This is a genomic window from Kaistia defluvii (assembly GCF_040548815.1).
Lineage (GTDB): Bacteria > Pseudomonadota > Alphaproteobacteria > Rhizobiales > Kaistiaceae > Kaistia > Kaistia defluvii_A.
In genome coordinates this window covers 107,046-161,074 of the sequence record NZ_JBEPSM010000004.1, presented here as the reverse complement: position 1 = coordinate 161,074, position 54,029 = coordinate 107,046, and the positions used below count along the sequence as shown (strand labels likewise).

60 protein-coding genes and 1 pseudogene (2 of these 61 cut by a window edge) are annotated in these 54,029 nt (G+C 66.9%); 19 read left to right on the top strand and 42 right to left on the bottom strand.

Annotated elements, in window-relative coordinates; translation table 11 throughout:
• Positions 1–326, top strand: the 3' portion of a protein-coding gene (locus ABIE08_RS20950; RefSeq protein ID WP_354553791.1) for a hypothetical protein. 238 nt of this gene lie to the left of the window's left edge; only the last 326 of its 564 coding nucleotides appear in the window; its start codon lies beyond the left edge, outside the window; the stop codon is at positions 324–326.
• A 6-nt stretch (positions 327–332) separates the two neighbouring features.
• Here ABIE08_RS20950 and ABIE08_RS20945 read toward each other — a convergent pair whose 3' ends face one another.
• Positions 333–785 (bottom strand): hypothetical protein, encoded by a 453-nt coding sequence (locus ABIE08_RS20945; RefSeq protein ID WP_354553790.1) that lies wholly within the window; start codon positions 783–785, stop codon positions 333–335.
• Between the two features lie 313 nt (positions 786–1,098).
• On the opposite strand from ABIE08_RS20945, the gene ABIE08_RS20940 reads away from it, so the two are divergent.
• Entirely contained in the window at positions 1,099–2,133 is a 1,035-nt protein-coding gene (locus ABIE08_RS20940) for an aspartate-semialdehyde dehydrogenase (protein WP_354553789.1), read from the top strand.
• A 275-nt stretch (positions 2,134–2,408) separates the two neighbouring features.
• On the opposite strand, the gene ABIE08_RS20935 is transcribed toward ABIE08_RS20940, so the two are convergent.
• From ABIE08_RS20935 to pdxY, 3 genes are all read right to left on the bottom strand, one after another.
• Positions 2,409–3,071: a carbonic anhydrase gene (locus tag ABIE08_RS20935; protein ID WP_354553788.1), complete on the bottom strand. Its 663-nt coding sequence runs from the start codon at positions 3,069–3,071 to the stop codon at positions 2,409–2,411.
• Positions 3,072–3,191: 120 nt separating this feature from the next.
• Positions 3,192–3,914: a DUF429 domain-containing protein gene (locus tag ABIE08_RS20930; protein ID WP_354553787.1), complete on the bottom strand. Its 723-nt coding sequence runs from the start codon at positions 3,912–3,914 to the stop codon at positions 3,192–3,194.
• Positions 3,911–4,780, bottom strand: a complete 870-nt coding sequence (pdxY, locus tag ABIE08_RS20925; RefSeq protein ID WP_354553786.1) for a pyridoxal kinase — start codon at positions 4,778–4,780, stop codon at positions 3,911–3,913. The genes ABIE08_RS20930 and pdxY overlap by 4 nt, the downstream gene beginning before the upstream one ends.
• Positions 4,781–4,895: 115 nt before the next feature.
• On the opposite strand from pdxY, the gene ABIE08_RS20920 reads away from it, so the two are divergent.
• Positions 4,896–5,771, top strand: coding sequence for an HpcH/HpaI aldolase/citrate lyase family protein (locus tag ABIE08_RS20920; protein WP_354553785.1), 876 nt, complete (start codon positions 4,896–4,898; stop codon positions 5,769–5,771).
• Positions 5,772–6,285: 514 nt separating this feature from the next.
• Here ABIE08_RS20920 and leuD read toward each other — a convergent pair.
• The 3 genes from leuD to ABIE08_RS20905 form a co-directional block, all read right to left on the bottom strand.
• Positions 6,286–6,891 (bottom strand): 3-isopropylmalate dehydratase small subunit, encoded by a 606-nt coding sequence (gene leuD / locus ABIE08_RS20915; protein WP_266331425.1) that lies wholly within the window; start codon positions 6,889–6,891, stop codon positions 6,286–6,288.
• Positions 6,892–6,988: 97 nt separating this feature from the next.
• Complete coding sequence (locus tag ABIE08_RS20910) at positions 6,989–7,402, bottom strand: metallopeptidase family protein (protein WP_354553784.1); 414 nt, start codon at positions 7,400–7,402, stop codon at positions 6,989–6,991.
• Positions 7,403–7,497: 95 nt separating this feature from the next.
• Positions 7,498–7,977 (bottom strand): GNAT family N-acetyltransferase, encoded by a 480-nt coding sequence (locus tag ABIE08_RS20905; protein WP_354553783.1) that lies wholly within the window; start codon positions 7,975–7,977, stop codon positions 7,498–7,500.
• Between the two features lie 237 nt (positions 7,978–8,214).
• Between ABIE08_RS20905 and ABIE08_RS20900 the strand changes: the two genes are divergently transcribed.
• Entirely contained in the window at positions 8,215–8,664 is a 450-nt protein-coding gene (locus ABIE08_RS20900) for a hypothetical protein (protein WP_354553782.1), read from the top strand.
• 142 nt (positions 8,665–8,806) lie between these two features.
• Complete coding sequence (locus ABIE08_RS20895) at positions 8,807–9,109, top strand: hypothetical protein (RefSeq protein ID WP_354553781.1); 303 nt, start codon at positions 8,807–8,809, stop codon at positions 9,107–9,109.
• Between the two features lie 75 nt (positions 9,110–9,184).
• Here ABIE08_RS20895 and leuC read toward each other — a convergent pair whose 3' ends face one another.
• From leuC to ABIE08_RS20875, 4 genes and pseudogenes are all read right to left on the bottom strand, one after another.
• Positions 9,185–10,603: a 3-isopropylmalate dehydratase large subunit gene (gene leuC / locus ABIE08_RS20890; RefSeq protein ID WP_266331419.1), complete on the bottom strand. Its 1,419-nt coding sequence runs from the start codon at positions 10,601–10,603 to the stop codon at positions 9,185–9,187.
• Positions 10,604–10,859: 256 nt separating this feature from the next.
• Positions 10,860–11,672 (bottom strand): class I SAM-dependent methyltransferase, encoded by an 813-nt coding sequence (locus tag ABIE08_RS20885; protein ID WP_354553780.1) that lies wholly within the window; start codon positions 11,670–11,672, stop codon positions 10,860–10,862.
• An 80-nt stretch (positions 11,673–11,752) separates the two neighbouring features.
• A pseudogene (gene rplS, locus ABIE08_RS20880) lies at positions 11,753–12,127 on the bottom strand (50S ribosomal protein L19); the annotation flags it as partial.
• A 174-nt stretch (positions 12,128–12,301) separates the two neighbouring features.
• Positions 12,302–12,775, bottom strand: coding sequence for an MAPEG family protein (locus tag ABIE08_RS20875; RefSeq protein WP_354553779.1), 474 nt, complete (start codon positions 12,773–12,775; stop codon positions 12,302–12,304).
• Positions 12,776–12,912: 137 nt separating this feature from the next.
• On the opposite strand from ABIE08_RS20875, the gene ABIE08_RS20870 reads away from it, so the two are divergent.
• The gene (locus ABIE08_RS20870) at positions 12,913–13,602 is read left to right on the top strand and encodes a TetR/AcrR family transcriptional regulator (RefSeq protein WP_354553778.1); all 690 of its coding nucleotides are present in this window, start codon (positions 12,913–12,915) and stop codon (positions 13,600–13,602) included.
• A 2-nt stretch (positions 13,603–13,604) separates the two neighbouring features.
• Here the strand turns inward: ABIE08_RS20870 and trmD are convergent, their stop codons facing one another.
• From trmD to phaR, 7 genes are all read right to left on the bottom strand, one after another.
• Positions 13,605–14,348: a tRNA (guanosine(37)-N1)-methyltransferase TrmD gene (trmD, locus tag ABIE08_RS20865; RefSeq protein WP_436409591.1), complete on the bottom strand. Its 744-nt coding sequence runs from the start codon at positions 14,346–14,348 to the stop codon at positions 13,605–13,607.
• Positions 14,345–14,896, bottom strand: coding sequence for a ribosome maturation factor RimM (rimM, locus tag ABIE08_RS20860; RefSeq protein WP_354553777.1), 552 nt, complete (start codon positions 14,894–14,896; stop codon positions 14,345–14,347). The genes trmD and rimM overlap by 4 nt, the downstream gene beginning before the upstream one ends.
• Before the next feature lie 190 nt (positions 14,897–15,086).
• A complete protein-coding gene (gene rpsP, locus ABIE08_RS20855) occupies positions 15,087–15,449 on the bottom strand; it encodes a 30S ribosomal protein S16 (protein ID WP_266331412.1) in 363 nt (120 codons plus the stop codon).
• A gap of 59 nt (positions 15,450–15,508) precedes the next feature.
• A complete protein-coding gene (gene ffh, locus ABIE08_RS20850) occupies positions 15,509–17,053 on the bottom strand; it encodes a signal recognition particle protein (protein WP_354553776.1) in 1,545 nt (514 codons plus the stop codon).
• Positions 17,054–17,347: 294 nt separating this feature from the next.
• Positions 17,348–17,989 (bottom strand): invasion associated locus B family protein, encoded by a 642-nt coding sequence (locus tag ABIE08_RS20845; protein ID WP_354553775.1) that lies wholly within the window; start codon positions 17,987–17,989, stop codon positions 17,348–17,350.
• Between the two features lie 104 nt (positions 17,990–18,093).
• A complete protein-coding gene (locus tag ABIE08_RS20840) occupies positions 18,094–18,477 on the bottom strand; it encodes a YkvA family protein (RefSeq protein ID WP_354553774.1) in 384 nt (127 codons plus the stop codon).
• 203 nt (positions 18,478–18,680) lie between these two features.
• Positions 18,681–19,289: a polyhydroxyalkanoate synthesis repressor PhaR gene (gene phaR / locus ABIE08_RS20835; protein WP_354553773.1), complete on the bottom strand. Its 609-nt coding sequence runs from the start codon at positions 19,287–19,289 to the stop codon at positions 18,681–18,683.
• A gap of 261 nt (positions 19,290–19,550) precedes the next feature.
• Between phaR and ABIE08_RS20830 the strand changes: the two genes are divergently transcribed.
• Both ABIE08_RS20830 and phbB read left to right on the top strand, forming a co-directional pair.
• Positions 19,551–20,732 (top strand): acetyl-CoA C-acetyltransferase, encoded by a 1,182-nt coding sequence (locus ABIE08_RS20830; RefSeq protein WP_354553772.1) that lies wholly within the window; start codon positions 19,551–19,553, stop codon positions 20,730–20,732.
• A 57-nt stretch (positions 20,733–20,789) separates the two neighbouring features.
• Positions 20,790–21,518 (top strand): acetoacetyl-CoA reductase, encoded by a 729-nt coding sequence (phbB, locus tag ABIE08_RS20825; RefSeq protein ID WP_354553771.1) that lies wholly within the window; start codon positions 20,790–20,792, stop codon positions 21,516–21,518.
• Between the two features lie 91 nt (positions 21,519–21,609).
• Here the strand turns inward: phbB and ABIE08_RS20820 are convergent, their stop codons facing one another.
• From ABIE08_RS20820 to gloB, 3 genes are all read right to left on the bottom strand, one after another.
• Positions 21,610–23,688 (bottom strand): NYN domain-containing protein, encoded by a 2,079-nt coding sequence (locus ABIE08_RS20820; RefSeq protein WP_354553770.1) that lies wholly within the window; start codon positions 23,686–23,688, stop codon positions 21,610–21,612.
• 148 nt (positions 23,689–23,836) lie between these two features.
• A complete protein-coding gene (locus ABIE08_RS20815; protein ID WP_354553769.1) occupies positions 23,837–24,277 on the bottom strand; it encodes a cupin domain-containing protein in 441 nt (146 codons plus the stop codon).
• Positions 24,274–25,044 carry a hydroxyacylglutathione hydrolase gene (gene gloB / locus ABIE08_RS20810; RefSeq protein ID WP_354553768.1) on the bottom strand — a complete coding sequence of 257 codons (771 nt, stop codon included), beginning with the start codon at positions 25,042–25,044 and terminating at the stop codon, positions 24,274–24,276. Before gloB ends, ABIE08_RS20815 begins: the two co-directional genes overlap by 4 nt.
• A 92-nt stretch (positions 25,045–25,136) precedes the next feature.
• Here gloB and ABIE08_RS20805 point away from each other — a divergent pair, with 92 nt between their 5' ends.
• From ABIE08_RS20805 to ABIE08_RS20790, 4 genes are all read left to right on the top strand, one after another.
• On the top strand, positions 25,137–25,877 hold the full coding sequence (locus ABIE08_RS20805) for a class I SAM-dependent methyltransferase (protein WP_354553767.1): 741 nt from the start codon (positions 25,137–25,139) through the stop codon (positions 25,875–25,877).
• Positions 25,878–26,006: 129 nt separating this feature from the next.
• Positions 26,007–26,885: a chorismate mutase gene (locus ABIE08_RS20800; RefSeq protein WP_354553766.1), complete on the top strand. Its 879-nt coding sequence runs from the start codon at positions 26,007–26,009 to the stop codon at positions 26,883–26,885.
• A complete protein-coding gene (hisC, locus tag ABIE08_RS20795; RefSeq protein ID WP_354553765.1) occupies positions 26,885–28,021 on the top strand; it encodes a histidinol-phosphate transaminase in 1,137 nt (378 codons plus the stop codon). Before ABIE08_RS20800 ends, hisC begins: the two co-directional genes overlap by 1 nt.
• The gene (locus tag ABIE08_RS20790; RefSeq protein WP_354553764.1) at positions 28,021–28,947 is read left to right on the top strand and encodes a prephenate/arogenate dehydrogenase family protein; all 927 of its coding nucleotides are present in this window, start codon (positions 28,021–28,023) and stop codon (positions 28,945–28,947) included. Before hisC ends, ABIE08_RS20790 begins: the two co-directional genes overlap by 1 nt.
• A 259-nt stretch (positions 28,948–29,206) precedes the next feature.
• On the opposite strand, the gene ABIE08_RS20785 is transcribed toward ABIE08_RS20790, so the two are convergent.
• Both ABIE08_RS20785 and ABIE08_RS20780 read right to left on the bottom strand, forming a co-directional pair.
• Positions 29,207–29,881 (bottom strand): aspartate/glutamate racemase family protein, encoded by a 675-nt coding sequence (locus ABIE08_RS20785; protein WP_354553763.1) that lies wholly within the window; start codon positions 29,879–29,881, stop codon positions 29,207–29,209.
• A gap of 62 nt (positions 29,882–29,943) precedes the next feature.
• Positions 29,944–31,056, bottom strand: coding sequence for a DUF2125 domain-containing protein (locus ABIE08_RS20780; protein WP_354553762.1), 1,113 nt, complete (start codon positions 31,054–31,056; stop codon positions 29,944–29,946).
• Between the two features lie 71 nt (positions 31,057–31,127).
• Here ABIE08_RS20780 and ABIE08_RS20775 point away from each other — a divergent pair, with 71 nt between their 5' ends.
• On the top strand, positions 31,128–31,658 hold the full coding sequence (locus ABIE08_RS20775; protein WP_354553761.1) for a gamma-glutamylcyclotransferase: 531 nt from the start codon (positions 31,128–31,130) through the stop codon (positions 31,656–31,658).
• A gap of 188 nt (positions 31,659–31,846) precedes the next feature.
• On the opposite strand, the gene ABIE08_RS20770 is transcribed toward ABIE08_RS20775, so the two are convergent.
• The 4 genes from ABIE08_RS20770 to ftsE form a co-directional block, all read right to left on the bottom strand.
• Complete coding sequence (locus ABIE08_RS20770; protein ID WP_354553760.1) at positions 31,847–32,638, bottom strand: lysophospholipid acyltransferase family protein; 792 nt, start codon at positions 32,636–32,638, stop codon at positions 31,847–31,849.
• A 35-nt stretch (positions 32,639–32,673) separates the two neighbouring features.
• Entirely contained in the window at positions 32,674–33,429 is a 756-nt protein-coding gene (locus ABIE08_RS20765; RefSeq protein ID WP_354553759.1) for a YdcF family protein, read from the bottom strand.
• An 86-nt stretch (positions 33,430–33,515) separates the two neighbouring features.
• On the bottom strand, positions 33,516–34,508 hold the full coding sequence (locus ABIE08_RS20760; RefSeq protein ID WP_354553758.1) for a cell division protein FtsX: 993 nt from the start codon (positions 34,506–34,508) through the stop codon (positions 33,516–33,518).
• Positions 34,501–35,160 (bottom strand): cell division ATP-binding protein FtsE, encoded by a 660-nt coding sequence (gene ftsE / locus ABIE08_RS20755; protein ID WP_354553757.1) that lies wholly within the window; start codon positions 35,158–35,160, stop codon positions 34,501–34,503. The genes ABIE08_RS20760 and ftsE overlap by 8 nt, the downstream gene beginning before the upstream one ends.
• 474 nt (positions 35,161–35,634) lie before the next feature.
• Between ftsE and hpt the strand changes: the two genes are divergently transcribed.
• Both hpt and ABIE08_RS20745 read left to right on the top strand, forming a co-directional pair.
• Positions 35,635–36,180, top strand: a complete 546-nt coding sequence (gene hpt, locus ABIE08_RS20750) for a hypoxanthine phosphoribosyltransferase (protein WP_354553756.1) — start codon at positions 35,635–35,637, stop codon at positions 36,178–36,180.
• A gap of 214 nt (positions 36,181–36,394) precedes the next feature.
• Positions 36,395–36,784, top strand: coding sequence for a response regulator (locus tag ABIE08_RS20745; RefSeq protein WP_354553755.1), 390 nt, complete (start codon positions 36,395–36,397; stop codon positions 36,782–36,784).
• 324 nt (positions 36,785–37,108) lie between these two features.
• Here the strand turns inward: ABIE08_RS20745 and ABIE08_RS20740 are convergent, their stop codons facing one another.
• From ABIE08_RS20740 to argH, 6 genes are all read right to left on the bottom strand, one after another.
• On the bottom strand, positions 37,109–39,625 hold the full coding sequence (locus tag ABIE08_RS20740) for a TIGR02302 family protein (RefSeq protein WP_354553754.1): 2,517 nt from the start codon (positions 39,623–39,625) through the stop codon (positions 37,109–37,111).
• 183 nt (positions 39,626–39,808) lie between these two features.
• On the bottom strand, positions 39,809–40,558 hold the full coding sequence (locus ABIE08_RS20735) for an SDR family NAD(P)-dependent oxidoreductase (RefSeq protein ID WP_354553753.1): 750 nt from the start codon (positions 40,556–40,558) through the stop codon (positions 39,809–39,811).
• Positions 40,559–40,662: 104 nt separating this feature from the next.
• Entirely contained in the window at positions 40,663–40,995 is a 333-nt protein-coding gene (locus tag ABIE08_RS20730) for an ArsR/SmtB family transcription factor (RefSeq protein ID WP_354553752.1), read from the bottom strand.
• 72 nt (positions 40,996–41,067) lie between these two features.
• On the bottom strand, positions 41,068–42,339 hold the full coding sequence (gene lysA / locus ABIE08_RS20725) for a diaminopimelate decarboxylase (RefSeq protein WP_354553751.1): 1,272 nt from the start codon (positions 42,337–42,339) through the stop codon (positions 41,068–41,070).
• 183 nt (positions 42,340–42,522) lie between these two features.
• Positions 42,523–42,720 (bottom strand): LPS translocon maturation chaperone LptM, encoded by a 198-nt coding sequence (lptM, locus tag ABIE08_RS20720; protein ID WP_266331384.1) that lies wholly within the window; start codon positions 42,718–42,720, stop codon positions 42,523–42,525.
• 192 nt (positions 42,721–42,912) lie between these two features.
• Entirely contained in the window at positions 42,913–44,307 is a 1,395-nt protein-coding gene (gene argH / locus ABIE08_RS20715; protein WP_354553750.1) for an argininosuccinate lyase, read from the bottom strand.
• A 35-nt stretch (positions 44,308–44,342) separates the two neighbouring features.
• On the opposite strand from argH, the gene tlpA reads away from it, so the two are divergent.
• Entirely contained in the window at positions 44,343–45,005 is a 663-nt protein-coding gene (tlpA, locus tag ABIE08_RS20710) for a thiol:disulfide interchange protein TlpA (RefSeq protein ID WP_354553749.1), read from the top strand.
• A gap of 168 nt (positions 45,006–45,173) precedes the next feature.
• Here tlpA and ABIE08_RS20705 read toward each other — a convergent pair whose 3' ends face one another.
• From ABIE08_RS20705 to ABIE08_RS20670, 8 genes are all read right to left on the bottom strand, one after another.
• A complete protein-coding gene (locus ABIE08_RS20705) occupies positions 45,174–46,055 on the bottom strand; it encodes a 3-hydroxybutyryl-CoA dehydrogenase (protein ID WP_354553748.1) in 882 nt (293 codons plus the stop codon).
• Positions 46,056–46,178: 123 nt separating this feature from the next.
• The gene (locus ABIE08_RS20700; RefSeq protein WP_354553747.1) at positions 46,179–47,114 is read right to left on the bottom strand and encodes an electron transfer flavoprotein subunit alpha/FixB family protein; all 936 of its coding nucleotides are present in this window, start codon (positions 47,112–47,114) and stop codon (positions 46,179–46,181) included.
• A gap of 1 nt (position 47,115) precedes the next feature.
• Positions 47,116–47,865, bottom strand: a complete 750-nt coding sequence (locus ABIE08_RS20695; RefSeq protein ID WP_354553746.1) for an electron transfer flavoprotein subunit beta/FixA family protein — start codon at positions 47,863–47,865, stop codon at positions 47,116–47,118.
• Between the two features lie 104 nt (positions 47,866–47,969).
• Positions 47,970–48,689 carry a rhomboid family intramembrane serine protease gene (locus tag ABIE08_RS20690; protein WP_354553745.1) on the bottom strand — a complete coding sequence of 240 codons (720 nt, stop codon included), beginning with the start codon at positions 48,687–48,689 and terminating at the stop codon, positions 47,970–47,972.
• Between the two features lie 9 nt (positions 48,690–48,698).
• Positions 48,699–49,271: a cob(I)yrinic acid a,c-diamide adenosyltransferase gene (locus tag ABIE08_RS20685; RefSeq protein ID WP_354553744.1), complete on the bottom strand. Its 573-nt coding sequence runs from the start codon at positions 49,269–49,271 to the stop codon at positions 48,699–48,701.
• A gap of 9 nt (positions 49,272–49,280) precedes the next feature.
• The gene (locus ABIE08_RS20680) at positions 49,281–49,472 is read right to left on the bottom strand and encodes a twin transmembrane helix small protein (protein WP_266331375.1); all 192 of its coding nucleotides are present in this window, start codon (positions 49,470–49,472) and stop codon (positions 49,281–49,283) included.
• Between the two features lie 79 nt (positions 49,473–49,551).
• Positions 49,552–50,067, bottom strand: coding sequence for a TspO/MBR family protein (locus ABIE08_RS20675; RefSeq protein WP_354553743.1), 516 nt, complete (start codon positions 50,065–50,067; stop codon positions 49,552–49,554).
• 74 nt (positions 50,068–50,141) lie between these two features.
• Positions 50,142–50,975, bottom strand: coding sequence for an SDR family oxidoreductase (locus ABIE08_RS20670; protein ID WP_354553742.1), 834 nt, complete (start codon positions 50,973–50,975; stop codon positions 50,142–50,144).
• A 213-nt stretch (positions 50,976–51,188) separates the two neighbouring features.
• Here ABIE08_RS20670 and ABIE08_RS20665 point away from each other — a divergent pair, with 213 nt between their 5' ends.
• Positions 51,189–52,139 (top strand): AEC family transporter, encoded by a 951-nt coding sequence (locus tag ABIE08_RS20665; RefSeq protein WP_354553741.1) that lies wholly within the window; start codon positions 51,189–51,191, stop codon positions 52,137–52,139.
• On the opposite strand, the gene gluQRS is transcribed toward ABIE08_RS20665, so the two are convergent.
• Positions 52,118–52,990, bottom strand: coding sequence for a tRNA glutamyl-Q(34) synthetase GluQRS (gluQRS, locus tag ABIE08_RS20660; protein ID WP_354553740.1), 873 nt, complete (start codon positions 52,988–52,990; stop codon positions 52,118–52,120). The two genes, ABIE08_RS20665 and gluQRS, sit on opposite strands and share 22 nt — an antisense overlap.
• A gap of 97 nt (positions 52,991–53,087) precedes the next feature.
• On the opposite strand from gluQRS, the gene ABIE08_RS20655 reads away from it, so the two are divergent.
• On the top strand, positions 53,088–53,741 hold the full coding sequence (locus tag ABIE08_RS20655; RefSeq protein ID WP_354553739.1) for an alpha/beta hydrolase: 654 nt from the start codon (positions 53,088–53,090) through the stop codon (positions 53,739–53,741).
• A 114-nt stretch (positions 53,742–53,855) separates the two neighbouring features.
• Positions 53,856–54,029, top strand: partial view of an HNH endonuclease gene (locus ABIE08_RS20650; RefSeq protein ID WP_266331365.1) — the beginning only. Its footprint extends 384 nt past the window's final position; 174 of the gene's 558 nt are visible here — the first part of the coding sequence; the start codon lies at positions 53,856–53,858; its stop codon lies beyond the right edge, outside the window.

Sequence of the window (54,029 nt, the reverse complement as noted above, 5' to 3'; positions counted from 1 at the left end):
AGCAGGCGGCGGGAAGCAGCCTCGTCTATGGCCTCGTCGGACGCTTTTGGCGGACGGACTACGGGCTCGTCCCCTTGCCGGACGGGGAAGCGTTTCGCGCCTATGGGGAGCCCGGCGTGCCGAAGCTGGCGCTGGCGTTCCGGGCCGAGGCGATCGGCGAAGGACGGACACGGCTCTCGACCGAGACGCGGGTCTTCTGCCCGGATCGCGGCGCGTGGCTCCGCTTCGCGCCTTATTGGTACGCCATCCGCCCCGTCAGCGGCCTGATCCGCGCCCGCATCCTCGCCTCGATCCGGCGGCAGAGCGAGCGCCTGGCGGCGGGCTGAGTCGGCTCAGAGATGGATTTCCGGGGCGGTCGGGCAGGTCGAGGGCTTGCGCCGGTCCCAGCCGCGCGAGGTCCATTCCTTGGCGGGGCCGGCATTGGCACCGCCGGTTTCTTCCGGCACGAAGAAGGTGAAGCAGTTGGCGCCGTCGCGCTCGACGAAGAAGCAGGCGCCTTCCTGGCTGTCATAGAAGGTGCAGAACTTGCCGTCGCGCACCGACCATTGGCCGGAATCGGAGCCGTCGACGTCGTGATAGCGCACCGAGCCGTCTTCGCTGTAGGTCTCGCTGAAGAACGCGCCATTGTTGTAGATGCCGTCCAGCGTCACGCCGGAAAACAGCCCCTCGATCTCGGCTCCCGGCACGCGCGTGCCGGCAAGGGCGGCCTGTGCTGCCAGCCCCACGCCAAGCGCGACGACGAGGGAGGCGGAGAGACGTCCGATAACCCGCTGCATCTGGCTCAAGCCGTTCGTCTCCGTTGACTTTGCGCCGGTTTGGCGGCAGAACGTGCGCCAACTTCATTCGGGTAGACCGATGACCGCGCACGCCGTTGCATCTTCGATCCTAGTCGACCTGGTGGCTTCCGTCACCCGGGCAAGCACGGCCGTCACGCGCATCTCCACCACCGACAAAACGTCGAAAACCACGACGACCGCCTGACTGTCCCTCCTGCGCCCCCAATCTCCCTCGGGGCCCTGAGGGAGACGGGGCCGATCGAACGCGGCTTTTCGCGGACGGACGGTGGGGGAGAGAGACGGACAAGGAGCAGGACAAAACATGGGTTACAAGGTCGCGATCGTCGGCGCCACGGGCAATGTGGGCCGCGAAATTCTTTCGATCCTCGACGAGCGCGGCTTCCCGGCCGATGAAGTCGTGGCGCTCGCCTCCCGCCGCAGCCAGGGCACCGAGGTCTCCTTCGGCGACCGCGTGCTGAAGGTGAAGCCGCTCGACCAGTATGATTTCTCCGACACCGACATCTGCCTGATGTCGGCCGGCGGCGCGATCTCCAAGGAATGGGCGCCGAAGATCGGCGCGCAGGGCTGCGTCGTCATCGATAATTCCTCGGCCTGGCGCTATGACGCGCAGGTGCCGCTGATCGTGCCGGAAGTGAACGCCGATGCGATCGTCGGCTGCTCCAAGCTCAACATCATCGCCAACCCGAACTGCTCGACCGCGCAACTCGTCGTCGCGCTGAAGCCGCTGCACGACATCGCCACGATCAAGCGCGTCGTCGTCTCGACCTACCAGTCGGTGTCGGGCGCCGGCAAGGAAGGCATGGACGAGCTGTTCACGCAGACCCGCGCCGTCTTCGTCAACGATCCCGTCGAATCGACCAAGTTCACCAAGCGCATCGCCTTCAACCTCATCCCTCACATCGACGTCTTCATGGAAGACGGCTACACGAAGGAAGAGTGGAAGGTGATGGCCGAGACGAAGAAGATCCTCGACCCGAAGATCAAGCTGACCTGCACCGCCGTGCGCGTGCCGGTGTTCGTCTCGCACTCCGAATCCGTCAACATCGAGTTCGAGAAGCCGATCACCGCCGACGAGGCGCGCGACATCCTGCGCGAGGCGCCCGGCTGCCTGGTCATCGATAATCCGGAAGAAGAGCAGTACATCACGCCCTATGAGGCGACCGGCGAGGACGCGACCTACATCTCGCGCATCCGCGAGGACGCCACCGTCGAGAACGGCCTCAACATGTGGGTCGTCTCCGACAATCTGCGCAAGGGCGCCGCGCTCAACGCCGTGCAGATCGCCGAAGTGCTGGTCAACCGCAAGCTGATCAAGCCGAAGAAGCAGGCTGCCTGAGGCTTTTCAGGCTCCAAATAACAAAAGGCGCAGCCGCGAGGCTGCGCCTTTTTTGTTGGATTGCCGATGGACTCGCTCGGTCATCATCCCGAGGTGCTTCGCGTCCGCGAAGCCTCGAAGGAGGATCCAGCCGGCGCCCCGGCTTGTCATCCTATCCGGGGCGATACTGCAGACCGGGTGTTTCCTGGACCCTCCTTCGGGGCGCGGCTTTGCCGGGCACCTCAGGATGAGGGTCGAGGTTGGAACAACCCGCGAGAAGCGAGCGCCCCGCTACCCTAAGCCTCGATCTCGTCGGGAACCGTGAAGCGGCCGGTTTCCTTGTCGAGCAGATAGAGCTCGCCGGTCGAGATATCGAACCAGGCGCCGTGCAACTCCAGCTCGTCGATCTCTTCCAGGCTCTTGATCCACGGGAAGGTGCGCAGATTCTCGATAGTCTGGCGGATCGAGGCGAACTCCATCGCGCGCTGGCGGTCGGTGGTCTCGACCGGATCGTCGCAGATCAGCGCCTCGGCCGGCTTCAGCAACGAGGTCCACTTGCTGATGTAGTCGTTGGATCCCTGCAGTTCCGGCGCGTCGCGCTCGGCCATGTAGGCGGTGATGCCGCCGCAACGGCCATGGCCCATGACGACGAGGTTGCGGACTTTGAGGCCCATCACGCCGAACTCGATCGCCGCCGACGTGCCGTGATGTTCGCCATCCGGGGTGAAGGGCGGCACCAAAGCGGCGACGTTGCGGACGACGAAGAGCTCGCCGGGCGCGGCGTCGAAGATCGTCTCCGGGGCGGCGCGGCTGTCGCTGCAGCCGAGGATCATGGTGCGCGGGCGCTGGCCGGTTTCCGCCAGAACCTTGTAGCGCGAGCTTTCCTGCGGCAGGCGCTGATCGCGAAAGGTCGCATAGCCGCGCAGCAGCCGGGACGGGAATTCATGGGCCTTGGCCATCGGGTGGTGCTCCAAAGGGGGGCCTGAGACGGCATCATGCAGTGCAGCATGATCGTAGCGTTCCAATAAACGGCTTTGACGTATGGGTCGAGAGGGTTTGCACGCTGCGAACGCGTCTGTCTACGCCCAGATCGCGATCCGCAGCCCCTTGGAATCGCGCGCCGGTTCGGCCGGAAAACTCTCGCCCTCGCCGCGATAGAGGCGCCGTGCGATCAGGGCATTCGCCGCCGCGTCGAGCAGGTCGTCGGCCGCTGCGCCGCGCGGCGGGTTGGCGAGATGCCGGGCCTCGTAGCCATGGCGGACGAGCAGCTCGCGGCGCTGGTCGAGGCCCGCGGGATTCGGGCGGCTCTTGACCTTCTTCGGCAGCGACATCGCCGCTTCGCCATTCAGCCGCCAGAAGGCGAGTTCCGGATGCACCTCGTAGATTCGCGCCTCCAGCGCCGGCGTCATCAGCGCGTCGATCTCGCGCATCTTGGGGAAGATGTGGAAGCACTGCTTCGAGACCATGCGGGGCGGATCGGACGCCGCCGCCGCGACCGCGCAGGCCTCGCGATAATCCTCCGTCATCACGGCGCTACGGCACGGGACCGAGAAGACGGAACTCTGCCGCTCGCCCAGCCGCTTTCGCACCAGCCGCTCGGGCCCACGTCCTTCCGGCCCGATGAAATCCGGCAGGCCGATCGGCATGTCGACTGCAAGAACAGTGTTCTCGGCCGCCTCGATCAGGTCGGCGAAGCGCGAAACAATCCGAATCTCGGGCTCGATCGGGCCTTCGGGAGAAATCGAAACGGCGATCCAGCCGGCAGGGCAGCCGTCAATGCCGACGACGCGCGTCCCGCTCACGGGATGATCCGCACCGGCGTGCGCGGCGAAAGCAGGCGATCCTGGATGGCGGCGAGCGGCAGTTCGTTGCTGCCGAGGCTGGCCGCCGCGTCGATCGCATCGGCGACGGCGGCGGTGGCGAGACGCAGCGCCTCCGCGTCGCCCGCGCCCTCGACCAGATGGGCCAGGAACAGGGCGGCGAACAGATCGCCGGTGCCGTTCGGCACGCGGTCGCCGATCGCGGCGTGGCTGGCGCGGATGGTGTCGTGGCCCTCGCCATTGCGCGACAGCAGCAGCGTGGTGATCTCGCCTTCCGTGCCGGCGGCCGAGGTGACTGCGATGCGCGGCGTCGAGAGCGTGGTGGCCGCGGCATGCAGCGCTTCGGCGGGAAGCGCGAGGTTGCCGGTCAGAAAGCCCAACTCGGTCGGGTTCGGCGTCAGGATGTCGGCGCGCGGCACGAGATGGTCGCGGATGGCGCTCGCGGTCACCTCCGGCACATAGAGGATGCCGGCGTCTCCCATCACGGGATCGCAGAGATAGAGCGCGTCGGGCCGCGCTGCCTTCACGGCGTCGACCAGCCGGGCCACGGCGGCCGGCTGGCTGGCCGCGCCCATATAGCCGGTCAGGATCGCGCCGATCTCGCCAAGCCAGGGTGCGCGGATCAGGTCGTCGATCAGCGCCTCGAAGGCCGCTTCATCCGGCACGATGCGGCTGGATTTGCCGTGGCCCGGATGCCAGGGCAGCGTCACCGTCTGCACCGACCAGACCGGATGGCCGAAGCGTTCCAGCGCGAAGGCGGCGCCGCGACCGCCCACGGCGCCGCGCACGACGGTCGAGGAGATCACGAGGATGGCGGGCTTGGCGACGAGTTCGGTCGGGACGGTCATGGCGCATGCTTCCTGCGGCGCCGGCGGCTTGGCCGGCGGTGCGAAACTAGCCGATTCGGTTCCGCTTATCTGCTCTCCTGCCTATGCTGCGCTCGACGCAACCCAGGAAGCCCCCATGAAGCCGATCCGTCCGCGCCGCTCCGCCCTCTATGTGCCGGGCTCCAATCTCCGCGCCATGGCCAAGGCGCCGACGCTCGGCGCCGATGTCGTGATCTTCGATCTCGAGGACGCCGTGGCGCCATCGGAGAAGGACGCGGCCCGCGCGCATGTCGTCGAGGCGGTCGGCGCGCTGCGGCAGGCCGGCACCCAGGCCGAGATCGTCGTGCGCGCCAACGGTCTCGACACGCCCTGGATCGAGGCAGACCTCGCCGCGATCGGCAGGGCACTGCCAGACGCGCTGTTGCTGCCGAAGATTTCTCGGGCCAGCGACCTCGCCCGGGTGCGCGCGATGATCGCCGCAGACATGGCGCTGCCGCTCTGGGCGATGGTCGAAACCCCCCGCGCGGTTCTGGGTCCGCTGGAGATCGCCGAGGCGCAGGACGCGCGCCTGCCGCTCACCGTGCTCGTGCTGGGCCTGAACGACCTCGCCCGCGAGACGGGCACGCGGCAGCTACCCGGCCGGGCGCCGATGCTGCCCTGGATGATGAATGCATTGGCGGCGGCGCGGGTGGCGGGGATCGAGATCCTCGACGGCGTTCACAACGATATCGCCGACACGGAAGGCTTTGCGGCCGAGTGCCTGCAGGCCCGGCAATGCGGCTTCGATGGCAAGACGGTGATCCATCCGGCCCAGATCGCCGGCGCCAACGCCGCCTTCGCGCCGGACGCCGAAGAACTGGCCCGGGCGAGCCGCATCGCCTTCGTGTTCGACGCGGCGGAGAACGCCGACAAGGGCGTGGTGCGCGTCGAGGGCCGCATGGTCGAGCGCCTGCACGCCGACATGGCCAAGCGCCTGCTGGCCCGGGCCGAGGCAATCGCCGCGCGGGGGTAGGGGACGACGGCGAGGGTGGGGACCGTGCCTTGTCCGGATGGATATGGCATGGGATCCGGTCCGGAGAGCCCGTAAACCCTCACCCGCCGGCCTTCGGCCGTCGACCTCTCCCTCAGGGATAGGTGAAGGGGCGCCGGCCGCTCCCCCCACGCTCGCCGTCCAACGCGGGCTCGGTGCTTGCGCCCGCTCGCCGTCCAACACTGGCTCTATGCTTCCGCCGCGGCCGCCGTCCAAGACGGGCTCTATGCGTCGGCCACGGCCGCCGACCAGAACTGGCTCGCCGCTCCCCCACGCTCGCCGTCATCCTCGCGAAAGCGAGGATCCATGCAGCTGCGATCTAGGGCGTGCGAACCTCCCGATGCCTCGGCTGAATCGATCCCGGCTCGGGGGCCGGGATGACGGCGAGGGGGGCAGTCCTTGTCCGGATGGGCCGGGTCAGCAGCCGAGCGGGCGCCAAACAAAAAAAGGCGCCGGAAGTGCTTCCGGCACCTTTCGAATGCGAGGAAAAAACCGATCAGGCCCAGGGGCGGACGGCTTCGGTGGTCTTTTCGAAGGCTTCGATGTTCGGCGCCTTGACCATGGTCAGGCCGATATCGTCGAGACCGCTCAGCAGCTTTTCCTTGCGGGCCGGGTCGATGTCGAAATGCACGGAGCCGCCGTCCGGGCCGCGGATTTCCTGCGCTTCGAGGTCGACCGTCAGGCGCGCGTTCTCGCCGCGATTGGCGTCGTCGAACAGCTTGTCGAGGTCTTCCTTGGAGACGCGGATCGGCAGGATCCCGTTGTTGAAGCAGTTATTGTAGAAGATGTCGGCGAAGGAGGTCGAGATCACGCAGCGGATGCCGTAGTCGAGCAGGGCCCAGGGCGCATGCTCGCGCGACGAGCCGCAGCCGAAATTGTCGCCGGCGACGAGGATCGTGGCATGGCGGTAGGCCGGCTTGTTGAGGACGAACGTCTCGTTCTCGCTGCCATCGTCGTTGAAGCGCATTTCGGCGAACAGCCCCTTGCCGAGCCCGGTGCGCTTGATCGTCTTCAGATAGTCCTTCGGAATGATCATGTCGGTATCGATGTTGATCAGCGGCAGCGGGGCCGCGACGCCGGTCATCGTCGTGAATTTTTCCATGGTGATCATTCCCAATTTGCCGTTCAGACGGCGGTAAATGCGCTGAAAACCGGCCGAGGTCAAGACTTTCGGCGATTTGGCGACGTTTCGCGACGCCTTAGCCGGCCGCTTCCTCGATCGCTTCCATGTCGGCGTCGGAGAGGCCGAAATGATGGCCGATCTCGTGGATCAGGACATGGCTGACGATCGCGCCCAGCGTTTCGTCATGCTCGGCCCAGTAGTCGAGGATCGGGCGGCGGTAGAGCCAGACGCGGTTCGGCAGCATGCCGGTATATTCCGTGGCCGAGGCATGGGCGAGGCCGACGCCCTGGAACAGGCCGAGCAGGTCGAATTCGGACTCGATGCCCAGCGCGTCGAGCGCCTCGTCATCGGGAAAATCGTCGACGCGGATCTCGATCTCGCCGGACAGGCTGCGGAATTCGTCCGGCAGGCTTTCGAGCGCCGCCTGGCCGAGGGCCAGAAAATCATCGAGCGAGGGCGCCTTGAGGGCGTCGAGGTCGAGCTTTGCCATGATGCAGGTCGGATCCGGCTGGTGGGGTGGAAAGGCTGCCGGAGACAGGCAGCCCGCGGCCGCCTGATATGGGGCCGGGTTCCGGATTTCGCCAGTCAGGCGGCCGGACCGCGCTCGATGCGGACGATGAAGCTCTCGAGCCGCGCCTTCTTGCCGAGCGTCTCTGCGAAGGTGGTGCGCATCGACGAGCCCTCCGGCACCATCCAGCGCAGCGACAGCCAGTCGCGCGAGCGGCCCTTGCGGGCCAGCGCCTCGACCAGGGCGCGGGCAATGCCTCGGCCGCGCGATTCGTGGATGACGAACAGGTCCTCCAGCTGGCCGACGCGCATGCCGGACATGGCGTCCGGCAGGTCGCAGAACACGGCGAAGCCGACCAGTACGCCATCGAGGCGGGCGCCCAGGATCTCGGCCGTGCGGTCGCGCAGCAGGGTCTCGGCATAATAGAGGTCGGGGTGGCGCGGCGCCCCGCGTTTCATGTCCTGGACATAGGCGGCGAGCAGCGGCGCGAACTCCAGCGCATCATCGATGGTGAGCGCGGCGGTTTCGAAGCGGGTCGAGAGAGGCAGCGTTTCCATGATTCCGTATCAACCAGGTCCGGTTGCCACTGGCGGCGCCCGGACTGTTTCCCATTTCATAGCAATGTCGCATCGGTTTCCACGATGCAATCTTGAATGTGTCGGAACCCCTGCGGCCGGTTGAACCCGCGCCGCGCTGAATAAACGGCCGGGCTCGCCCGTTGAAACTGCATCCACAGCACGGCTCGCCGGGATCATGGTGGGGCGGCGATGTCGTGGTTTTCAGGAGTAAGGGTGATGGTGAAACATACACTGGTCTCCGCCGCGGCCGCGCTTGTCCTTTCCCTGGGTATGGTCGGTGCGATGACAGGGGATGCTTTGGCGCAGCATCGCGGTGGTCATGGCGGCTATATGTGGCCGCGCGGCGGCTGGCACGGCGGTGGCGGAGGATGGCATGGCGGCGGGGGCGGCTGGCACGGCGGTGGCTGGCATGGCGGCGGTTGGCACGGCGGCGGCTGGAATGGCGGGTGCTGGAACTGCGGCTGGAATGGCGGCTGGGGTTGGGGCTGGGGGCCGGCCTTCGGGCTGGGGCTTGGCCTCGGCTATGGCGTCGGCGCCTGGGACAATGGCGCGTCTCGCGTCTGCCAGCCGGTGATCCGCAATGTGCGGGTGCACACCTCCCATGGCTGGCGCTGGCGCAACGTCGTGGTCGGCCGGCGCTGCTACTGGGTCGACAATGGCTGGTAAGGCTCGCTGACTGTCGTGCGTTTAACAAATAATGATCCTGAACCATGGCTGAACATGCATCTCAGCCGTGGTTCATGCATTGAGGCCCTTGATAGACGCAGCAGGCCGGCTTTCGACCTGAACGTCACCAAGGGAGTTTTCGATGCTGAAGAAAACCATCATTGCCGTTGCTACCACGCTGGTCCTCGCCACCGGCTCGCTGGCCGTGTCGACCGGCGGCGCGCTCGCCTGGCATCGCGGCGAACCGCACCACAGCCGTCAGGACAATCGCGGCTGGGACAATGGCCCGCGCGGCGGCCATGGCTGGCACAAGGGCAAGCGCGTCTGCCGCCCGATTGTGAAGCAGCGCAAGGTCTGGCGTCACGGCCGCATGGAATGGCGCAAGGTCGTTGTCGGCGAGCGTTGCTTCTACCAGCAGCGCGGCCATGGCGGCCCGCGTTGGTAACAGCCGGCTAGAATGAAGAAGGGGCCCGGACGTCGCCGTCCGGGCCCCTTTTCTATTGTCTGCTGTCGCGGCGGCTCAACGCCAGCTGCGGATGTCGACGAAGTGGCCGGCGATCGCGGCGGCGGCGGCCATGGCGGGCGACACCAGATGGGTGCGGCCCTTGAAGCCCTGGCGACCCTCGAAATTGCGGTTCGAGGTCGAGGCGCAGCGCTCATGCGGCTTCAGCCGGTCGTCGTTCATGGCCAGGCACATCGAGCAACCCGGCTCGCGCCATTCGAAGCCGGCGGCCTTGAACAGCACGTCCAGTCCCTCGGCCTCCGCCTGCTCCTTGACCAGGCCGGAACCCGGCACAACCATCGCGTTGACGCCCTCGCGCACCGTCTGGCCGCGGATCATCGCGGCGGCGGCGCGCAGATCCTCGATCCGGCCATTGGTGCAGGAGCCGATGAAGATGCGCTCGACCGGGATGTCGACCATGCGGGTGCCGGGCTTCAGGCCCATATATTCGAGCGCGCGCCACTTCGACTTGCGCTTGTTCTCGTCGGCGATCTCGTCCGGGTTCGGCACGACGCCGGCGATCGAGACGACGTCCTCGGGCGAGGAGCCCCAGGTGACGATCGGCGGCAGGCTGGCGGCGTCGAGGCGCAGCTCGGTGTCGAAATGCGCGCCGGGATCCGACTTGAGCGTTTCCCAGTAGCGCAGAGCCTGTTCCCAGGTTTCGCCGGTCGGCGCTTTGGGGCGACCCTTGATGTAGTCATAGGTCGTCTGGTCGGGCGCGATCAGGCCGGCGCGGGCGCCGCCTTCGATCGACATGTTGCAGACCGTCATGCGGCCTTCCATCGACAAGGCGCGGATCGCCTCGCCGGCATATTCGATCACATGGCCGGTGCCGCCGGCCGTGCCGATCTCGCCGATGATGGCCAGCACGATGTCCTTGGCCGAAACGCCTTCCGGCGCCACGCCATCGACCGTGACCAGCATGTTCTTGGCCTTGGTCTGGATCAGCGTCTGGGTGGCGAGAACATGCTCGACCTCCGACGTGCCGATGCCATGCGCCAGCGCGCCGAAGGCGCCATGCGTCGAGGTGTGGCTGTCGCCGCAGACGATGGTCATGCCGGGCAGGGTGAAGCCCTGCTCGGGGCCGACAATGTGGACGACGCCCTGGCGACGGTCGAGCTCGGAATAATATTCGACGCCGAACTCGGCCGCGTTCTCGGCGAGCGTCGCGACCTGCAGCGCCGATTCCGGGTTCTCGATGCCGTGCGTGCGGTCGGTCGTCGGCACGTTGTGGTCGACGACGGCGAGCGTCTTCTTCGGCTGGTGAACCTTGCGGCCGGCCATGCGCAGGCCTTCGAAGGCCTGCGGGCTCGTCACTTCGTGCACGAGGTGGCGGTCGATATAGAGGATGGTGTTGCCGTCGTCGTTCTTCTCGACGACGTGGTCATCCCAGATCTTGTCGTAGAGAGTGCGGGGATTGCCGTTCGACGTGGTCATGACGTCTTCTTCCTGAAGGATAAATTGCTTGCGCGAGGGTCGATCGTTCGGGGCCACTGCCCCGTCAAAGTCGATCGGAACCGCGATCCTCGGTTGCCAGCAGACGGGCGAAAAACCGCCAGGGAAGCCGCGCATGATCCGTCAGCGCCGCAAATTCGGCGGTCGTCGGCTGATGGATGCGGGCGAAGGGGCTGTTCATAGCGGTTCTAAATAGCAGTCAATTGCCAGAACGACAATTCGGATCATGACCGATCGGTCAGCGTTTCGTCGCCCCGAGCGACAGGGCGAGCGGCATGCGCGGAATGCCGGCGGGCAACTGGAACATGCGGCTCCCGGCATCGACCATCATCGGAAACAGTTTGAAAGGCAACACTTCGTGCTCGCGCAGGAAGTCGAGCTGCATTCCGGCCCGGAGCAGGGCGTCGATCACGTCCGAGGTGCCGCGCATCCACTCATAGGTGAAGTCGGTGACCAGCGGCGTCTCGTCCCCCGTATAGGTAGTGGGGGAATCGAAGCGCTGCGGCTTTTCGCGCGCGGAGCGCCAGTCGTAATGCGGCCGGATCACGCCGTCGATTTCCTCGTGCGTCGCGATGGCGGGGCTGCTGTCGGCGAAATAGAGCCGCCCGCCCGGCTTCAGCGTGCCGGCAATCGCCTTCGCCCAGGCACGGATGTCGTCGAGCCAGGTGATCGTGCCCCAGCTGGTGAAGACCATGTCGAAATCCGTGCCGAGAAGGTCCGGCGCGTCATAGACCTCGCCCTCGACGAAATCGGCTTGAACCCCGGAGCGCACCGAAAGCGCGCGCGCCTTGGCGATCGCCTGCGGCGAGAAGTCGAGCCCGGTGGCGATGGCGCCGCGGCGGGCGAGGCAGAGCGTGTCGATGCCGATATGGCACTGGAAATGCGCCAGCTTCAGGCCGGAAACGGCGCCGATCTCGGCGGATTCGATGGGATAGAGCACGTCCTCGCCGGCGAGGAAGCGGTCAATCGCATAGAAGCCGGTCCGGTCCTGCGCATGGATCTCGGCGCGCTCGTCCCAATTGGCGCGGTTGCTCTGCTTGAAGCGATCCATGGTCCTCTCCCCAATAAAAAAAGGCGGGTCGCTGGGACCCGCCTTCGCAATTCTGGAAGCCGAAAGGCTTAAGCCTTCGCCTTCTCCTTGCGGGGCTCGGTCCGCTCGACGATACGAGCCGACTTACCGCGACGATCGCGCAGGTAGTAAAGCTTCGCGCGGCGAACCTTGCCGCGGCGGACGACTTCGATGCCGGCGATCAGCGGCGAGTAGACCGGGAAAACGCGCTCGACGCCTTCGCCATAGGAAATCTTGCGGACGGTGAAGCTCTCCGAGAGGCCGCCGCCGGAACGGGCGATGCAGACGCCTTCATAGGCCTGGACGCGCGAACGGGTGCCTTCGACAACCTTCACGTTGACCTTGACGGTGTCGCCGGGCTGGAACTCGGGAACCGCACGCATGGCGGCGACGATTTCGAGCTGCTCTTTCTCGAGCTGTTCGATGATATTGACCATAGTCTCAACTCCTGCCGATGCGGCCCTTTTCGGACCGCTAGCGTTTCGGTGCGCTGTTTTCAGTTATTGTTCCTTAGCCGTTGAAGGCTTTGGATGGCGCGCGTGTACAGGAAGCGGAGCGGAAAGTCCAGCCTTTGGCCGGCCGGCGGATCGCCTGCGCGGCAAGCCGTCCGGCTAGGCCGCATGCAGCAGCGCCGAGAACAGCGTGCTGCCTGCCATGTAGATCAGGATCAGCGAGCCGGGCGTCCAGAGCAGCGAGCGCAGGTCGTGCGTGCGGGCCGTCAGGTAGGCGACGAAGTGCAAGGCCCGCGTCACCACATAGCCGTAGAACAGCCATTGGGCCAGCCACAGCGACGGCGACGTCAGGATCCAGAGGAATCCGGCCACCAGGAAATAGGGAAAGCTCTCGAGGTCATTGAGCTGAATCCGGCGCGCCCGCTCGACGCGCGGATTGGGCTCCAACTGGCCCGGGTGCGGATTGGGATTGGCGAGGGTCTTCTTCAGATCCTCGGGCGACCGAAAGCCGCCATTCTCCCGGATCATCCGGAAGACCACCAGCCAGGACATGGCCGCGGCCTTGAGGATGAGAAGCGTCGCCGCGATGACATAGGTCGCGAACAGCGGGTTGTCGAAGCTCAGCCTGTCCATTGCCAGTCTCCACCGTTCGGCGAACGCGCGCCTTATCTCCACGACCATGATTCAATTTTTAGACCGTTGTTCGAAAAAGTCAAATGGAGGATATTTTACGGAATGGAATTCGAAGGCTGGTACGGAGGTTGACGAGGGTGGCGGATGACGAGGGCGAACCGGGCGCCGACAAGACGGCGGCGCGGGCCGCACGGCGCGAGCGCAAGCGGGACCAGTCGCGCGAGGAAATCCTGCACGCCGCCCGTCGCGTCCTGTTCCGGCACGGCATTGGCGCGATGACGCTCGACGCGGTGGCGAGGGAGGTCGGGATGTCGAAGACCGGGCTCTATTACTATTTCCCGTCCAAGGACGCTCTGGTCTTCGAACTCGTGCATGGCGTGATCGAAGCGCAGGCGAAGGCCGTGCAGCAGGGGGTCGCGCAGGCGTCCGATGGCGGCGGCGCGCTGCGGGCGATCATCGGGGAGACAGTGACCGCCTTCGCCCCACGCCTGGATGATTTCCGGCTCGCCTTCCTGTTCGGGCAGGTCGCCGGCGCCGGCGCGCTCACCTGGGATCGCGACCAGTTCGAACGCATCCGTCCGCTGAATGACCTGCTGTTCGCGAAAGCAACCGAGATGCTGGTGGCGGAACGGGGCGAGCGCACCCCGCGCGCGGCCGTCGAACCGCGCCTGTTGGCGTTCCTCGCCTATCTCTCGGCGATCGGCCTGCTGACGATGAAGGGCATGGTCGAGCCGATGGACGATCCGCTGATCTATTCGGACGAGCAACTCGTCGAAGGTCTTGCGCGGGTGTTCGAGGCCGCCGCCGCTCCCGGCGGCGACCGCTGAGGTCAGCTCTTGTCGAGCAGGTCGGGCCGGCGCTCGGCCGTGATGCGCTCGGATTGCTGGCGCCGCCATCTGGCGATCGCGGCGTGGTCGCCGGAAAGCAGCACGTCGGGAATGGAGCGGCCCTCCCATTCGCGCGGGCGGGTGTAGTGCGGATATTCCAGCAGGCCGCCCTCGAAGCTCTCCTCGGTGCCGGATTCCGCCCCGCCCATCACGCCCGGCAGCAGGCGGACGATGGCATCCAACAGCACCATGGCGCCAAGCTCGCCGCCCGAGAGCACGTAGTCGCCGATCGAGACTTCCTCGAGCTGGCGCGCCTCGATGACGCGTTCGTCGACGCCTTCGAACCGGCCGCACAGGATCAGCGCGCCGGGGCCGACAGCGAGCTCGCGCACGCGCGCCTGGTCGAGCGGCTTGCCGCGCGGGCTCATCAGAAGGCGAGGGCGGGGGTCGTCGCCCGGTGCCGCGGCATCGAGCGCGCGTGCCACGACGTCGGCGCGCATCACCATGCCGGGGCCGCCGCCGGCCGGCGTGTCGTCGACATTGCGGTGCTTGGTCGTGGCGGAATCACGGATGTTGACCGCGTCGAGCGACCACTTGCCCTCGGCCATCGCCTTGCCGGAGAGCGATTGCCCGAGCGGGCCCGGGAACATTTCGGGGTATAGGGTGAGGATGGTGGCGCGCCAGCGACCGGCCTGGTCGGGCGTCGCGGTCGCCGCGCCGGGCGCGTCTGCGAATGAATCGCTCACGCCTCGGCCTCGGGCTCGCCGTCCTCCGGGCGCGCTTCGGTCTCGGGCGGCGGCACAACGACGGCGCGGCCGGCCTTGATGTCGACCGTCGGCACAATGGCGCGGGTAAAGGGCAGGTAGAAGGTCTTGCCGCCCGCGGCCGGCTCGATCTCGATCAGGTCGCCAGCGCCGAAATTCTGCACCGAGACGATCTTGCCATAGGCGCTGCCATCGGTGAGTTCGAGCGCCAGATCGATCAGGTCGGCGTGGTAGAAATCGTCTTCTTCCTCGAGTTCCGGCAAGGCGGCGCGCTCGACGAACAGCTTGCGGTTGCGCAAGGTCTCGGCGCCATTGCGATCCGAGATGCCCTTGATGCGGGCGACGACGCCGTCACCCTGCATGCGAACGGAATCGATCTCGACGACGCGGCCGTCATCGAGGGTGAAGGGGCCGTAATCGGCGATGCCGAGCGGCTCCTCGGTATAGGAATTGATCTTGATCTCGCCGCGGATGCCGTGGGCGGCACCGAATTGGCCGAGGAGAACCTGGTCTGGGTCCGGAGCGGGCATCGGCGGGTCTTTCTGTCAGCGGTCATGGCCGGATAGGGGCCTGCATGGGAAGCAGGCGGCCCGATCCCGGTCGAATACGCACCTTGGGCGGGCAGGACGTCCGGCGGGCCGTCATCAGACGGGGCGGGTGCGTCGGCAGAAACCCTCTCCCGCGTGCGGGAGAGGGAATGGCGAGGGACGGATCCCTGAATTACTCGGCAGCGGCTGCAGCAGCGGCTTCGGCCTTTTTGGCCTTCTCGGCAACGCGCTCCTGGGCCTTCTTGCCCGGGACTGCCTTCTCGGGGTTGTTGCGCGGGTCGCGCTTGACGACGCCGGCATCGCTCAGGAAGCGGGCGACGCGATCGGTCGCCTGCGCGCCGACCGACAGCCAATGCTTGGCGCGGTCGAGGTCGAGCACGACGCGGTTGGCGGCGTCCTTGGCCAGCATCGGGTCGAACGTGCCGATACGCTCGATGAAGCGGCCGTCGCGCGGCGAACGGGCATCGGTGACGACGATACGGTAGAACGGACGCTTCTTGGCACCACCGCGGGAAAGACGGATCTTGAGGGACATGCTTCTCTTCCTTTTAAAACGAGATCTTCTGAAGGGTTAGGGACCGGGGTCCGTACTGGTTATTTCTTCTTGCCGAGGCCGGGTATGCCACCCAGGCCCGGCAGCTTGCCGCCGAGGCCCGGCAGGCCGGGCATTCCCTTGCCGAGGCCGGGCGGCAGGCCGGCGCCGCCACCCATCTGCTTGGCAAGCTTTTCCAGCTGGGCCGGATCGATGTTGGGCATGCCGCCACCTATGCCGCCGGGAGGCATGCCGCCCATGCCGCCACCGAGCGCGCCCATCATCTTGCCCAGCATGCCGCCGCCCTTCTGCTTGCCCATGGCCTTCATCATATCGGCCATCTGGCGGTGCATCTTGAGCAGGCGGTTGACGTCCTCGACCTTCGAGCCGGAACCGGCGGCGATGCGCTTCTTCCTGCTGGCCTTGAGGATGTCGGGATTGCGGCGCTCGGCCTTGGTCATGGACGAGATGATCGCGACCTGGCGCTTGATCATGCTGTCGTCGAGATTGGCGCCGTCGAGCTGCTTCTTGATCTTGCCGACGCCGGGCAGCATGCCGAGCATGCCGGACATGCCGCCGATCTTCTCCATCTGGCGAAGCTGGGCGGCGAGATCGTCGAGGTCGAAGATGCCCTTGCGCATCTTCTCGGCCGCCTTGGCGGCCTCTTCCATGTCGATGTTCTGCGCGGCCTTCTCGACCAGCGAGACGATGTCGCCCATGCCGAGAATGCGGTTGGCGATACGGCCGGGATGGAAGTCTTCGAGGTCTTCCGCCTTTTCGCCGGTACCGATCAGCTTGATCGGCTTGCCGGTGACGGCGCGCATCGACAGCGCCGCGCCGCCGCGGCCGTCGCCATCGGCGCGGGTCAGCACGATGCCGGTGATGCCGACGCGCTCGTTGAACGAACGGGCGAGGTTCACGGCGTCCTGACCGGTCAGGCTGTCGGCGACGAGCAGGATCTCGTGCGGCTTGGCGATGGCCTTGATGTCGGCCATCTCGACCATCAGCGGCTCATCGATATGCGTGCGGCCGGCGGTGTCGAGGATGACGACGTCATAGCCGCCGAGGCGGGCGGCCTGCAGCGTGCGGGTGGCGATGTCGGTCGGCGACTGGCCGGCGACGATCGGCAGCGTGTCGATGCCGTTCTGCTCGCCGAGGATGCGCAGCTGCTCCTGGGCGGCCGGGCGGCGGACGTCGAGCGACGCCATCAGGACCTTGCGCTTCTGCTGCAGGGTCAGGCGGCGGGCGATCTTGGCGGACGAGGTTGTCTTGCCCGAGCCCTGGAGGCCGACCATCATGATGGCGACAGGGGCAGGCGCGTTGAGGTCGATCGGCTCGGCTTCGGCGCCCAGCATCTCGACCAGCTGGTCGTGCACGATCTTGACGACCATCTGGCCGGGCGTCACCGAGCGGATGACGTCGGCGCCGATGGCGCGCGAGCGGACCTTGTCGATGAAGGAACGCACGACGTCGAGCGCGACGTCAGCCTCGATCAGCGCGCGGCGAACTTCGCGCATCGCCTCGTTGACGTCGTTTTCCGACAGCGCGCCACGACGGGTGAGCTTGTCGAAAATGCCTGAGAGGCGTTCTGAAAGGTTGTCGAACATCCGTTCCGCTCTTCCTCGAATGGACCGCTTCCGATCCGCCGAATTCCCAAAGACGTTCAGCGCCCGCGGGCGCGACGCGCTGGCGGACGTTGACCTCCGGGATCGGGTCCCGGTCGGCGGCTCAGAGGATACCTCTTCGCGAGAATTTGGCGGCTTTTAACGCGGAACGGCCGGCCGAGTCAATCAAAGAGGGGCTGAACCCCTGGATTGCATGCCCGCGCGATGCCGCTTGCGCCGCATAAGCAAATGGCCGGGACTGAGCCCGGCCATCCAATTCGAATTCGGGAACGAACCCTACGGGCAGTTCTTGGAGAGCGCGTCGAGCGAGGCCGAGACGCCGGCGAGCGAATAGCTGTCGCTCGTCTGGGTGCCGCGGCGCGACGTGCCGTTGACGGACATGGAATGCCCCTTCTTCAGGGCCGCGATCAGTGCCGTTTCCTGCGCCGCGTTCTCGATCCAGGCGCCATCGTCCTTGGTGAACATCGAGAACTTCTGTCCATCGATGTCGACCGTCAGCTTGGAGCCTTCCTTGAACGGATATCCGATGATTACGGACACCTCGCTGCGGACGTTCTCGGACGGCCGCGCGGTGACCATGAAATAGGCCGGATCGCGATTCAGGCCCTGCGGCGCCTGTGTCTTCGGCTGGGAGGCCGCGTAGCAAACTTTCCCACGCGAGTCGGAATAGGCGTAGGAGCTCCAGTCCTTGTAAGTGCCGATACGTTTCGGGGTCTGCGCCGCCGCAGTCTCTGCGAAACCGAACAAAGCACCCATGAGGAGCGCTGCCGTTGCGATCCTTTTTCCGTTCATATTTTTCCCACCAAATTTGCCAGAAAACAATCGGGCGGGTGGCTCCGTCACCCGAACAATTACCTCAAACTGCGCGGGTTCCGTTAACAATCCATGAAACACTAATCCTTCATGAACCGCGCCCATCCCGTCATCCAGCCAGACATTCGAATGCAGAGATGGTCGGGCCAATGGGGCGAGAGTGTGACCTCTCCGGCCGAAAGGAACGGGGCCCTGCAGGCAGGGCCGGATCAGGCCGGCTTTTCGCCGGCCAGCACCCGTTTCGCAGCTTCATAATGGGCCGGCTGGATGTGTCCGCGCAGTAGGGTCAAGGCGGTCATCAGCACGGTCGCATCGTCGGCGAAGCCAATGCCGACCAGAAAGTCGGGGACGGCATCGACCGGCAGCACGAAATAGGCGAGCGCGCCGATCAGCGTGGCGCGGACCCGAATCGGCGTGGCGCTGTCGAAGGCGCAGAAATAGGCGGCGGCCACGTCCTCGGCGAAGGGAATGTGGCGGGCGGCGGTACGGAATTTCTTCCAGAAGCCGCGGCGCACCGTCTCGGCGCGCGCCTTTTCTTCCTTCGAGCCCAAGGTCTCGGGGCCGAGAATGTCACCGTGATGGATCTTTGCCATGTGCCAGTAGCCTCATCGACCCGTGGGGAAGGCGGCGAAACATTCGCGCACCGACCAGGGCAGGCCTCCATTTAGGAACTGGAAAGGCGGACTGCAACGAATCGGGCGCCCGTCGGCGCGCAATCCTTCGCCCGACGCGATACTCACAACCCCCGCCGGCCGCGCGGCGGCCGGGGCGATGTCGCGCTGGAAAGGAAAGAGGATCAGCCCTTCTCGGCCAGCTTCTCGATCTTCTTCTGCATCTCGTCGAGCTGGCGCTTCAGCAGGTCGAACTCGCCATCGGCGCGCTCCGCCGGCCGGGCTTCCGCCGTCCGCGACTCGGCCTTGCCGTTCGGGGCGCTGCTGGTCGGCTCCGGGCGTCCGCCGCTGAAGGGCAGGAACATGCGCATGGCCTGCTCGAACATCTCGGTGTTGCGCCGGACGGTGTCCTCGATCGCGGTGAAGGCGCTGGGCCCGAAGGCGTTGGCCATCTGGCCGCGCAGCTTGTCCTGGTCGCGCGTCAGGCTGTCGATGGTGAAGTCGAGATAGGTCGGCACCAGGTTCTGCATCGAGTCGCCATAGAAGCGGATCAACTGGCGCAGGAAGGTGATCGGAAGCAGGTTCTGCCCCTTGTTCTCCTGCTCGAAGATGATCTGGGTCAGCACCGAACGGGTGATCTCATCGCCGGACTTGGCATCGAAAACCACGAAATCCTCACCCGCCTTGACCATGTTCGCGAGGTCTTCGAGCGTCACATAGGTCGAGGTACCGGTATTGTAGAGCCGGCGGTTCGCGTATTTCTTGATCGTGGTGGGTTCTTTTTCCTTCGTCATGATCGCTCCCCTCGTCCCACTTGCGTGATTGTCCGGCTGGCGCGCCTCGGCATGCCGTCCTCGCAACCTCTCTTCCACCCCGCCACGATAGGATCATTCCAGGAATCCACCAAATTGATTGTGCGATGCATTGTCAGTCCCATGCTGCGCAAACGATGCATTGCAACAATCGCGTAACGTCCGCCTCGATTGACAGCCTTCGCCGCCCGGTCTCTGATTGTTTCAACCGGCAGCCGCCGAAACCCGATCGAGGAAAGCATCATGGCTTCAGAAACCGACATCGTCATCGCCGCCGCCACGCGCACCGCCGTCGGGTCGTTCAACGGCGCCTTTGCCAATATTCCCGCCCACCAGCTCGGCGCCGCCGTGGTCAAGGCCGCGCTGGAGCAGGGCAAGACCGAGCCGGAAGCGGTCAGCGAGCTGATCTTCGGCCAGGTGCTGACCGCGGCCCAGGGCCAGAACCCGGCGCGCCAGGCCTCGATGCTCGCCGGCCTGCCCAAGGAGACCACCGCCTGGAGCCTCAACCAGGTCTGCGGCTCCGGCCTGCGCTCGGTCGCGCTCGGCATGCAGCAGATCGCCACCGGCGACGCCTCGATCATCGTGGCGGGCGGCCAGGAATCGATGTCGCTGTCGCCGCATGCGGCGCATCTGCGCGCCGGCACCAAGATGGGCGACCTGAACATGGTCGACACCATGATCAAGGACGGCCTCTGGGACGCCTTCAACGGCTACCACATGGGTGTCACGGCCGAGAACGTCGCGCGCGAATTCCAGATCACCCGCGAGCAGCAGGACCAGTTCGCCACGGCCTCGCAGAACAAGGCCGAGGCGGCGCAGAAGGCCGGCACGTTCAAGGACGAGATCACGCCCTTCACGATCTCGACCCGCAAGGGCGACATCGTCGTTGACCAGGACGAATACATCCGCGCCGGCGCAACCATGGAGGCCGCCGCCAAGCTGCGTCCGGCCTTCTCGAAGGACGGTACGGTCACGGCCGGCAACGCCTCGGGCCTGAATGATGGCGCCGCGGCGCTGCTGCTGATGTCGGCCGCCGAGGCCGCGCGGCGCGGCGTCACGCCGCTCGCCCGCATCGCCTCCTGGGCGACGGCCGGCGTCGATCCGGCCCTGATGGGTACCGGCCCGATCCCGGCCTCCAAGAAGGCGCTGCAGAAGGCCGGATGGTCGGTCGACGACCTCGACCTGATCGAAGCCAACGAGGCTTTCGCCGCCCAGGCCTGCGCCGTCAACCAGGGCGTCGGCTGGGATCCGGCCAAGGTCAACGTCAATGGCGGCGCCATCGCCATCGGTCATCCGATCGGCGCCTCGGGTGCCCGCATTCTGGTCACGCTGCTGCACGAGATGGCGCGCCGCGACGCCAAGAAGGGGCTCGCCACGCTCTGCATCGGCGGTGGAATGGGAATTGCTCTGACCGTCGAGCGCTAACGCTTCGACGGATTTCATCGAGACCGGAATTCAACCGGTCAATCTGGGGAGGAACACATGGGGAAAGTCGCCCTCGTTACTGGCGGCACGCGCGGCATTGGCGCGGCCGTCTCCAAGGGGCTGCAGGCTGCCGGCTACACCGTCGCGGCCAGCTTCGCCGGCAATGTCGAGAAGGCGCATGCCTTTCAGGCGGAGACCGGCATCCCGGTGTTCCAGTGGGACGTGAGCGATGCCGAGGCCTGCGCCAATGGCGTGCGCGCCGTCGAACTGGCCGTCGGCCCTGTCGAGGTGCTGGTCAACAATGCCGGCATCACGCGCGACGGATGGTTCCACAAGATGGACCAGGAGCAGTGGTCCAGCGTGATCCGGACCAACCTCGATTCGATGTTCACCATGACGCGGCCGCTGATCGAAGGGATGCGCGAGCGCGGCTTCGGCCGCATCATCAACATCTCGTCAATCAACGCGCAGAAGGGGCAACTCGGCCAGGTCAATTATGCGACCGCCAAGGCCGGCGTCGTCGGTTTCACCAAGGCGCTGGCGTTGGAAAACGCCCGCAAGGGCATCACGGTCAACTGCATCTGCCCGGGCTATATCGATACCGACATGGTGATGGCGGTGCCGCCCAAGGTGATGGAAGGGATTCTCGGCCAGATCCCGGTCGGCCGCCTGGGCAAGGCCGAGGAGATCGCCGCGCTGGTCGCCTATCTCGCCTCGGATGCCTCCGCCTTCATGACGGGCGCGGTGCTGACCATCAATGGCGGCCAGTACATGGCGAATGGCTGATCGCCGGCAGCGGATTTCTCACCGCTCGTAGAAGAAAAGGCCGGCGCCCAGCGCCGGCCTTTTTCATTGGAGAATGCGAAGCTCGTAGCCTCTATCGGCCGGTCGGCTTCCGGTTCTGGCTGTAGGCGGCGAGGATCCGCTGGATCTCGTCGCCGATGTCGCCATCCTCGGCGGCCGGGTAGGGCGTCGGCTCCGGCGCGCGCACGGGCGCCGCGATACGGGCAGGGGCCCGCGGCGGCGCGGCGCGCTGTGCCGGCGGCTCAACCGGCTTGGGCGCTGCCTGCGGAGCCTCCTGCTCGCCGCCGTCATCGACCAACACATCGACCGCCTGGGCGATCGCGGCGAGGATCGAATTTTCGATCGGGTCGCCGGCATTGTCGGGCGCGGGAGCGGACAGGCGCCGCGCCGGAGGCCGCGTGGCAACAGCGGTGCCGGCTGGGGCGCGGGGCGCGGGCGGGCGCGCCGGGCTGGCCGGCGGCGCGGGCTCGGCCGTCGGTTCCGGGGTGATCGGCCGCGGCGCGCGCGGGCGCGGCGGGGCGATGTTGGAGCGGGGCGCCGGCTGCGGCGAGGAAATCTCGGCGAGAAGCGATTCCGGGTCGACCTGGGAGCGGCGGAGCGTCGGTTGCGGCGTTTCGGGGCGGATCTCTGTGCGAACGGTCGCCTGTGGCGGCGGCGCCTGGGGCGCGGGGCTCAGCACCGGCGCGGCGGGTTCCGCCACCGGGCGCGGGGCGCGCGGTTCGACGGGCGCGGCCACCTGGGGCTCGGGCGCGGCCGGTTCGGGCGCCGGCTCGACGATCGCGTGCACCTGGATCGGCCGGGTCGGCTGCGGCATGGTTGCCGAGATCGGCTGCAGGCTGATCGGACGGGCTTCGCGTGGGATCGCCTGCGGCGCCACGGGCTGCGCCGAGGGCTGCGACGACAGGCGCGAGGGCGAAACCGTCGCCGGGGCCGCCGGCTGCGGCGCGATCACCGGCCGTGGGGCCTGGGGCTGAAGCGCCTGCGGCTGCACGGTGGGCTGCGGCGCATCGGGCTGCGACACGGCCGGTCGGGTCCAGGCGGGCTGGGCTGGAGCCTGCGGAGCCGCCTGGATCGGCGGCGACGGGATCGGGCGCGGGGCGGGGCGCTCGGCCGGCGCGGCGGCGACCACTGCCGCTTCGGCCGGCAGGGACGGCGAGGCAACGGCCGGCGACGAACTTTCGCGGCCGACGATCCAGGTGCTGATCAGCGTCTCCATGCCCTCGTCGATTTCGACACCGGCATTGCGCGCGAGATAGAGCACCTGTTCCTTGAAGGCTTCCGCCAGCTTTTCCGGGCTGTCGCTGGTCGAGAAGACATGGCCCTTCAGCGCCAGTCCCTTGACCACGAAGGCAATCTGCCGGCGCGAGGCGTTGCGGCCGTTCGCCGTCAGCCGCGCGGCGACATTCTCCGCCGTGGTCTGGAAATGATAGCCGTTCTCGGCGACTTCGCGGGTCAGCGCGCGGAACAGTTCGCCATAGACGCGCGGCGAGAACAGCGGAACGTTGGTCGCTTGGTGGACGCGGCGGGCGAGGCCGGCCAGGCCGTCGCGCTCGTTGCCATTGGCGCGGCCCTGCGCGTTCTCTTCTTCCGCCTCGTCCGTCGTCTCGGGCGTTTCGGCGTCGGCCGTGGGTGCGAGAAGCGCGATCAGCGCCTGTTCGTCGAGCACGCCGTCGGCGATGGTGCGATAGCCGGCCGAGGTCGTCAGCGTCGAGTAGATCACGGTCGAGCGATTGTAGGAGCGCAGGCGGTAGATCACCGGCGTCAGGTCGGAATCGGCCGACAGCAGGATGAATTCCTCGAAGCCGGTCTGGTGCGCCAGCGCATCGATGGTGTCGAGCACCATGTGGATTTCGGCCGAGTTGCGCTCGCGGCCTGGCAAGGGCGGGCAGTCGACGATCTGGAAGCCGTGGCCTGTAAAGGCGGAGCGCGCCTTGCCCAGCAGCTTCGGATCGGCATAGCAGCGGCGCATCAGGATGCGGCGGCGGGTAGCTTCCTCGCCGCGCGGCTCCAGCAGCAATCCGGCCTCGATCGCCTCGAGCCAGACGCCGGGGCGCAGCGCGAAACGCCGCGCCATGCCGGGGTCGCGGGCCCGAAGGCTCAGATAGAGGCTGTCATAGTCGACGAAGAGAACGCTCTTGATTGGGGCCGTCATGACCTATCCCTGCGGTGCACCAACGTCTTCCCCCCACTCAGATCTTAGATTTGCTGCCATTGCCCCAACGGCGACAGCACCTTAACGGGCCGTCGCCGGTTTGGCGATGCCGCTTCGCCACTCTCGATGAAGAATGGCGGTCTTCTCCTCAGTAACGCTCGGGCTGATCGAGCGGAGCCCACTCCGGCGCGGCCAGTTCGAAGCCTTCGAAACGGAAGCCCGGCGCTACCGTGCAGCCGACCAGCGTCCAGTCGCCGAGGCTCCGGGCCGCTTGCCACCAGCCGGTGGGCACGATGACCTGCGGCTGCTCGCCGGCCAGAACGTCGCCGCCGAGGCGAAACGTCTCGGTCACGCCGCCATCTTCCGACAGCGACAATTCGATCGGCGCGCCGGCATAGTAGTGCCAGACCTCGATCGCATCGATCCGGTGCCAGTGCGATTTCATGCCCGCCGCGAGCAGGTAGTAGATCGCCGTCGAGGCAGGCCGGCCATTATGGGTGACGCTGTCCTCGAAGGTGCGGCGATAGAAGCCGCCCTCGGGATGCGGCTGGAGTTCGAGCTTGCGGATGATCTCGTCGGCCGAACTCACTTGAAATTGTCCTTGGCGGTGCGGATGGCGGCGAAAACTTCGGAAGCTGGTGCGGTCGGCATGTCCATCGCCTGGCGAACGGCCGGATCGCCGGCGCGCAGATAGGGGTTGGTCGCCTTCTCGGCGGCGATGGTCGTCGGCACGGTCGGCTTGCCGGCGGCGCGCAGCGCGCGGATTTCCTCGCCGCGGGCGAGCAGAGCGGGATTGCTGCCGTCGATGGTCATGGCGAAGCGGAGGTTCGATTCGGTATATTCATGGCCGCAATAGACGACCGTCTCATCCGGCAGGGCGGCGAGCTTCTGCAGCGAATCCCACATCTGGTCGAGCGTGCCTTCGAAGACGCGGCCGCAGCCGAGCGCGAACATCGTGTCGCCGACAAAGGCGATCCCGTCTTCCGGCAGGTAGTAGGCGATGTGGCCCAGCGTGTGGCCCGGCGTGTGGATCACATGTACCGGATGGCCGGCGAAATCATAGACGTCGCCTTCGGAGAGCGTGTTGTCGATGCCGGGGATGGTGTCGGCCTCGTAGCTCGGCCCCGTGATGGTGCAGCCGGTCGTCGTCTTCAGCGCCAGATTGCCGTCGGTGTGATCGGCGTGGTGATGCGTCGTCAGGATTTCCGTCAGTCTCCAGCCGGTCTTGTCCAGCGCCGCGCTGACGGCCACGGCGTCCGGGGCGTCGATCGAGGCGGTGCGGCCGGAAGCCTCGTCGTGGATCAACACGCCGTAATTGTCGGAAAGGCAGGGGAACTGGAAGATTGCGAGAGCCATGACGAACTCCAATATGGGCGTATGGATGGGGTGGCGTCGTTTCGGATCGTTACCTAACATCGTCGCGCCGACATCGACAGGGGAGATCGTGTTTGGAACAGGGCCGTACGCTGACGCCCGACGTGCTCGATCTCGCGAGCTTCTATACCGAGCGGCTGGGCGGCGTCGCGCAGGGCCTGGTCGCGGCCAAGCTGGCGGCGCTCTGGCCGCGCGTCACCGGCGACCGGGTGCTGGGGCTCGGCTATGCGACGCCCTATCTCGCCCCTTTCGTGGCCCAGGCGGAGCGCGTGCTCAATTTCATGCCGGCCGCCCAGGGCGTGATGAACTGGCCGTCCGAGGGCGGCAACCTGGCCGCGCTCGTCGCCGAGGACGAATTGCCGCTGACCGATTCGTCGATCGACCGCATCCTCGTCATCCATTGCCTGGAGACGGCGTCCAATGCGCGCGAGACGCTGCGCGAGCTCTGGCGCGTGCTGGTTCCGGGCGGCAAGCTGATCGTGGTCGTGCCGAACCGGCGCGGCATCTGGGCGCGGGTGGAAAGCACGCCCTTCGGCTATGGCAGGCCCTTCAGCCGCGGCCAGCTGGCGACGCTGCTGCGCAATACCGAATTCAGCGAGACGGCATGGAGCGGCGCGCTGTTTGCCCCGCCCTTCGCCAGCCGCATGCTGATCCATAGCGGCCGCGGCTGGGAACGGACCGGGGAGATGCTCTGGCCGGGCTTTGCCGGGGTGCAGATCGTCGAGGCCACCAAGCTGGTCTATCAGGGCCTGCCGGCGCGCAGCCATCGCCGCCGCCAGCCCGCCTTTCGCCCGGCGCTGGCGCCGCCGGGATAATCCCATCGGTCGTCGCCACCTGGCATCGCGATGTTTTCTTTGATTTTGCGGTTGGGCTTGCCTATGAATCGGCCGCCGCCGTCCGCCTTGGCGCGGCTTGTGTTTTTCCCGCCAAGAGCCGATCCAACGATGGCCTCGACCGAGACAAAGAATTCTGCCACCGAAGCAGATGCGGCGACACTCGCCCGCATCCGGCAAACGATCGACGAGTTGGATGCCGAGATGCATCGCTGCCTGATCGAGCGCGGCACGGCCATCGACACGCTGATCAAGGTCAAGGGCACGAGCCGGCCCGGCGCCGCGTTCCGTCCGGGCCGCGAGGCCGACATGATGCGCCGGCTGGTGGCACGACACGAGGGCGCGCTGCCGATCTGGACCGTCGAGCATATCTGGCGCGAGATCATCACGACCTTCACGCGGATGCAGGCGAATTTCGACGTCGGCATCGACCAGGGCGTCGCCCGCGACTCGCTGCGCGATACCGCCCGTTTCCTGTTCGGCTTCACCGTGGCGCTGCACGGCTATGCCGACGCTGTGGCGACGATCAACCATATCCGCGAGACCGGCACCGATCTTGGTCTGGTCTCGGCCGAGCAGCCCCCCTCCGCCGGCGCCTGGTGGCGGGCGCTCGGGCGTCCGTCCGCGCCGCGCATCATGGCGATGTCGCCCTATATCCGGATCGCGGGCCGTCCGGCCGAGCACCCGGCCTTTGTCATCGCGCCGGAGCTGGCCGATCCGACGCCGCCGGACCTTGATCTCTTCGCCGTGACGGCGATCGGCAAGGATCCGTGGCCGGCGATCGTCGCGGCCGGCGGAACCGTGCTGGCCGAGGCGGGAGCGGAAAAGCTGATCGCCCTGCCGGTTGGAACGCCGGTTGCCGCCCTCGCGGCGCATGCGGGATTCGAGGATGTGGCGCGCGTCGGCGCGCTGTCGCGCGGCATCGCCATCGGCGATGTCGACGCCAATCCAGTTCTCTATGAGCGCCTCGACGAGGCGGGAGTATCGTGATGAACAAGTCGTCGAAGACGCCGGATACCAAGCCCGCCGACCGGCCCGTGCCGCGTCCGGGCGTTCTGGATATCGCCCCCTATGTGCCGGGCCGCTCGAAGGCGACCGGCGGCTCCAAGGTCTACAAGCTTTCCTCCAACGAGACGCCGCTTGGGCCGAGCCCTGCCGCCGTCGCCGCCTACCAGGCGGCCGCCGCCAAGCTCGAGATCTATCCCGATGGCTCGGCCGGCGAACTGCGCGCCGCGATCGCTGACGCCTATGGCATCAATGCGTCCCGCATCATCTGCGGCAACGGCTCCGACGACGTGCTGGCGATGGTCAGCCACGTCTATCTGGGCCCCGGCGACGAGGCGATCTATTCGCGGCACGGCTTCAACGTCTATCCGATCCTGATCCAGGCCGCGGGCGCCACGCCCGTCGTCGCGCCGGAAAAGGACCTGACGGCCTATGTCGACGGCATCCTCGAACTGGTGACGGACAAGACGCGCATCGTCTTCGTCGCCAATCCGAACAACCCCACCGGCACCTATCTGCCGTTCAGCGAGATCCGCCGGCTGCATGCCTCGCTGCCGCCGCGCGTCCTGCTGGTGCTGGACGCCGCCTATTCGGAATATGTCCGCCGCAACGATTATGAGAGCGGCATCGAGCTCGCCGGCAGCGTGCCGAACGTGCTGATGACGCGCACCTTCTCGAAGATCTACGGCCTGGCCGGCGTGCGTCTCGGCTGGGGCTATGGCCCGGCCGAGGTGATCGATGCGATGAACCGCATCCGCGGCCCGTTCAACGTTTCCGCCCCGGCCATGGCCGCCGGCATAGCGGCATTGCGGGATCGCGCCCATATCGACGCCGCCATCGCGCATAACGAGGAATGGCTGCCGCGCGTCACCGAGGGCATCCGCTCGCTCGGCCTCGAGGTGACGCCGAGCGTCGGCAATTTCGTGCTGATCCACTTTCCGGAAGACAAGGGCCGCCGCGCGGTCGATGCCGACGAATATCTCGTCTCGCATGGCATCATCCTGCGTGTCATGACCAGCTATCACCTGCCCAATGCGCTGCGCATGACCATCGGCTCGGCCGAGGCGAACGAGGCGACGATCGCGGCGCTGCGCGACTTCCTGCACCGGACGGCGCGCTGATGTCGGAGCCTCTCTTCGGCAAGCTCGCTCTGGTCGGCATCGGCCATATCGGCGCTTCGATCGCGCTCGCCGCGCGCCGCGCCGGCGTCGTGGGCGAGATCGCCATCTCGACCCGCAGCCCGGCGACACTCGCCCGCGCCGAACAGCTCGGCCTGGGCGACGTCTATTTCGCGGACGCGGGGGATGCCGTGCGCGATGCCGATCTCGTCATTGTCTGCGTTCCGGTCGGTGCGTCGGGTGACGTCGCCAAGGCCATCGGCCCGCATCTGAAGGCCGGCGCGATCGTCTCCGACGTCGGCTCGGTCAAGGTTTCCGTCGTCAAGGCGATGGCCCCGCATCTGCCGTCGGCCGTGCACTTCATCCCCGGTCATCCGCTGGCGGGAACCGAGCATTCCGGTCCCGATGCCGGCCTGGTCGATCTGTTCCAGAACCGCTGGTGCGTGCTGACCCCGGCAGAGACCGTCGATCCCGCAGCGGTTGAAAAGCTGATGGCGTTCTGGCGGGCGCTGGGCGCCAATGTCGAGGCGATGAGCGCCGAGCACCACGACCTGGTTCTGGCGATCACCAGCCATCTGCCGCATCTGATCGCCTACAACATCGTCGGTACGGCCGCGGACCTCGAATCCGGCATCCGCTCGGAAGTGCTGAAGTTCTCGGCCTCGGGCTTCCGAGATTTCACCCGTATCGCGGCGTCCGACCCAACGATGTGGCGCGACGTCTTCCTGAACAACAAGGAAGCCGTGCTCGAGATGCTGGGCCGCTTCAACGAGGATCTGGCGACGCTGACGCGGGCGATCCGAAATGGCGACGGCGACACGCTGTTCGACCTGTTTACCCGCACCCGCGCCATCCGCCGCTCGATCGTCGCGATCGGCCAGGATACCGCCGCGCCGGACTTCGGCCGCCGGGATCACACGAAGCCGTAGGGTTGAGGCCATGCGCTTGCTTCACCTCTCCCCGAGGGAGAGGTCGGAGCGAAGCTCCGGGTGAGGGTGCGGGTTCCGACGCACGGCAAGTTCGTCGCCCCCCGCGAAGGCCGAGGGCCATAAACACCGGCCCGGCAAACCTTGGCCGTTCTCCCTCCGGCGGCGTCGAGGGTATGGATCCCGGCCGCCGCCGGGATGACGGCCGAGCGAGGCAGTGCGTTGGGCGTTCCAACGATGTCGCCCGAAGATCCAGGAGGCCTCAGCGCGCGGCTTGGGCCAGTGCGATCGCCTTGCGGATCGCGGTCCGGTGCGGGTCGATGAGCGGCAGCGGCAGGTTGGTGGCGACGTCGGCGAGGATCGGGATCAGGCCGGCGCCGCCGAGCACCACGCGGGCAGCGCCCGTCCGTTCCGCCTCTTCCGTGATCACCGCGCGGCAAAGTTCGGCATCGCGCGCGGCGGCATCGCCGATCGACAGGAAGCTGGAGATACGGTCGGAAAGGCCGATCGTTCCGGCGAGTTCCGAAAGCATGTCGCACCAGGCTTCGCCATTGGTGGCGACCATGAAGGGACCCGGCTCGGCCGCGGCCGCGCGAAGGCCGGCTTCGGCGAAGCCGACGACAGGGCAGGCGAAGGCGGCCTGCAGCGCGTCGAGGCCGGGATCGCCGAAACAGGCGATGACGATCGCATCCGGCACGCCGCTTTCCTGCGACGCGGCCTTGGCGACATCCAGCACGGCGTCGGCGGCGATCGCCGCACCCGCCCGGTCCGAGATATAGGGCGCGCCGAAGCGGGCGGTGACGGCGGTGACGGCGACATCCGGCCCGGCCTCATCCTCGGCCAGGGCCTGGATCCTCGCCGTGATCGCGTCCGACGTGTTGGGATTGATCACCATAAGCCGCAGCGGGGCTTGGGTGCCATCGGGCCGTTCCATCATGCGCAGGTCTCCGGAGTGCTTTCATGCCGATACCGGCAAGCAAGGCGCGCGCCAGAACCGGCTCAGCTGCCGGCGACGCCGGCGGCATTGCCGAGCTTCAGCGGCGGCAGGCGGCCGAGCGGGATGAAGCCCGCCGAGACCCGGCCGTTCTTGATCGTCAGCGTCGTCTCGCGCCAGGTCTTGCCGTCGACCTGAACCGGCTTCAGGAAGGCCGAGAGCGGGACCAGGATCTGCGCCACGCGGTCGCGGCTGCCGGGATGGAGCAACTCGGCGAGATCGGGCAGCTTTTCGAGCTGGTCGACACGGATCGCGACCTTGCCGGAGATGACGCCGTCGCGGGCGACCGAGAGGTCGCCGCTGGCATTGGCCAGGAAGCCGCCGATATCGATGCCGAGCTGGCCGAGCTTCACCTGTCCGCCGGCGGCGAGCCAGGCGGGCAGCGGATCGACATGGCCGTCACGAAGCTCGGGCAGCGCGCCGGGCAGGGTGGCGTAGAGCTGGGCGGCGAGATCGGGCAGCTGCGGCGCGCCGGGAATGGTGGCGGCAAATCCGTCGACGGTGCCGGCAAGGTCCAGCGCCGTGGCGTCAGCGTGGTTCTGCAGCAAATGCAGTTCGGCATGCTTGGCCCGCGCGGCGGTGGGCAGGCGGGGGTCGGCCGGCGCGCTGATGGTGGTGGTCAGGTCGTCGGTGACGGCGGAAAAGCGCTTCAGGCGCGACGTGCCGACGCGGATGCTGGTCTGCAGCGATGTCCAGTTCGCCTGGACGGCGAGATCGCCCGGGGCCTTGAGCGCCAGCGGTCCCTGGACGGAGGCCAGCACATGGCCGGGATTGTAGAGCAGCGCGATCGCCTCCAGCGCGCCGACGCTGGCCGAAAGGCCGCGCGAGGGCAGCTCCAGCGAGGCAGGGGCGCAATCGAGCGTGAACTTGAACGGGAAGCCGCCCAGCGATTCGGCGTCGCAGCCGATGACGCCGCCCTCGGCGACGAAATCCGCCTTCATGGCGGCGATTCGCTCGGTCGCGATGTGGTTGGCCCAGAACCAGCCGCCGGCCCAGAGCGCGCAAAGCAGCACGGCGGCGGCGATGACGAACTGGAACTTGCGTCGGGCGGAACGGGGCCGGGTCTTCGCGGCAGCGTCCGCGCCTGCGGTTGCGTCCGTCTTGGCCGGGTCGATCATCCGTTTCCTCCGTTGATGTGGCGGGCGGCGGCTGTTACGCGGTGATAATCTGTCTTTTCGAGGACGCACTCATGTCCGATTTCTGGGTCTTTGGCTATGGCTCGCTGATGTGGCGGCCCGGCTTCGTCTTCGAGGAAGCGCATCCGGCGCATCTCGAAGGCGAGCGGCGCGCCTTCTGCGTCCAGTCCTATGTCTATCGCGGGACGCCGGAGCATCCCGGGCTGGTGCTCGGCCTCGATCGCGGCGGCTCTTGCCGCGGCATGGCGTTTCGCGTCGCGCCGGAGGCGCGGGAATCGGTCCTCACCTATCTTCGCGAGCGTGAGCTGGTGACCAATTCCTATCTGGAGGTCGAGCGCAGCATCCGGCTCGAGCGGCCGGCGCGGGACTATGTGCAGGCGGTGACCTATGTCGTCGACCGCGACCATCCGCAATATGCCGGAGATCTCTCGCGCGAGGCGGTTCTGGCGCAGGTGCGCGACAGCGTCGGCAAGGCCGGCAGCAACCGGGACTACGTGCTTGCCACGGCCGCGCATCTGGCAAGCCTCGGCATCGAGGATCCGCAGCTCGAATGGCTGGCGGAACAGCTTCTGGCGGAGGCCTAGCTGGATAGGTCGCAAGAAATCTAAGGCCTTACCTCTCCCTGAGGGAGAGGTCGGAGCGAAGCTCCGGGTGAGGGTTTAGGGACCTGTCCGGAGAGGGCGTAAACCCTCACCCGCCGCACTGCGTGCGTCGACCTCTCCCTCAGGGGGAGGTGAAGGCGGGCTCGTGCTTCGAGACGACGGCTCTCAGTTCAGGCCGACTGGCTTGCCCGGATCGTGTCGATGCGGGAGGCGGCTTCCGGCGGCAGCGGCGGGGGCAAGGGGCCTTCGGCGGCCTCGACCAGCAGCTTGTCGGTCGCCGGCTCCAGAACGCCGATCAGCGTCGCCAGGAAGGTCTTCGAATCGAGGCCCGGCGGGATCGGGTCGAGCACTTCGATGACGATGGTGCCGGGGAAGCGCAGGAAGCTCTTGCGCGGCCAGTACAGGCCCGAATTCATCGCGATCGGCACCACCGGGACCTTCAGCTCGCGATAGAGATGGATGATGCCGAACTTGTAGTCGGGCGGCGAGCCGGCCGTGCGGCGCGTGCCTTCCGGAAACAGGATGACCTGGCGGCCTTCCTGCACGGCTTCCTTCGCGTCGGCCGCGAGCTTGCGCAGCGCCTTGGAGCCGCCGGCGCGGTCGACCGGTATCATGCCGGCCTTCCAGGTGTACCAGCCGAACAGCGGGATCCACATCAGCTGGCGCTTCATCACATAGGTCGGATCGTCGAGCATGGGAAACAGCGCCATCGTCTCGAAGGCGGACTGGTGCTTCGGCGCGATCAAACCGCCGCCCTTGGGCAGCTTCTCGATGCCGCGAACTTCGATCTTCGTGCCGGCGAACACGCGCAGCGCCCACATCGACGAGGCGGTCCAGAACTTGACCACGGCGATGGCGGCGCGATGCGGCAGGAAGAAGAAAAACGGAAGCGTCACGGCGAGAATGATCGCCATGATCAGATAGAACGCGGCCTGGAAGAGCAGTGAGCGAAGGATCAGCATGGTGCGGTTCTACGTCGGCGTCGAACAATACGGCGTCAGCGCAGAACCCCGCCCGTTGTCGCGTGAGTATGCGTGTCCGCAGCATAGGCGGTGACGCTTTCCCCCCGCGGCGTCTCGAAGGCGAGCCGCGCACGAGCGAGCGTATACTTCAGGTACTCGCTGAGGAGAAGCTTTACTGATGCCGCGTGCCGCCACCAACGGTCCATTTCGAGCTGCTTGTTGGAAACCGGGTAGGGAATGAGCCGCACGCCGGGCATGGCGCGGCCGAGTTCGACCATGCTTCGGGGCATGTGATAGTCGCTGGTGACGATGATCAGCGAGTGAATGCCCTGCTTTTCCACCCAGGCGCGGGTCTCGTCGGCATTGCCGATCGTGTCGCGCGCAGCGTGGCCGAGATCGACGCGCTGGTCGAGCACGACGCTTTCCTCGCTCTCGACCGCGCGGGCGATGTCGTGCCGGCCGACCGCCGGATTGACGCCGGAGATCAGCAGTTTCTCGGCGCGGTTGTCGCGCAGCAGCGCCAGCGCGCCGTCGATTCGCGCCGTTCCGCCCGTGAGCGCGACGATGCCTTCCGCCGTCGCATCCGTCGGCGGGCTCAGATTGGCGACCTGGCGGGCGAAGCGCGCGAAATCGATGCCGGCGAAGGATCCGGCGATCGCGAGCAGCAGCAGAACGGTGATGAAGGGGCGGCGGCCTGGGGCCGGATGGGGGCGGCGCGCATGGCCGCGCGCGGATGCGCCGGCGAAACTCCGTCGGCCAAGGTCCGGATCGGTTTGGGCCGCGTCACTCATGGAGGCCAGATTGCAAGCGGATTGCGGCCAAGAGTGGGCGGACTGCGCGTCGTCGCGCGGAGCGGGGGACAAGGGCGCTTCGGCGCTCATTCGATCGAGGCCAGGTGACGATAAACGGTAAGGCGCGAGGTAATCGCGGTCATCACGCCGATCAGAAGCGCGATGACCAGCGCGCCGAGATAGCCGGTCGGGCCAATGGCGAAGCGGCCGAACAGGGCGGAGACTTGGTCGCCCTCCGGCGTCGCGATCGAGCGGCCGATGAAGAAGGAAAGCACGGCGAACAGAATCGCCGCGCCCGACGCGCCGAGCAACCCGCCCTTCAGGCCGAGAAACAGGAAGTGGCGCTGGAATTCGCGCGCGATGAAGCTCGCTTCGGCGCCGACATAATGCAGCACGGAAACGATGTCGCGGTTCGACGCCATGGCGCCGCGCGTCGCGAAGATCACCGACAGCACCGTGGCGATGAAGACGAGGCCGAGGATCGAGACGCCGATGATCACCGTGGCGTTGGCCATGGTCTTCAGCCGATCGGTCCAGTTGCGGTGATCGTCCAGGCTGGCGCCCTTCACCTCCTTGTCGAGGCGGGAGGCGAGCGCGATCAGGTCGACGGCGTCGGGGTCGGCCAGTTCGACGACGATCAGGTGAGGAATCGGCAGATCGCTCATGTCGAGGCCGCTGCCGAGCCATGGCTCCAGCAGCTTGGCGTTTTCCCAGTCCTCCAGCACGCGCGCCTGGGCGACGCCCGGCATCGAGGCGGCGATGGCCGAAGCCTTGGCCGCTTCCGCCGCCGTATCGACGCCATCGACCGGCCGGACCTGGATGGTGACCTCGCGCACGATATCCGCCTGCCAGCCCAGCGAGGCGTCGCGCACCAGCGATACGGCGCCCAGCGTCAGGCAGGCGAGGAAGCTCATGATGGCGATGACGATCATCAGCGACTTGCCGGCGATCGACTGCGCCGGGACGATCGGCGCCGAGACCGGCGTGCCGGTGCGGGACCGGCGGCGGCGCGACGGCAGGATCGCTCCGAACATCCGGCGAAACAGGCCCGGGCCTCGATGGACGGCGCGTTCACTCATAGATCGACAGCCGTCCTTCATGCAGCACGAGACGACGTGCGTCGAACTGGTTCATCAACCCGATATCGTGGGTGGCGATGACGACCGAGGTGCCCAGCCGGTTGAGCTCGACGAACAGCCGCAGCAGGCGCTTGGCGAGCGGCGGGTCGACATTGCCGGTTGGCTCGTCGGCGAGCAGGATCTCCGGCTGGCCGATCAGCGCGCGGGCGATCGCGGCGCGCTGCTTCTCGCCGCCGGAAAGGATCGGCGGCAGGGCCTGCACGCGGTCGCCGAGGCCGACCCATTTCAAAAGCTCGATGACGTCGGCGCGGTAGCTTGATTCCTCGCGGCCGAGCACGCGCAAGGGCAGCGCGACGTTCTCGAAGGTGGTCAGGTGGTCGAGCAGGCGGAAATCCTGGAACACGACGCCGACGCGTCGGCGCAGCGCCGGCAGGTCGGCCTTGGGCAGGGTCACCACATCGCGATCGAACACGGTGATGAGGCCGCGCGTCGGCTTCAGCGACAGGCAGAGCAGGCGCAGCAAGGTCGACTTGCCCGCGCCGGACGGGCCGGTCAGGAACTGGAAGGATTTGGGCGCGATCTGGAAGGAGAGGTCGCGAAGGACCTCGGCACCCATGCCATAACGCAGGCCGACATTTTCGAAGCGGATCACCGTATTTTTCCTGTTTCCGCTCTCTCTGCCGTGGTGGGCCGCCGCGCCCGGCCGCGCTGGAATCCACCGCACCGGGACGGGGACGATTCGCACAGCTTGCCGGGATCAGCGTTAACGAGTTGTTAGCGATGCCCGGACGACCGGGCGGTTCCCGGTCGATATGGCAGCCGATCAAGGCAAAGCAGCGGCATGCGGACCTGACGACCGCCGGGCCAAAGGCACCGGCCCCGCGATTTTATGTGGCCAAAGCCGGCCGATCGGCGATGATACCGGCCTGGCTGCGACAAATTGCGGAGATCGCGCCCGCTTTCCGCTCCTCCGGGCTCGTTTTCGGTGACATCGGACCATTCCGCGACTAAGAGAACTGCTTTCCCGGGCCTGACCGCCCGGCCGGACGAGCGAGACGGCGCGCGAGGGGGCAACTTCCTTCGTTCGGTGCGCCATCGCCGCTCTCGCCAACGAAGGAAAGAAGTGATGCCAGTAGTCCGCGGCCGGTCGATCCGGGTTCTCTATGACATTCCCGACATTGCCCGGCGCAACGCCGAGCTTGCCACCGAGATCGCCGCTGCCGGCTATCGTGACCTGCTGGTCATCTCGATCCTGAAGGGCAGCTTCGTCTTCGCCGCCGACCTGATCCGCGCCCTGCACGGCGCCGGCATGGCGCCGGAGGTCGAGTTCATCTCGCTGTCGAGCTATGGCACGGGCACGACCTCGGCCGGCACGGTCCGCGTCGTCAAGGACATCGAAAGCGAGGTCGCCGGCCGCGACGTACTGCTGATCGACGACATCCTCGAATCCGGCCGGACGCTCGATTTCGCCCGCAAGCTGATGCAGGAGCGCGGCGCCGCCCGGGTCGGCATCGCCGTGCTGCTCGACAAGCCGGGCAAGCGCGCCACCGACATCACCGCCGACCATGTCGGCTTCTATTGCCCCGACCTGTTCGTCGTCGGCTACGGCATGGATGTCGCGCACGCCTTTCGCGAGCTGCCCTTCGTCGGTGTCGTGGAAGACGCCGAATAGAGCGGTTTCGCCGCGTAGGCGATTCCCCGGATTGCAGGAATTTCGGACAGGCGCGTCGGACCCCGGCGCGCCTGTCCCGTTTTGATTTGCCACTTCGCGCGCCGAGGTCACGATCTGTTTAGGGGAATGGGCGATGATCCCGGTCTGATTGTTTGACGGATGATCCCATCGGGGCCGGTTTCGCCCCGGGGATCATGCTCTGGGAACGGACCTGATGGCGCGCATTCTGGTGACCGAAGACGATGACGCGGTGCGGATGTTCGTATCGCGCGCGCTGATGATGGACGGCCATGACGTGCTGACGGCCGAAGACGGCGAGGACGCCCTCGATGTGCTGATCCGCGAAAAGGGCGCGTTCGACCTGCTGCTCACCGACATCAAGATGCCGATCATGGACGGCATCGCGCTGACCCACGCGGCGGCGTCGCAATATCGCGACCTGACCATCCTGCTGATGACGGGCTTCGCCGACCAGCGCGAGCGGGCCGATGGCCTCGCCGAGCTGATCTTCGACGTGGTGACCAAGCCCTTCTCGCTGGCCGAGATCCGCCACATCGTCAAATGCGCGCTGAATTCCAACAATCTGCGTTCCGCGGTGGCGTAGGAGAGGTAGACCCTCACCCTGTCCCTCTCCCGCAAGCGGGCGAGGGGACGCTCACCTTCATCGAGCTCTATCGAACCACGCGAATTGTTTCCCACGCGCTAGCCAAAAGCCCTCGCCCGCTTGCGGGGGAGGGTGGGGTGAGGGGCTTGCTTGAGCCATCCTCCGGCGTCATCCCGGACGCAGCGAAGCGGAGATCCGGGAGCCATGCCGCCGGTTCCCGGGAAGCCTTGGGCGCCATCGCCCCTGCTGGATGGATCCCGGGTCAAAGCCCGGGATGACGCGAGGGTGGGATGCCCGGCGGTGCGTCGTTGGCCGAAACAGCCCTCAATATTTCTGCAGCAGCCGTTCCAGATAGTCGCGTTCGATCAGCGGGCGTGAGGGATCGCCGAGCCGCTTGCGGATCATGTCCAGGATCTCGCGGGCGCGCTGGGCGTCGATCGCGTCCGGTACCTTGACTGTCGAGCCCAAATCGGTGCCGCGACCCTGCTGCTGGCGGCCGAGCGGGTCCTGGCCGGGCATTGGCCCGCCCTGGCGGGTTCCGGTGCCGTTGCCGTTCTGGCGGGCCATCTGGTCTGCGAGGCTGCGCGCGCCGTCCCGCAGCGCCTGCAGGGCCTGTCCCTGCGGGCCGACGGCCTGGCCCGGCGCACCTTCGCCGAGCTGCTCGGCGGCGTCGCCCATCGAGCGGTCCGCCTGGCCGAGCTTGCCGTCCGGCTGCATGCCCTGCTGCTTCATCGTCTGCTGCAGGTCGCGCAGCATCTTCTGCAGGTTCTGCTGGCCCTCGCGCAGTTCCTGGAGTGCCTTCTGGCGCTCCTCCGGCGTCATCGGTTGCGCATCGGCGCCGCTGCCATCGGTGTCGGGATCCATCTTGAAGGTCTTGTCCATCAGCTGCTGCTGGCGCTGGATCATTTCGCCGAGCTTGTCGAGGGCCTGGTTCATCTCGCCGTTCTGGCCTTCCTGGCCCTGCTGCGAACGGCTCGCCTCGAGATTCTCCATCATCTGCTGCAACTGGCTCAGCATCTGCTGCGCCGCGTCGCGCGAACCGGTCTTGGCGAGGTTCTCGATCTGATCCATCATCTTCTTCAGATCTTCCGGCCGCAGCACCTGGGTGTTGGGGTCCATCGGCTGCCGGTTGGCGGATTGCGGGTTGCGGGCCGCCTCCTGCGCCAGCGCCTCCAAATATTTGTCCATGGCCTCGCGCAGGTCCTGCATCGCCTTTTCGAGCTCGGCGTCGGAGGCGTTGCTCTCGATCGCCTTGCGCAGGGCCTCCTGCGCGGCGCGCAGGTCCTGGGCGGCCAGCGACAGGTCGCCATCCTCGATGCCGAGCGCGATCTGCCAGAGGAAATCGACGGTCTCGACCAGTTGGGCGTCGCTGCGCGCGCCGGTCAGGCGGTGGTAGGCGGCCCGCAGCGCCAGATAGGAGCCATTGGTCTTGAATTTGGCCGGGTCGAGGGTGATGGCGTCGAGCGCCATGGCGACACGCGCCGCCGTGCGGGCATCGAGCGCCAGCACGCGGCGCTGCTCGACCACGGCGCGTGCGATCGGATTGTGGAAGCTGCGCATCGGCAGGGTGAATTCGGTGACCGCGCTGGTGCCGGTCTGCCCGGCTTCGTCCGTCGCCGTCAGCCGCATCTTGACCTTGGCGCCGGCCCAGGGATGGGCCGAGAGGTCGCGGATCGTCTCGCCGGTGCCCTCGCGCATCCGCAGGCGCGGCAGGTTGAGCGGCAGTTCGGGCGCGGCGACCAGCGGACGGGCGCCGCTTTCCGCGGGCGCCTCCAGGGCGCTGATCGTGGCGGCGGCGGACAGGACGCCGTAATCGTCCTTCAGCGAATAGGCGAGCGACAGCGCGCCGCTTTGAGTCGCGGAAGGCTCGCGCGTCAATTCGATGCTGGGTGGCGCGTCCGGCGTGACGGCAAAGGACCAGGCGAGCAGGGGGCGTCCGCCGCGCTCGACGCGGAGCGCGCTGTCACCGGCAAGCGTCAGCTTGTGCTCGGTCGACGGCGTGGCGTCGCTCGCCGTGCCGCTGGTGGCCTTGGCGGCCACCGCCGCGTCGAAGGCGATAGCCTGGCCCGCCGCGGTCGTCGCCTCGGCCGCGAGATCCGGCTCCGTCGGCATCCTGAGGGTCACGACCGAGCCCTGCGGCACCTTGATGGGTACATTGGGGTCCAGGCTTCCCGGCCGCGCGGCGTCGCCGGTCAGGAAGATCGGGGGGCGGCTCGTATAGGCGGGCGGGGTCACCCAGGCGTCGATGCGCGGCGGCGCTTCGACCGCCGAGGCGCCAGGCCGGATGGCGTCGGCGATGCGGTCGAGACGGTCCGGACCCGCCATCAGGAAGGCGACGAGCAGCACCAGCGGCAGCAGGAAGCGCAGCGCATAGGGATCGCGCGCATTCATGCCTGGCGAGGGGAAGCCCGTGCGGAGATGATCGAGCTTTTCCAGCAGGCGCAGGCGATGGGCGCGCCAGAGCGATTGCGTCAACGGATCGTCGGTCGGCTGGGACAGCCGGTCGCCAAAGGCGGTGGCCGGGCGATGTTCCATCGCGCTTTCGCGCGCGACTCGGGCCAGCGCCTCGTCCTGGGTCGGCAGCGGCATCCGCGCCAGGCGCAGGATGAGCACGACATAGCCGATACCGAACAGCGCCAGCGCGCCATAGCGCAGCGGATCGGCGAGGCGCGACCAGACGCCGAGCCAGGAAAGGGCGAGGAAGAGCGCGAAAAGGCAGAGGATCGGCACGAGCCGGGGCCAGGCGGCTTCCCAGATCAGCACCAGCCTCGCCCGGACGACCGCGGTCGCGATCCGCTGATGCGCGGCGGATTCCAGCGAAGCCGGAAGATCCGGTGCCATTCGCTTGCTGTCCGCAGTGCCACCCGCGGGCTCGGTCATTGCCGCTCCGTCTTGTCCGTCATGCCCGCCGCCCCGGCCAGTGTAGCAACTGAAGTTGGGACGAGCGACCCCTAAGGCAAGGTTTGAAGCGGCATTGCGGCGCGCTCGCGACCGAAGCCGCGAGCGCGCCGATGTCTTTTTCGGCTAGCGCATGCCGCCGGAGGCGAGCAGCAGTTCGCCGGTCAGCCAGCCCGAATCGGGCGACGCTAGGAAGACCGCGATCGTGCCGATATCCGAGGGCTGGCCGATCCGCCCGAGCGGGGTCTGCGCCACGAGCTGCTTCTCCATGTCGCCGCCGACAATGCCGGCCGTATGCGTACCTTCGGTTTCGACGCCGCCCGGATTGATCGAGTTCACGCGGATGTTCTGGCCCGCCAGTTCCTTGGAAAGCACATGCGTGATGGCGTCGACCGCGCTCTTGGTGGCGGTGTAGATCGACGAGTTGGGCAGGGCGATCTGGCTGATGGTGGAGCCGATGTTGATGACGCTGCCACCCTCGGCGCCGAAATGCTTCACGCCTTCCTGGGTGGTCAACAGGAGCCCGAGCACATTGGTGTTGAACTGCCGATGGAACTCGTCCTCGGTGATGTCTTCGAGCGCCCCGAACTGGTAGACGCCGGCATTGTTCACCAGGATGTCGAGCGAGCCATAGGCCGACTTCGCCTCGGCGAACAGACGCGTGATGTCTGCGGATTTCGACACGTCGCCCTGCACCGCGACGGCCTTGCCACCCTTGCTCTCGATCTCCGCGACGACGCGGTCGGCGCCTTCCTTGCTGGAAGCGTAATTGACCACGACCGAGGCGCCGGCCGCGGCCAGTTCCTTGGCGATGCCCGCCCCGATGCCCTTCGATGCGCCCGTTACGACCGCTACCTTGCCTGTCAGTTTGCTCAACCCATTCACTCCTGTCGGTATGAGTTGATTAGACAGTTAGACAATCATCTAATTATTACAAGAGCGCGCTCGAACGATAAATCGGCGGCATGTCGAATTCGGTGTCAGATCTGGGAGAGTTGGCTCAGGTAGGCGTCGAGCACGTCGCGCTGCAGCACCAGGCTGGCGAACTTGCCCTCGCGCACGATCTCGATCAGGCCCGCCGTTTCCAGTTCCTTCAGATGATGGGAAATGGTGGCGGCGCTGACGGCATGGTTCTGGAGGACGCAGCTGCACGTCATCGGCCCGCCGGTGGCGCCGAGGTCTTTCAGGATCTGATAGCGGCGCGGCTCGGCCAGCGCCTTCGAGATCAGCACGATCTGCCGGTCGCTGAGGCGCGGCGGCTCGCCGAGCGGGGTCAGGTCCGGATCAGGGGGAAGTGCGTCGATATTGGTCATGGCCCCAATATCGGCATTCCCCCTGGCCTTGGCAATCGCCGGGGCCCCAAGCGGGGGCCGGGCGAGGGCGCGCTACTTGTCCAGCCAGGGCGGCAGCTTGTCCATGCCGATCAGGTCTTCATAGGTCTGGCGCGGGCGGATGACCGCGAATTCGCGGCCGTTGACCAACACTTCGGCGGCGAGCGGGCGGGTGTTGTAGCTCGACCCCTGCACCGCGCCATAGGCGCCGGCCGTCATCACGGCGATCAGGTCGCCGGGTTCGACGGCCGCCATGGTGCGGTCGAGCGCCAGGAAATCGCCGGTCTCGCACACGCCGCCGACGACATCGGCGAAGATCTCGCGGGCGCCGGGCTTGGGCTCCGCGACCGGCTGGACGTCGTGATGCGCCTCATAGAGCGTCGGGCGGATCAGGTCGTTCATGCCGGCATCGACGATGACGAAGGTCTTGGCGGCGCCTTCCTTCACATAGACGACTTCCGAAACCAGGATGCCGGCATTGCCGACGATCATCCGGCCCGGCTCAAACAGGATCCTGCCGCCGAGATTGCCGAGGCGCTTGCGCACGATCGCGGCGTAGACGGTCGGATCCGGCGGTGCCTCTTCGCCGAGGTGATAGGGGATGCCGAGGCCGCCACCGCCATCGACGTGGTCGATGACGTGGCCGTCGGCGCGTAGGTCGCGCACCAGGTCGGCCAGCAGCCCGTAGGCCTCGTCATAGGGGCCCATGTCGGTGATCTGGCTGCCGATATGCATGTCGACGCCAGCGACCTTGATGCCGGGCAGCGTCGCGGCGCGGGCATAGACCTCGCGGGCGCGGACATAGGGAATGCCGAACTTGTTCTCGGCCTTGCCGGTGGTGATCTTGGCGTGTGTCTTGGCGTCGACGTCGGGATTGATGCGCAGCGAGATGGTCGCGGTCGCGCCCTTGGCGGTGGCGATCTCGGAGATTCGCTCCAGTTCCGGCTCGGACTCGACGTTGAAGCAGAGGATGCCGGTATCGAGCGCCAGCGCGATCTCGCGCGCCGTCTTGGCGACGCCGGAGAAGACGATCTTTTCCGGCGCGCAGCCGGCGGCCAGCGCCCGGCGCAGCTCGCCTTCCGAGACGACGTCCATGCCCGCGCCTTCGGCGACCAGCGTCTTCAGGACGGCCTGGTTGGAGTTCGCCTTCATGGCATAGCAGATCAGCGTGTCCATCCCCGCCAGCGCATCGCGGAAGACGCGGAAATGGCGGACGAGGGTGGCGGTCGAATAGCAGTAAAACGGCGTGCCGACGGCGGCAGCGATATCGGCGATCGCCACGTCTTCGGCGTAGAGCGCGCCGTCGCGATATTCGAAATGGTTCATGGCAGGGTCAATCGTCGTAAGGGGGCGCGGTCTTCACCTCTCCCTGAGGGAGAGGTCGACGGCGTAGCCGGCGGGTGAGGGGTTAGGGAACCATCCGGAAAGGGCGTAAACCCTCACCCGGACCTTCGGTCCGACCTCTCCCTCAGGGAGAGGTGAAAAGCCCCTCGACCCCGCCGGGCAGGCTCAGAGCAGCTTGTCGATAAACAGCGACCGGTCGGGCTTGGCCGGTTTCGAGACGTCGACCTTCTTGCCGTCCGGGCCGGTCTGCTGGGCGGAGAGCGCCTGCGGACCGCCGGGCGGCGGCTCGGGAGCACCCTTCACGCCGCAACCGGCAAGCGCCATGGCGGCGGACAAAAGGAGGATTCGGGCAGCAAGGGCCAAGGCGGCTTCTCCTGAAGGGCTTGTCGATCCGGCGGCGCATCTTATCCGATCGCGCCGCCCCGTCATTGCCAATGTTCGGCGGATTTCGCCGGTCTTGTCTAGGGCCTTTCCCCGCAATGGCGAAAGGTCCCAGCGCCTTGTCGGCTCGCGTCTTCTCGTCGCGAACCGGTCACCGCTTCGCTCGAAAACGCGCTAGGCCTTCGCCTCGCGCGCCAGCGCCCGCTGCCAGCGCTTGGCCTGGGAGCGGACATTCTTCGGCGAGGTGCCGCCATAGCTGGTGCGGCTGCGCACCGACTTGTCGACCGTCAGCACTGAATAGACCGCCTCGGTGATGGCGGGATGCACGGCCTGCATCTCGTCCAGTGTCACCTTGGTCAGATCGACGCCGCGCTCGGAGGCGATCGCCACGATGCGGCCGGTGACGTGGTGGGCGTCGCGGAACGGCATGTTGAGTTCGCGCACCAGCCAGTCGGCGAGGTCCGTCGCGGTCGCGAAGCCGGAGCCCGCCGCCTTCTTCAGGGTTGCGGCTTCCGGCTCCATGTCGAGCACCATGCCGGTGGTGGCGGCGATCGCCAGTTCCAGGCTCTCGAAGGCGTCGAAGGCCTGTTCCTTGTCTTCCTGCATATCCTTCTGATAGGCGAGCGGAAGACCTTTCATGACGATCTGCAGCGCCGTCTGGGCGCCGATGATGCGGCCCGTCTTGGCGCGCACCAGTTCGGCGGCGTCCGGGTTGCGCTTCTGCGGCATGATCGACGAGCCGGTCGTGAACTTGTCGGAAAGCTTGATGAAACGGAACTGCGCCGACGACCAGATGACGATCTCTTCGGCGAAGCGCGACAGATGGATCGCGCAGAGGCTGGCGGCCGCCAACGCCTCGATGACGAAGTCGCGGTCGGAGACGCTGTCGAGTGAATTCGCCGTCGGCCGGTCGAAGCCCAGCGACGCCGAGGTCTGGAAGCGGTCGATCGGGAACGAGGTGCCAGCGAGCGCCGCGGCGCCGAGCGGGTTTTCGTTCAGCCGCCTGCGCGCATCCTGAAAGCGGCCCCGGTCGCGGCCGATCATCTCGACATAGGCGAGCATGTGGTGGCCGAAGGTCACCGGCTGGGCGCTCTGGAGATGGGTAAAGCCCGGCATCACCTGGCCGGCATGCTCGAACGCCTTGTCTGCGAGCGCGCTCTGCAGGTTGCGCAGCGCCAGGTCGACGGCGTCGATGGTGTCGCGGACCCAGAGCTTGAAATCGGTCGCCACCTGGTCGTTGCGCGAGCGGGCGGTGTGCAGCCGTCCGGCCGCGTCGCCGATCAGTTCCTTCAGGCGCGATTCGATGTTGAGGTGGATGTCCTCGAGCGCACGCGAAAACTTGAACTCGCCCGCTTCGATTTCGCGCAGGATGGCGTCTAGACCTGCCGCGATCTTTTCGGCATCGTCCGCCGCGATAATTCCCTGGCGGGCGAGCATGGCGGCATGCGCCTTCGAGCCGGCAATGTCCTGACGGTAGAGCTTCTGGTCGAAACCAATCGACGCGTTGATCTCTTCCATGATGGCGGCCGGACCTTCGGAGAAGCGGCCACCCCACATCGAATTGCTCATATACCCTCTCTCGGAGGCCTTGGAGGCAGGACGGAATGAATGAGACGCGCGGGATATCGCGACGCTGGCCGATACTCGGCCTGGCCGCGATCGCAGGCATCGCAGTCGGAGTTGCGGCGGTATACGTGACCGAGACGGGGAAAGGCAACGGGGCTGATGCGCTTGCCGGCGTCGACTGCGCGCCGTCGATCGAGGCGGCCGGCCTGCTGGCCCCGCTCGCGAAGGGCGATGTCGCCGCGTTCCGCGTCGCCACCGAGCCCGCGCGGCTGTCCGAACTCTCCTTCCAGACCGCGAATGGCGACAAGAAGAGCATCGCCGATTTCAAGGGGCAGACGGTCCTGCTGAACCTCTGGGCGACCTGGTGCGCGCCGTGCCGGCAGGAAATGCCGGCGCTCGACCGCCTCGACGCCGCACATGAGGGCAAGGACTTTTCCGTCGTCGCCGTCTCGATCGACACACAGGACCCGGCCAAGCCGAAGAAGTTCCTGGAGGAGATCGGCGTCAAGTCGCTCGCCTTTTACGGCGACCCGACCACCGGCATCTTCACCGGCCTGAAGGGCAAGGGCATGGCCGTCGGCCTGCCGACGACGGTGCTGATCGACGGCGAGGGCTGCGCGCTCGGCGTGATGTCCGGCCCGGCCGAATGGGATTCGGAAGACGCCAAGGCGCTGATCGGCGCGGCGAGCAAGAGCATTTGAAGCGGGACAAAAGACCCTCACCCCAGCCCTCTCCCGCGCGCGGGAGAGGGGGCTCGGCGAGCCCGGTCGTCCCGAAGATCCGCTGCCTGCGCACCATGCCGGCCGAAAAGCCCTCGCCCGCCTGCGGGAGAGGGTGGGGTGAGGGGCTTTCTTGCCGGATCGATGGGATTAGCGCGTGGGGACCGGGTGCTCGCCGCGGTAGTCGTAGAAGCCGCGGTTGGTCTTGCGGCCGAGCCAGCCGGCCTCGACATATTTCACCAGCAGCGGGCAGGGGCGGTACTTCGAATCCGCCAGCCCCTCATACAGCACCTGCATGATCGACAGGCAGGTGTCGAGGCCGATGAAATCGGCGAGCTGCAGCGGTCCCATCGGGTGGTTGGCGCCGAGCTTCATCGCGGTGTCGATGGCGTCGACCGAACCGACGCCTTCATAGAGGACGTAGATCGCCTCGTTGATCATCGGCAGCAGGATGCGGTTGACGATGAAGCCCGGAAAATCCTCCGAGACGGTCGAGGTCTTGCCGAGCTTGGCGACGTAGCCCTTGGCCGCCTCGAAGGTCTCGTCGCCGGTGGCGATGCCGCGAATCAGCTCGACCAGCTGCATCACGGGGACGGGGTTCATGAAATGGATGCCGATGAAGCGTTCGGGCCGGTCGCTCGCCGAGGCGAGGCGGGTGATCGAGATCGAGGAGGTGTTGGTGGCCAGCATCGCCCCGGGCTTCAGCGCCGGGCAGACGCCGGCGAAGATCTTGCGCTTGACCGACTCGTCCTCGGTCGCCGCCTCGATGACGAGGTCGCAATCGCCGAGATCGTCGACCCCGAAGGCCGGCTTGACGCGGGCGAGCGCCGCCTTGCGGTCTTCCTCGGTGATGCGGCCCGAATGGACCTGGCGCGAGAGATTGCCGTCGATGGTGGCAAGACCCTTGCGGACGCGCTCCTCGGCGAGGTCGTGGATGAAGACCTCGTAGCCGGCAAGCGCGCTCACATGGGCGATACCATTGCCCATCTGACCGGCTCCGATGACGCCGATCGTCTTAATCGCGGTGCTCATGCCCCAAGGGCTCCTTTGTCTTCCAGAATCCGAAATCTTGCTCGAAAAAGTTCGGCCGTGCTCGATGACCGGAGGTCAGTCGAAGCACGGCCGTCGAGATTGTCAACCGGCGTTGGTAAAGGCTTAGTTCGCGAGCGCCTTGGTGAGGGCCGGAACCACGGTGAAGAGATCATCGACCAGGCCGTAATCGGCGACCTGGAAGATCGGCGCGTCGCCGTCCTTGTTGATCGCGACGATGACCTTGGCGTCCTTCATGCCGGCCAGATGCTGGATCGCGCCGGAAATGCCGACGGCGATGTAGAGATCCGGGGCGACGACCTTGCCCGTCTGGCCGACCTGCCAGTCGTTCGGGGCGTAGCCGGCGTCGACCGCCGCGCGCGAGGCGCCGATGGCGGCCTTGAGCTGGTCGGCGAGCGGAGCGATCACTTCCTGGAACTTTTCGGCCGAGCCGAGCGCGCGGCCGCCCGAGACGATGACCTTGGCGGAGGCGAGTTCCGGCCGGTCGGAGACGGAGAGATCCGCGCCGACGAAGCTGGAAAGGCCCGTATCACTGGGGGCTCCGACCGTCTCGACCGGGGCGTTGCCGCCCGCAGCCGCGGCCGGGAAGGCGGCGATGCGCACGGTGATGACGCGCGTCTTGTCGCTCGACTGCACCGTCTCGATGGCGTTGCCGGCATAGATCGGACGCTCGAAGGTGTCGGGCGAAACGACCTTGGTAATTTCCGAGATCTGCATCACGTCGAGCAGGGCGGCGACGCGCGGCGCGACGTTCTTGCCGGTCGAGGTGCCCGGGACGACGATCGCGTCATACTTGCCGGCCAGCGAGACGATAAGGTCGGCGAGCGGCTCGGCGCGGCGATTGGCGAGGCTCTCGCCATCGGCGAGCAGCACGCTGCGCACGCCGGCAAGCTGGGCGGCCGCGTCGGCCACGGCCTTGGCATTCTGGCCGGCGACGAGCACGTCCACCGGCTGGCCGAGCGCCAGGGCGGCGGTCAGCGTCTTGGCGGTCGCCTCGTTCAGATGCGCGTCGTCATGTTCCGCGAGGATCAGCGTTGCCATCTCAGAGTACTCCCGCCTGCTTGAGCTTCGCCACGAGTTCGTCGACCGTGCCGAGCTTGACGCCGGCCGTGCGGCCCGCGGGCTCGACCGTCTTCAAAACGGTGAGGCGCGGGCTGGCGTCGACGCCGAGCGTCTCCGGGCTGGTCTCGTCGAGCGGCTTCTTCTTCGCCTTCATGATGTTGGGCAGCGAGGCGTAGCGCGGCTCGTTTAGGCGGAGATCGGTGGTGACGATCGCCGGGAGCTTGAGCCGCAGCGTCTCGAGGCCGCCATCGACTTCGCGCGTCACGTCGACCGAGCCGTCGCCGAGCACGACCTTCGAGGCGAAGGTCGCCTGCGGCCAGCCGAGCAGGGCGGCCAGCATCTGGCCGGTCTGGTTGGAATCGTCGTCGATCGCCTGCTTGCCGAGGATCACCAGGCCCGGCGCCTCATTCGCGATCACGGCCTTCAGCAGCTTGGCGACGGCGAGCGGCTCGACATTGGCCGCGTCGGTCTTGACCAGGATGGCGCGGTCGGCGCCCATGGCGAGGCCGGTGCGCAGCGTTTCCGCCGATTTGTCGGTACCGATCGAGACGACGACGACTTCCGTCGCCTTGCCGGCTTCCTTGAGGCGAAGCGCCTCTTCGACGGCGATTTCGTCGAACGGATTCATCGACATCTTCACGTTGGCGAGGTCGACGCCGGTGCCGTCCGCCTTGACGCGGATCTTGACGTTGGTGTCGACCACCCGCTTGACGGGCACGAGGATCTTCATCTCGACGATTATCCTTTCGCTGCAGCGATTTGCGGAGCGTTTGGCGCGGGACCGTACCGGCGGGTTCTCCCTGAGTCAACGCAAGCGATGCAGCCTGGAAGCGGTCAAATCACCGGGTCGATCGGCATTTCCTCGTCCACCTGCCGCGCCAGCAGCGGAACGCCCGGCCGGCGGAAGAACAGAACCAGCACCGTGCCCATCAGCAGGCCGCCGAGATGGGCCGCCCAGGAGATCTCGCCCGGCGCCCCGAAGGCGAAATTATAGACCTGTAGCAGGATCCAGAAACCGAGCACCCAGACGGTGCGGAGCCGGATCGGCACGCGGAACAGCAGCAGGATCCAGATTTTCACACGGGGATGAAGGACCAGGTAGGCGGCGATCACGCCGGCAACCGATCCGGACGCGCCGATCAGCGCGATGTCCGACCCCGGCTCAACCATGACATGCGCCAGGCCGCCACCGATCGCGCAGAGGAAATAGAACAGGATGAAGCGGATATGCCCCATCGCATCCTCGACATTATCGCCGAAGACCCAGAGGAACAGCATGTTGCCGGCGAGATGCCAGATGTCGCCATGCAGGAAGGACGAGGTGATGAAGGTCAGATATTCCGGCGCGTGGTAGAGGCCGGGCGTGCGGATATGGATGCCGGCCAGCGTCGAGGGGATCAGCCCGAAGGCCATCACGGACGCCGCTTCGGCGTCCGCATTGCCGGCGCGCTGGTAGATCAGGAAGATCAGGCAGTTCAGCACGACGAGGCCGCGCGTCACCAAGGGGAAGCGGATGTAGCGGAGCGGATTCTGGTCGTGGAACGGGACGAACATGCCCGTTCCTCAGCGGTTCTGGCCCGGCACCCACAGGACATCCGTGGCGCCGCGATCATTGACGTAACGGGAAGCGACGAACAGGAAGTCCGACAGTCGGTTGACATAGCGGATGGCGGCCGGGTTGACGGCTTCGTGCGAGGCGAGGTCGACCATCACCCGCTCGGCGCGGCGCGCCACGGTGCGGGCGATATGGAGATGCGCCGCCGCCGGCGAGCCGCCGGGCAGCACGAATGAACGCAGCGGGCTCAGCTCGGCATTCAGCAGGTCGATCTCGGCTTCGAGCCGGTCGGTCTGCGCATCGATGATGCGCAGCGCCTCGCGGCCCGGCTTCAGGCCGGCTTCCGGCGTCGACAGATCGGCGCCGAGATCGAAGAGATCGTTCTGGATGCGGGCCAGCATGGCATCGACCAGCGGATCGTCGCCGACATAGAGACGCGCCGCCCCGACCTGGGCGTTGGTCTCGTCGACCGTGCCGTAGCTCTCGACGCGGAGATCGGATTTGGCGCGGCGCTCGCCCGTGACAAGCGACGTGGTGCCGTCATCGCCTGATCTCGTATAGATGCGGTTGAGCGCGACCATCGATATGCCTCAGCGGGCCGAAAAATAGAGCGCGGCCATCATGATGACGACCGCCGCGAACTGCAGCATCACGCGCATGCGCATCAGCTTCTGCGAGCGCTCCGGCGACCCGCCGCGCAGCATGTTGAACAGCCCGAGCAGCAGCACGATGGCCACGGCGGCGAGCGCGATCGGGATCAGGTAATGGAAAAAGCTGTTCATCGGCTCATGCTTCAGGAATCGGGGCGATCCGACCTTATACGCTCGATCCCTGCCGCCTCGCCATATCCGCTGCCTGCGCTCAATTGAGCCACCAGATCGCGGCATTGAGCGCGGTGGCAAAGGATACCCAGGCGAGATAGGGCACCAGCAGCCAGCTTGCGAGGCCGTCGATCCGGGAGAAAGCGCCCATGGTGGCGATGATCGCCAGCAGCAGCGCGACGATGTCGATCAGGGCGAGCCACGGCATGTGCAGGGCGAAGAAGGCGCCCGACCAGGCGACATTCAGCGCCAACTGGACCGCGAAGGCGAGGACGGCCACCTGCAGCGCCGTGCCGCGGCCGAGGGTCCACACACGCCAGAAGGCAATCGCCATCATCGCGTAAAGCACCGTCCAGACCGGGCCGAAGACCCAGTTCGGCGGGCTGAAGAACGGCTTCGTCAGGCCGGCATACCAGGTCGGGATGCTGGGAAGCGTCAGCCACGAGCCGAGCGCGGCGGCGGCGAAGCAGATGGCGAGGCTGACGACCAGCCGCACCAGCGAGCCGGGCGACAGCCAGAACTGCGGGGAACGAAATTCGGCGGAAACGGAACTCATGGCGGCGCACCCTGCTTCATCTGCCCACTCTACGCGCATCGGGCGCTCCGGTTCCAGGGCGCGGTAATTCCGGCTCAGGAGTTGCGGGCGATCAGTCCATCCATCAAGCGGGCCGGCAGAAGCCGCTTCATCAAGGCCGCCGCCTTGGTTAGCACGGTCACGCGGTAGCGCAGCCGGGGACGCGGGCTCTCCAGCGCATGCAGCAAGGCGGCGGTGACCGCCTCGGGCCCGAGCTTGAAGCGCGAGGGACGGCGCGTGCCCTGCATGCGCGCGAGCTGCGACTGGTATTCCTCGCGATGGAGCGAGGCGTCGACATCGACGGTGGCGTGGAAGTTCGCCAGCGCGTTCTGGGTGAAGCGGGTGGCGATCGGACCCGGCTCGATCAACGCCACCTGGATGCCGGAGCCGGCAAGCTCCAGCCGCAGGCAGTCGGTCAGCCCTTCGAGCGCGAATTTCGAGCCGACATAGGCGCCGCGATATTTGCCGGCGACGAAGCCGAGGATCGACGAGCACTGGATGACGCGGCCATGCCCTTGCGCCCGCATCACCGGCACGATCCGGCGGGTCAGCGTGTGCCAGCCGAGCACGTTGGTTTCGAACTGGCGGCGAAGCACGTCGGTGGTCAGATCCTCGATGGCGCCGACCTGGCCATAGGCGCCATTGTTGAACAGCGCATCCAGCCTGCCGCCCGTCGTAGCCAGCACGGCGTCGGCGCAGGCATGGATCGAGGCCTCGTCGGTATAGTCGAGATAGAGCGCCTCCAGCCCGGCCTCGGCCAGGGCGGCGAGGTCCTCCGGCTTGCGGGCCGTCGCGAAGACGCGCCAGCCCCTTGCCTTCAGCGTCAGGGCGGCGTCGCGGCCGATGCCGGACGACGCGCCGGTGACGAGGATCGATCGGGCGTCCGTCATGCTGTTCCTTGCTGCTGGCGGCGGTTCGCCGCTTTCGGGTGACGGGCGGACTATAGAGGGCGAGGCGGAGGAGCCAAGCGGAAGCATGCTCGCGCGCGGTGGCGGTTGACCGCCCCGGCGGAGATTTCTACTGTCGAGGGATATCCCCACCGACATCGTGGTTTCCATGTCCCGCTGCGTCCTCCCCGTGTCTGCCCTGCCGGGGTCAAGCGCATGCTGATCATCGGCCGGCTGGCCGAGATCGCCTTCATCGTGCTGCCGATCGCCGGCCTGATCTTCGTCGGTTATCTCGCCGGCTGGACCAAGCATCTGGGCGACCGCGCCGCCGACGGCCTGTCGGAATATGTCTTCGGCATCGCCGTGCCGGTACTGATCTTCAAGACGCTGTCGGAAGCGAAGATGCCGGAGGGCGGCCAGCCCTGGGGCTACTGGATCGCCTATTTCACCGGCGCCTTCATCGTCTTCGGCATCGGCTTCCTGATCGCGCGGCGGGTGTTCGGCCGGGCGCATGTCGAAGCGGTGATGCAGGGTTTTGCCTCGGGCCAGTCCAATACCGTGTTCGTCGGCGTGCCGGTGATCCTCAACGCCTTCGGCAATGAGGGCGCGGTGCCGCTGTTCCTGCTGATCGCGATCCATCTGCCGGTGATGACGACGGCGGCCACCCTGTTCGCCGAAGGGTCGGAATCCGGCATTTCGCGCGCCACGCTGACACGGCTGCTGAAGGCGCTGGCGCGCAATCCGATCCTGTTCGGCATCTATGCCGGCGCGATCGGCCAGGTCGCCGGCCTCCATGCCACGGGCCCGGCCGGCGAGGTGGTGCGGATGCTGGCCGCTTCCTCCGTCCCCTGCGCGCTGATCTCGATGGGGCTCGCGCTGCGGCGCTACGGCTTTGCCGGCGACATCCACGCCTCGCTGGTCATCAGCTTTTTGAAGCTGATCGTGCATCCGCTGATCGTGCTCGGCCTGGTCCAGGTCCTGCCGATGCCGCCGGTCTGGGCCGGCGTCGCCGTCGTCTTCGCCGCAATGCCCTGCGGCGTGAACGCCTATCTGCTCGCCAACCACTACAAGGCTGGCGTCGCCAGCACGGCCAGCGCGGTTTCGCTTTCGACCCTGCTCAGCCTCTTCACGGTGACGATCTGGCTCTATGTGCTGGGGGTGGGCTGAAGCCCGACCCGCGCCCGGATATCGGCCGGCGTCATGCCTGCCTCGCGAAGCTGGCGGAGCCCGGTCGCCCCTTCCGATTTCGAAAGCTTGCGGCCGGCCGCGTCGCGGATCAGGCCGTGATGGCGGTAGCGCGGCTCCGGCAGGCCCAGCAGCATCTGCAGCAGCCGGTGCACGCTCGTCGCGTGGAAGAGATCTTCGCCGCGCACGACATCGCTGATCCCCTGCAGCGCATCGTCGACGACGACGGAGAGGTGATAGCTGGTCGGGATCTCCTTGCGCGCGATGACGACGTCGCCCCAGCGGGCGGGATCGGCGGCAACCGCGCCGGTCTGGCCATCCGGGCCACGACCGGTTTCCCGGAAGGCGAGGGGTCCCGTGCGGGCGAGCGCTGCGTCCATATTCAGCCGCCAGGCATAGGGCATGCCGGAGGCGATCTTCGCCGACGCCGCCTTGGCCGACAGGTCGCGATCGAAGCCCGGATAGAGCGGCGCGCCATCGGGATCGCGCGGCCAGTCGGGATCCGCCGTCGCGGCGCGGATTTCGGCCCGGCTCAGGAAGCTCGGATAGACCAGATCCATTGCCTTCAGGCGATCCAGCGCCGCGGCATAGGCATCGAAATGTTCCGATTGCCGGCGCACCGGCTGTTCCCACGCGAGCCCGAGCCAGGCGAGATCCTCGAGGATCGACGCTTCGAACTCCCGCCGGCAGCGCGTCTCGTCGATGTCTTCCATCCGGATCAGCAAGCGCCCGCCGGCCTCGCGCGCGAGATCGCCGTTAAGCAGGGCCGAGTAGGCGTGGCCGAGATGCAGGTCGCCATTGGGGCTCGGGGCAAAGCGGAAGGTGCGGGTCATGGCGGAAATGGGTGGCGACGTCGTGCGGGATGGCGAAACAGGGCGGCGACTTGCTAGCATGCGGCAGATTCGTTCGCCTGCCTAACCGGGAATTTCCATGCTCGATGGTCCGCGCCTTACCCCGCTTTCCGGCGGTCCCGCCAAAAAGCTCGTCGTCCTGCTGCACGGCGTCGGCGCCGACGGGCATGACCTGATCGACATCGGCAAGCATTGGGCGCCCTTGTTTCCCGACGCCTATTTCGTGGCGCCCGACGCGCCCGATCCGTCCGATTGGGGCATGGGGCGGCAGTGGTTCCGGCTTTCGGTGCGCGATGCGCATGAATATTGGCAGGGCGCCTCCGCCGCCGCGCCGAAGCTGGACGAATTTCTCGACGCCGAACTGCAGAGGCTCGGCCTCACCGACGCCGATCTGGCGCTGGTCGGTTTCAGCCAGGGCACGATGATGGCGCTGCAGGTCGGCCCGCGCCGGCCGCGCGAAATGGCCGGCATCGTCGCCTATTCCGGCCGCATCGCCGGCGTCGAGCGGCTGAAGGCCGAGACGAAGAGCCGGCCGCCGATCCTGCTGGTGCATGGCGCGCTGGACGAGGTCATTCCGGTCGCGGCCCTCCAGGAGACGGAAAAGGCGCTGCGCGATGCCGGTTTCGCGGTGGCCTCGATCGAGCGGCCCGCCTTGGGACACAGCATTGACGAGGCCGGACTTGCCGCAGGGGCCGCCTTCCTGAACCGCATTTTTGCCACAGCCGACGTCTGATCGTCGCGCACGCAAACGTCAACGTTTCATTGGCTTCACAAGGATGACACAGAGCCTATAGACTATTTGGGCAATCTCGAGGTTCGGCACGTCTCAACAGAGGAAGCCCATGTCTTGACGATAGCCGTGTCACCCGGCGCCCACCCGGCCCTTGTGCTCAATGCCGACTACCGGCCTCTGAGCTATTACCCGCTCTCGCTCTGGTCGTGGCAGGATACGATCAAGGCGGTGTTCCTCGATCGCGTCAACATCGTCTCCGAATATGACATCGACATCCGCAGCCCCTCC

Bases quoted from the DNA above. Each gene is read 5' to 3' on its own strand.
- ABIE08_RS20940 (WP_354553789.1), top strand. From the start codon at position 1,099: ATGGGTTACAAGGTCGCGATCGTCGGCGCCACGGGCAATGTGGGCCGC.
- ABIE08_RS20935 (WP_354553788.1), bottom strand. From the start codon at position 3,071: ATGGCCAAGGCCCATGAATTCCCGTCCCGGCTGCTGCGCGGCTATGCG.
- pdxY (WP_354553786.1), bottom strand. From the start codon at position 4,780: ATGACCGTCCCGACCGAACTCGTCGCCAAGCCCGCCATCCTCGTGATC.
- ABIE08_RS20920 (WP_354553785.1), top strand. From the start codon at position 4,896: ATGAAGCCGATCCGTCCGCGCCGCTCCGCCCTCTATGTGCCGGGCTCC.
- leuD (WP_266331425.1), bottom strand. From the start codon at position 6,891: ATGGAAAAATTCACGACGATGACCGGCGTCGCGGCCCCGCTGCCGCTG.
- ABIE08_RS20910 (WP_354553784.1), bottom strand. From the start codon at position 7,402: ATGGCAAAGCTCGACCTCGACGCCCTCAAGGCGCCCTCGCTCGATGAT.
- ABIE08_RS20905 (WP_354553783.1), bottom strand. From the start codon at position 7,977: ATGGAAACGCTGCCTCTCTCGACCCGCTTCGAAACCGCCGCGCTCACC.
- ABIE08_RS20900 (WP_354553782.1), top strand. From the start codon at position 8,215: ATGGTGAAACATACACTGGTCTCCGCCGCGGCCGCGCTTGTCCTTTCC.
- ABIE08_RS20895 (WP_354553781.1), top strand. From the start codon at position 8,807: ATGCTGAAGAAAACCATCATTGCCGTTGCTACCACGCTGGTCCTCGCC.
- leuC (WP_266331419.1), bottom strand. From the start codon at position 10,603: ATGACCACGTCGAACGGCAATCCCCGCACTCTCTACGACAAGATCTGG.
- ABIE08_RS20885 (WP_354553780.1), bottom strand. From the start codon at position 11,672: ATGGATCGCTTCAAGCAGAGCAACCGCGCCAATTGGGACGAGCGCGCC.
- ABIE08_RS20875 (WP_354553779.1), bottom strand. From the start codon at position 12,775: ATGGACAGGCTGAGCTTCGACAACCCGCTGTTCGCGACCTATGTCATC.
- rimM (WP_354553777.1), bottom strand. From the start codon at position 14,896: ATGCCCGCTCCGGACCCAGACCAGGTTCTCCTCGGCCAATTCGGTGCC.
- rpsP (WP_266331412.1), bottom strand. From the start codon at position 15,449: ATGTCCCTCAAGATCCGTCTTTCCCGCGGTGGTGCCAAGAAGCGTCCG.
- ffh (WP_354553776.1), bottom strand. From the start codon at position 17,053: ATGTTCGACAACCTTTCAGAACGCCTCTCAGGCATTTTCGACAAGCTC.
- ABIE08_RS20845 (WP_354553775.1), bottom strand. From the start codon at position 17,989: ATGGGCGCGGTTCATGAAGGATTAGTGTTTCATGGATTGTTAACGGAA.
- ABIE08_RS20840 (WP_354553774.1), bottom strand. From the start codon at position 18,477: ATGGCAAAGATCCATCACGGTGACATTCTCGGCCCCGAGACCTTGGGC.
- phaR (WP_354553773.1), bottom strand. From the start codon at position 19,289: ATGACGAAGGAAAAAGAACCCACCACGATCAAGAAATACGCGAACCGC.
- ABIE08_RS20830 (WP_354553772.1), top strand. From the start codon at position 19,551: ATGGCTTCAGAAACCGACATCGTCATCGCCGCCGCCACGCGCACCGCC.
- phbB (WP_354553771.1), top strand. From the start codon at position 20,790: ATGGGGAAAGTCGCCCTCGTTACTGGCGGCACGCGCGGCATTGGCGCG.
- ABIE08_RS20820 (WP_354553770.1), bottom strand. From the start codon at position 23,688: ATGACGGCCCCAATCAAGAGCGTTCTCTTCGTCGACTATGACAGCCTC.
- gloB (WP_354553768.1), bottom strand. From the start codon at position 25,044: ATGGCTCTCGCAATCTTCCAGTTCCCCTGCCTTTCCGACAATTACGGC.
- ABIE08_RS20800 (WP_354553766.1), top strand. From the start codon at position 26,007: ATGGCCTCGACCGAGACAAAGAATTCTGCCACCGAAGCAGATGCGGCG.
- hisC (WP_354553765.1), top strand. From the start codon at position 26,885: ATGAACAAGTCGTCGAAGACGCCGGATACCAAGCCCGCCGACCGGCCC.
- ABIE08_RS20790 (WP_354553764.1), top strand. From the start codon at position 28,021: ATGTCGGAGCCTCTCTTCGGCAAGCTCGCTCTGGTCGGCATCGGCCAT.
- ABIE08_RS20785 (WP_354553763.1), bottom strand. From the start codon at position 29,881: ATGATGGAACGGCCCGATGGCACCCAAGCCCCGCTGCGGCTTATGGTG.
- ABIE08_RS20780 (WP_354553762.1), bottom strand. From the start codon at position 31,056: ATGATCGACCCGGCCAAGACGGACGCAACCGCAGGCGCGGACGCTGCC.
- ABIE08_RS20775 (WP_354553761.1), top strand. From the start codon at position 31,128: ATGTCCGATTTCTGGGTCTTTGGCTATGGCTCGCTGATGTGGCGGCCC.
- ABIE08_RS20770 (WP_354553760.1), bottom strand. From the start codon at position 32,638: ATGCTGATCCTTCGCTCACTGCTCTTCCAGGCCGCGTTCTATCTGATC.
- ABIE08_RS20765 (WP_354553759.1), bottom strand. From the start codon at position 33,429: ATGAGTGACGCGGCCCAAACCGATCCGGACCTTGGCCGACGGAGTTTC.
- ABIE08_RS20760 (WP_354553758.1), bottom strand. From the start codon at position 34,508: ATGAGTGAACGCGCCGTCCATCGAGGCCCGGGCCTGTTTCGCCGGATG.
- hpt (WP_354553756.1), top strand. From the start codon at position 35,635: ATGCCAGTAGTCCGCGGCCGGTCGATCCGGGTTCTCTATGACATTCCC.
- ABIE08_RS20745 (WP_354553755.1), top strand. From the start codon at position 36,395: ATGGCGCGCATTCTGGTGACCGAAGACGATGACGCGGTGCGGATGTTC.
- ABIE08_RS20740 (WP_354553754.1), bottom strand. From the start codon at position 39,625: ATGGCACCGGATCTTCCGGCTTCGCTGGAATCCGCCGCGCATCAGCGG.
- ABIE08_RS20730 (WP_354553752.1), bottom strand. From the start codon at position 40,995: ATGACCAATATCGACGCACTTCCCCCTGATCCGGACCTGACCCCGCTC.
- lysA (WP_354553751.1), bottom strand. From the start codon at position 42,339: ATGAACCATTTCGAATATCGCGACGGCGCGCTCTACGCCGAAGACGTG.
- argH (WP_354553750.1), bottom strand. From the start codon at position 44,307: ATGAGCAATTCGATGTGGGGTGGCCGCTTCTCCGAAGGTCCGGCCGCC.
- tlpA (WP_354553749.1), top strand. From the start codon at position 44,343: ATGAATGAGACGCGCGGGATATCGCGACGCTGGCCGATACTCGGCCTG.
- ABIE08_RS20705 (WP_354553748.1), bottom strand. From the start codon at position 46,055: ATGAGCACCGCGATTAAGACGATCGGCGTCATCGGAGCCGGTCAGATG.
- ABIE08_RS20700 (WP_354553747.1), bottom strand. From the start codon at position 47,114: ATGGCAACGCTGATCCTCGCGGAACATGACGACGCGCATCTGAACGAG.
- ABIE08_RS20695 (WP_354553746.1), bottom strand. From the start codon at position 47,865: ATGAAGATCCTCGTGCCCGTCAAGCGGGTGGTCGACACCAACGTCAAG.
- ABIE08_RS20690 (WP_354553745.1), bottom strand. From the start codon at position 48,689: ATGTTCGTCCCGTTCCACGACCAGAATCCGCTCCGCTACATCCGCTTC.
- ABIE08_RS20685 (WP_354553744.1), bottom strand. From the start codon at position 49,271: ATGGTCGCGCTCAACCGCATCTATACGAGATCAGGCGATGACGGCACC.
- ABIE08_RS20680 (WP_266331375.1), bottom strand. From the start codon at position 49,472: ATGAACAGCTTTTTCCATTACCTGATCCCGATCGCGCTCGCCGCCGTG.
- ABIE08_RS20675 (WP_354553743.1), bottom strand. From the start codon at position 50,067: ATGAGTTCCGTTTCCGCCGAATTTCGTTCCCCGCAGTTCTGGCTGTCG.
- ABIE08_RS20670 (WP_354553742.1), bottom strand. From the start codon at position 50,975: ATGACGGACGCCCGATCGATCCTCGTCACCGGCGCGTCGTCCGGCATC.
- ABIE08_RS20665 (WP_354553741.1), top strand. From the start codon at position 51,189: ATGCTGATCATCGGCCGGCTGGCCGAGATCGCCTTCATCGTGCTGCCG.
- gluQRS (WP_354553740.1), bottom strand. From the start codon at position 52,990: ATGACCCGCACCTTCCGCTTTGCCCCGAGCCCCAATGGCGACCTGCAT.
- ABIE08_RS20655 (WP_354553739.1), top strand. From the start codon at position 53,088: ATGCTCGATGGTCCGCGCCTTACCCCGCTTTCCGGCGGTCCCGCCAAA.